This window comes from Phenylobacterium sp., assembly GCF_035475775.1.
Lineage (GTDB): Bacteria > Pseudomonadota > Alphaproteobacteria > Caulobacterales > Caulobacteraceae > Phenylobacterium.
In genome coordinates this window covers 1-55,802 of record NZ_DATIMC010000049.1, presented here as the reverse complement: position 1 = coordinate 55,802, position 55,802 = coordinate 1, and the positions used below count along the sequence as shown (strand labels likewise).

Below are 55,802 nucleotides of genomic sequence, written 5' to 3'. Positions count from 1 at the left end.
GCGCCGATGAAGGCGGTGGCGAGCGCGAACAGGCCCGCCACGAGATCGCCGGTGCGCCACATGGCCACGCAAAACCCGGCCTGCAGCACCGTGGCGATGATGCTGTTGATGACGATCGCGGCGACCGGACGCGTGCCGCCTGGACCGGAGTGGCCGGTGAGCCGCAGGCCCACCACCAGGGTGATCCAGACGCCCATGAGCCAGAGCGCGGTCGGGAGCAGCCCCAGATAGAACAGGCCCGCGGCCGCCACGGCCAGGCTGCTGATGAAGCGCGGCATGAGGTTGCGTGCGGAGGCGGCGAACAGGTGCAGGCCCTCGCCGCCGGCTGGCCGTACCGCGGTTGCGCGTGCGCCGTCGGCGACTTGGCTCAACAGCTGCCTCCCCCAGAGATCGTCGCCGTAGCTTGGACCGGCTGTGGTTAACCGTGCGTCAAGGCGCGGGCTCGCGGGCGCTCGCTCAGAACGACTTCGGAAGCTCGAGCACGTGGGTCGCCACGTGGCTGAGGATCAGGTTCGTGGAGATCGGGGCCACCTGATAGAGGCGCGTCTCGCGGAACTTGCGCTCGATGTCGAACTCCTCGGCGAAGCCGAATCCGCCGTGGGTCTGCAGGCACATGTCGGCGGCGCACCAGGAGGCCTCCGAGGCCAGGAGCTTGGCCATGTTGGCCTCGGTCCCGCAGGGCGCGCCCGCCTCGAACAGGGCGGCCGCCTGGTCGACCATCAGGACCGCGGCGCTCGCCTGCACATAGGCCCGGGCGATGGGGAACTGCACGCCCTGGTTCTGCCCGATCGGCCGGCCGAACACCTCCCGCTCCCTGGCGTAGGCGCTGGCCCGGTCGATGAAGAAGCGCGCGTCGCCGATGCATTCGGCGGCGATCAGGATGCGCTCGGCGTTCATGCCGTCGAGGATGTAGCGAAAGCCCTGGCCCGCCTCGCCGATCAGGTTGGCGGCCGGCACGTGGAGGTCCTCGAAGAACAGCTCGGTCGTGGCGTGGTTCAGCATGGTGCGCACCGGCCGGATGGTCAGGCCGTTTCCGACCGCGTCGCGCAGATCGACCAGCAGCACGCTCATGCCGTCCGAGGGCTTGGCCGCCGCGTCCCGCGGCGTGGTGCGGCAGAGCAGGACCATCAGGTCCGAATGCTCGGCCCTGGAGATCCAGAGCTTGCGCCCGGAGACCACGTAGTCGTCGCCCTCGCGCCGCGCGAAGGTGGCGATGCGGGTGGTGTCGGTGCCGGCGTCGGGCTCGGTGACGCCGAACGCCTGCAGGCGCAGCTCGCCGGCGGCGATCTTCGGCAGGTAGGCGTCCTTCTGGGCGGCCGAGCCGTGCCTGAGGATCACGCCCATGGTGTACATCTGGGCGTGGCAGGCCCCGCCGTTGCAGCCCGAGCGGTGGATCTCTTCGAGCACCGCCACCGCGGCGGCGAGGCCGAGGCCCGAGCCGCCATACTCTTCGGGGATCAGCACCGAGAGGAAGCCAGCCTCGGTCAGCGCCTGCACGAAGTCCGTCGGGTAGGCCCGCTCCCGGTCGAGCGCGCGCCAGTAGGGCCCCGGAAAGCGGGCGCAGAGCTTGCGCACCGCCTCGCGGATCTCGGGATAGCTCGGCTCGGCGTCATGGGCCATGGGACGCTCCTCCGCGCGCCTGATAGGCCGCCGCGCCGCCGCTGGCTACGCCGCCCCAGGCGATCGCCGCACGCTGAGCGCATGCACGCCTGGGACGCGCTGCGCCCAGGGCCTGGCCTGCTCGAGCTGATAGGCCAGCTCGAAGAGCATCCGCTCCTGTCCCGCCCGCGCGGCGATCTGGGTCCCGACCGGCAGGCCCGCTTCGGTCCAGTACAGCGGCACGCTGATCGCCGGCGCGCCGGCGATGTTGTGCAGCGGGGTGTAGCCCACGTAATCGATCAGCCGCGGAACCAGGGTCTCGAACGGCACGCTCGGGCCGATCTCCCCCAGCAAGGGCGGAGGCGTCGACAGCACCGGCGAGATCACCACGTCCAGCAGGTGCGCCGGGAACCAGGTGTCGTAGGCGAGCGCGGCGGCTTGCAGGCCCTGGAGGGCCGGGCCAAGGACGCTGGCCGGGGTCTTCCGGAACATCTCCGCCAGACCGAGCGTGAACGGCTCGAACATGGTCTCATCGGGCCGGTGTCCGGCAGCCTTGGCGATCTCCTCGACGGTGCGCGCCGCGTCCGAGGCCCAGAGCAGCAGGAAGTCCTGGATGAAGCGGCCGCCGTCGACCGGCCAGCGCGTCGGCTCCACATGGTGCCCCAGGCTCTCCAGCAGCTTGCCGGCGCCCTCGGTGGCGGCGACCACCTCCGGCGAGGGGCTGTGGCCGCGGCCGTCCTCGACGACCAGGCCGACGCGCAGCTTGCGGCGCACGGGCGTGCTCACCAGGCCCACGGGCGCGTAGCGCGCGCCCGCCGCGGCGTCCTCGGTGAGCGCGAAGACGGCCGCGCTGTCGCGGACGCTGCGCGAGAGCACGTGCTGGACGGCGTAGTCGGTGACCTTGGTGTCGCCGCGCGTGCCGATCATCCGCCCGCGCGAGGGTTTCAGGCCGAACAGGCCGCAATGCGAGGCCGGGATGCGCAGCGAGCCGCCGCCGTCGGTGCCGTGCGCCACCGGCACGACGCCCGAAGCCACCGCCGCGGCCGAGCCGCCCGAGGAGCCGCCCGGCGAGCGCGTCAGGTCCCACGGATTATGGGTCGCCCCGGTCGCCAGCGGCTCGGTGCTGGGCAGCAGGCCGAACTCGGGAGTGGCCGACTTGCCGAGGGTGACCAGGCCCGCCCGGTCGAAGGCGTCGATGTAGGGCTTCTGCTCTGCGGCGGGCGGGCTGGCCGCAAGCGAGCGCGAGCCCGCCCGGGTCGGCAGCCCGCGGTAGTCCTCCAGGTCCTTCACCAGGAACGGCACGCCCCCGAACGGGCCCGCAGGGGCGCCGGCCGCGACCTTGTCGATCGCGCGATCGAAGTCGGAGTTGACGAGGATGTTCAGGACGGGCTGCAACGCCTCGGCCCGCTCGATCGCTGCCTCCACGGCCTCGGCGGCGGTGATCTCCTTGCGGCGGATGCGGGCGGCGGTCTCGGTCGCGTCAGGCCAGGGCGACGCCGGCGCCGCAGCCTTGGGCGCCGCCGTCGCCTGAACGGCGGCCAGCGCCAGGGGCGCGGCGGCCAGGCCGCGCCGGGTGATCTCGCTCATCGGCTCCCCTCGATCCGGCCCAGGCCGGCGGACTCATCGGGCCAGCTTGGCCCTTCCGAGCGCGGTCGCGCAATGGGCTGGAGCGGAGGCGAGGCCGAGCCCCTGGCTCAGCTGCGGGCGGCGTGCTCGGGCTTACCCTTGCGCTTGGTTGAGGCCATCTTCTCCAGCTCGTTCTCGCTCATGGACTGCGCCATGTGCTTGGAGGGGCCCTTGAGCTTCGACTTGGGCGTCTCGCCGCGCTTGGCCGACAGCGCCGCCCCGGCGGCTTTCTGCTGCGCCTTGGACTTGGCAGGCATGGGGGTCTCCTTCGGTGTCACTGGACAGTCCAACTCGAAAGCGCCCGCAGGGTTCACCGGCCCGCGTTGCCAGCGCCGGCGCGCGGTGGTGGGATGGCCCTCGGGACGGGGAGGGGCGCATGGCGCGGATAAACAAGGGCGTTCACCGACGCGGCGTGCTGGGCGCGACGGTGCTGGGCGGCCTGGCCGTCGCCGCGCCGCGGGCAGGCCTCGCCAAGCCGGGCGGAAGCGGCGGCGCACGCGCGCTCGCCACGCCCCCGGAGGCGGTGATCGAGACCCGCGCGGGCAAGATCCGCGGCGCGCTCCGCGACGGCGTCTATGTCTGGAAGGGCGTTCCCTACGCCGCCCCGACCGGCGGCGCCGCGCGCTTCCTGCCGCCGCAGCCCATGGCGCCGTGGACGGGCGTGCGTCCGGCGCTGGCCTACGGGCCGGTCTGCCCGCAGGTGGAGCGCGGCGGCTGGCGCAACGACGAGGTCGCCTTCATCTACGACTGGGACGACGGCTTCCCCGGCGAGGACTGCCTGAGGCTCAACGTCTGGTCGCCCGGCCTGGGCGGCAAACCCCGGCCGGTGATGTTCTGGATCCATGGCGGCGGCTACGAGGCCGGCTCGTCGCAGGAGCTTCCGGCCTACCATGGCGAGCGGCTGGCGCGACGCGGCGTGGTCTTCGTCTCGGTCAATCATCGGCTGGGGCCGTTCGGCTACCTGGACCTCTCCGGCCTCGGCGATCCCCGCTACGCCGCCTCTGGCAACGCCGGCATGGCCGACCTGGTCGCGGCCCTGCAGTGGGTGCGCGACAACGTCGCCGCGTTCGGGGGCGACCCGGCCAACGTGACCATCTTCGGCCAGTCCGGCGGCGGGGCGAAGGTCTCGACCCTGATGGCCATGCCCTCGGCCAAGGGCCTGTTCCACAAGGCGATCGTCGAAAGCGGCTCGCAGCTCACGGTCAGCGATCCGGCCCGCTCGCGGATGATGGCCGAGGGGCTGCTGAAGGCGCTGGGCCTCGGCCGCGGCGACCTCGCCAGGCTGCAGGCGGTCGCGCCGCAGGCCCTGGTGGCGGCGGGCGAGGCGGCCAAGCGCGGCATGCCCAAGGGCAAGCCTGGCGAGATCGACCTACTCTGGGGCCCGAGCGTCGATGGTGCGCTGATCCCGGCCCAGACCTGGGGCGAGGGCGCGCCGGCGCTCTCCGCCGACGTGCCGCTGCTGGTCGGCACGAACCTCAACGAATACTCGCCGAGCCTGGGCAATCCGACGCTCGAAGACATCGCCGAGGACCGCGCCAAGGCCATGGCGCGCGCGGCGGCGGGCGCCTCGGACGCGGCCTGGGCGGCGTATCGCGCGGCGCATCCGAACGCCAAGCCGGTGGAGGTGCTCTCGATCCTGGTGTCCAGCCAGTTCCGCGCGCCCGCCGTGCGCCAGGCGCAGCAGAAGGCCCGCGCCGGCGGCCGCGCCTGGCTCTACCGCTTCGACTACAATCCGCGAACGCTGCTGGACGGGCGCGTGCGCGCCTTCCACTGCGCGGAGATGGCCTACGCCCTCGACAACGTCGAGCGCTGCCTCAACGCCACTGGCGGGACCGATGAGGCGCGCGCCCTGGCCCAGCGGATGTCCGCCGCCTGGCTCGCCTTCGCCCACACCGGCGATCCGAACCATCCGGGCCTGCCGCACTGGCCGGCGGTGAGCCGCGGGGCGACGCCCAACATGCTGTTCGACGCCATCTGCCGGGTCGTCGAGGATCCCGACCGCGCCGAGCGGGCGACGCTCTCGGCCTGACGGCCGGAGATATGCCGGCTGCCCGTGCCTCGGGCGCGCCGCGTTGCAAGCTTCTTTGGCATGAACGTGCGCACGAGCCTTGACATGATCGGGCCTGCGGATTCGGAGCAGGGCATGGACCTCGACCAGCTGGATGCGGGCAAGTTCATCGACGAGCGGACGGCGGTCGGCGAGGCCCTGGCCGCCCAGCCCCTGAGCGCCGAAGACCGCGCGGCGGTGCGCGGCGAGGCCGAGGCCCTGGTCCGCGCCGCACGGCGCAGCGCGAGGAAGCAGGGCGTGGTGGAGAGCTTCCTGCAGGAGTTCAGCCTCTCCACCCGCGAGGGCCTGGCGCTGATGTGCCTGGCCGAGGCGCTGCTGCGCACGCCGGACGAAGAGACCCGCGACCGGCTGATCGCCGAGAAGATCGCCTCCGCCGACTGGGCGAGCCACGTCGGGCGCTCGGACTCGCTGCTCGTCAACGCCTCCACCTGGAGCCTGATGCTGACCGGCCGCCTGATGGAGCCGGACGAGGAGGCGCGCGCCGATCTGCCGGGCTTCATCCGCAGGCTGGCCGGGCGGCTCGGCGAGCCGGTGATCCGCCGCGCGGTTGGGGCCGCCGTCCGCATCATGGGCGAGCAGTTCGTGCTCGGCCGCACCATCGAGGCGGCGATCAAGCGCGCCCGCGACGAGGGGTTCGTCTGCTCCTTCGATATGCTGGGCGAGGGCGCGCGCACGGCCGCCGACGCGGAGCGCTACGAAGCCTCCTACGCCGACGCGATCGCAACCGTGGGCCGGCAGGGCAAGGGACAGGGGCCGGAAGCGGGGCACGGCGTCTCGGTCAAGCTCTCCGCGCTGTCGCCGCGCTACGAGGCGCGCGAGGCGGCCCGCGTCTGGAGCGAACTCTATCCGCGGCTGAAACGGCTCGCCCTGCTCGGAGCCGAGGCCGACATCAACCTGACGCTCGACGCCGAAGAGGCCGACCGGCTGGTCATCTCGCTGAAGCTGCTCGACCGGCTGGCGCGCGAGCCGGAGCTCGGATCCTGGCGGGGGTTGGGCCTCGCCGTCCAGGCTTACCAGAAGCGCGGGCCGAAGGTGATCGAGGCGGTCGCCGCCATCGCGCGCGACAGTGGGCGGCGGCTCATGGTGCGGCTGGTCAAGGGCGCCTACTGGGATTCGGAGATCAAGCGCGCCCAGGTGGCGGGCCTGCCGGGCTATCCGGTCTACACGACCAAGGCCGCCACGGACCTCTCCTACCTGGTCTGCGCGCGGGCGCTCATTGCCGCGGCGCCGCACCTCTACGGGCAGTTCGCCACCCACAACGCCCATACCCTGGCCGCCGTCCGCGAACTGGCCCGCCAGGCGCACCTCGCCTGCGAGTTCCAGCGGCTGCACGGCATGGGCGAGGCGCTCTACGCCGGCGCGCACGAGCGCTACGGCGACTTCCCCTTGCGGGTCTATGCGCCGGTGGGCAGCCACGAGGATCTGCTGCCCTACCTGGTGCGGCGGCTGCTGGAGAACGGCGCCAACACCTCCTTCGTGCATGCGCTGCTGGACGACAGGACGCCGGTCGACAAGGTGGTCGCCGATCCCATCGAGGCGGTGCAGGCGGCCGGCGCCGGGCCGCACCCGCGCATCCCGCTGCCGGTCGAGCTCTATGGGCCGGGGCGGCGCAATTCGCTGGGCATGGACCTCTCGATCGGGGCCGAGCGCGAACGGCTTGCGGCCGCCATCGCCGCGCTCGACGGCGAGGTTCTGGAGACCGGCCCGATCATCTCCGGGCGGCTGCAACGGACGGGCAAGGCCGATGAGCGGGTCTCGCCCGCCGACCTGACGCGCCAGGTGGGCCGCGCATGGTCTGCAACGCCGGAAGAGATCGACCGGGCTTATGCCGCCGCGGCGCGAGCGCGGAAAGCCTGGGATGCCGCGGGCGGCGAGCATCGCGCCCGCGTGCTGCGCGCCATGGCGGAGGCTCTGGAGGCCGACCGCGAGCGGCTGATCGCGATCTGCGCGCGCGAGGCCGGCAAAACGCTGGCCGACGGCGTCGCCGAGGTGCGCGAGGCCGCCGACTTCTGCCGCTACTACGCCCAGATCGCCGAGACCGATTTCGCCCGGCCCGAGACCCTGAGGGGCCCGGTCGGCGAGACCAACCGCGTCGCGCTGCACGGCCGTGGCGTGTTCGCCTGCATCAGCCCGTGGAACTTCCCGCTGGCCATCTTCACCGGCCAGATCGCCGCCGCGCTCGCCGCCGGCGACGCCGTGCTCGCCAAGCCCGCCGAGCAGACCCCGATCATCGCGGCCGAGGCGGTGAAGCGCTACCACGCGGCCGGACTGGACCCCGACCTGCTGCACCTGCTGCCCGGCGAAGGCGCGACCATCGGCCAGGCGCTCGTCGCGCACCCCGACTGCGCAGGCGTGGCCTTCACGGGCGGCACGGAGACCGCCTGGGCGATCAACCGGACGCTGGCCGCGCGCCAGGGCCCGATCATCCCGTTCATCGCCGAGACCGGCGGGCTGAACGCCATGTTCGTGGACACCACCGCGCTGCGCGAGCAGGTGATCGACGACGTGCTGGTCTCGGCGTTCGGCTCGGCCGGCCAGCGCTGCTCGGCGTTGCGGATCCTGTTCCTGCCGCACGAGACCGCCGATCTGCTGGTCGAGGGGCTTGTGGGGGCGATGGACGCCCTGGTGCTCGGCGATCCGGCGGATCCGGCGTGCGATGTCGGCCCGGTGATCGACGAGGCGGCGCGCGGCGGCCTCGCGCAGCACCTGAAGCGGCTGACGCGCGAGGCCAAGGTGCTGCATCGGCTCAGGCCGCCGAAGGGCGGCCACTTCTTCGGTCCCGTGCTGGCGGAGATCCCCTCGGCCGCCTTTCTGCAGCGCGAGGTGTTCGGGCCGATCCTGCACGTGGTCCGCTACGATCCGGCCAAGCTGGAGGCGGCGGCCGCGCCGCTGGTGGCGGCCGGCTACGGCCTGACGCTCGGCGTCCATTCGCGGCTCGAGGCGTTCGCCGACGCGGTGCAGCGGACGGTCCCGGCCGGCAACTGCTACGTCAACCGCTCGATCATCGGCGCGGTGGTCGGCGTGCAGCCGTTCGGGGGAGAGGGGCTCTCCGGCACCGGGCCGAAGGCCGGCGGCGCGCACGCGCTGCTGCGCTACGCCGTCGAGCGGGCGGTGAGCATCAACATCGCAGCCCAGGGCGGCGATCCGGCGCTGCTCAACCTGGGCGCCTGACGGGCCTGCGCTTCGGCGCTAAGAGCGCCCGATGAGCGAGAACCTGTACGAGCGGCTGGCCAGTGGCTTCCCGGAAGACCGCAGCGCGGCCTGCTTCATCTTCGCGGACGGGAGCGAGGCCTCCTACGCCGCCCTCGAGGCCGGCGTCTCGCGCGCCGCGGGGCTGATGATAGCCAAGGGCGTCGAGCCCGGCGACCGCGTGGCCCTGCAGGCCGAGAAGAGCCCGGAAGCGGTGATGATCTACCTGGCCGCGCTGAAGTGCGGCGCGGTCTTCCTGCCGCTCAACCCGGCGTACACGGCCGCCGAGGTCGCCTACTTCCGGACAGACGCCGAGCCGAAGCTGTTCATCACCGACGCGCAAGGCTTCCTCGCGGAGGCGGAAGGCGCCCAGCCGCTTGCGCGGCCGATCCCGCGCACCGCATCGGACCTCGCCGCGATCATCTACACCTCCGGCACGACCGGCCGTTCCAAGGGGGCGATGCTGAGCCACGGCAATCTGGCGGCCAACGCCGTCGCCCTGCACGAGATCTGGGGGTTCTCGCGCGCCGACGTGCTGCTGCACGCGCTGCCGATCTTCCACGTCCACGGCCTGTTCGTGGCCATGCACTGCGCCTTCCTCTCCGGCTGTCCCATGATCTGGCTGCCGAAGTTCTCCGATGCGGAGGTGCTGGCGGCGCTCCCGAAGGCGACGGTGATGATGGGGGTGCCGACCTTCTACACCCGCCTGCTCGCCAATCCGGCCTTCACGCGCGAGGCGGCCGGCCACATGCGGCTGTTCATCTCCGGCTCGGCGCCGCTGCTCACATCGACCTTTTCGGAGTTCGAGCGGCGCACCGGCCTGCGCATCCTGGAGCGCTACGGCATGAGCGAGGCGGTGATCATCACCTCCAACCCGCTCGACGGCGAGCGGATCGCGGGCTCGGTCGGCTATCCGCTTCCGGGCGTGGAGCTCCGCATTGCAGGCGACGCCCCCTCCACCGCTTCGCGGTCCCCCTCCCCCGTGAGCGGGGGAGGTACGGGCGTCATCCAGATCCGCGGGCCCTCGGTGTTCGCGGGCTACTGGCGCAACCCTGCGAAGACCGCCGAGGAATTCACCGCCGACGGCTGGTTCGTCACCGGCGACGTGGCCCGGCGGGACATCGACGGCCGCGTCTGGATCTCCGGCCGCGCCAAGGACCTGATCATCTCCGGCGGCTACAACGTCTATCCCAAGGAGATCGAACTGGTGATCGACGAGCTGCCGGGCGTCGCCGAGAGCGCCGTGATCGGCGTGCCGCATCCCGACTTCGGCGAAGGCGTCGTCGCCGTGGTGATCGGCGAAGGCGAGGAAGCGGCCCTCATCGCCGCCGCGCGCCGCCAGCTCGCGCCCTACAAGGCCCCGAAGCGGGTCGTCTTCGTCGACGACCTGCCGCGCAACGCGATGGGCAAGGTCCAGAAGAACCAGCTGCGCGAACGGTTCAGGGATCTCTTCGCCGGATGAGCTTCCGATTGACGGCGGCCCGTTCGCTCGGCTGAGGTGCGGGGGAGGGCCGGAAAGTGAGGAAGCGCCATGGTCGCCAAGAGATTCCCCATCGAGGCGGGGCACATCATGATGTTCGCCCGCAGCGTGGGCGACGACAATCCGATCTACTACGACGCGGACTACGCCCAGACGACGGAAGCCGGGAGCGTCATCGCCCCGCCCACCTTCCCGCAGTCCTCGGCGCAGTTCGATCCCGACTACTTCCTGCGGCCGAAGATCGGCCAGCCCTGGTTCGGCTCGGGCAAGACTCCCACGGGCGTGCAGCGCGCGGCCGGCGGCGGGGGCGGTGGAGGCGGCGGCGGCCTGCACGCCGAGCAGCACTTCGAGTACCACCGGCACCTCAAGCCCGGCGACGTGCTGACCGCGACGGTCAAGCCCGGCAAGACCTGGGAGAAGGAGGGTCGCCGCTCCGGCAAGCTGATCTTCTCGGAGAGCATCACCGAGTACCGCGACCAGAACGGCGAGCTGGTCATCACCGCGCGCGGGGTGGGCGTGCGCACCGAGCGGCCGGTCGACCAGCCGGCCCAGAAGTCCGAGACGGCGGAGGCATAGCGATGGCGCTGAAAGCGAGCCAACTGAAGGTGGGCGAGACCCACACCGCCCGGATCGTCGAGGATCTCAAGCGGACCCAGATCGTCCAGTACGCCGGCGCCTCCGGCGACTACAACCCGCTGCACACCGACGAGGTCTTCACCACCAAGGTCGCGGGCTACCCCTCCGTGTTCGCCCACGGCATGCTGACCATGGGCATGACCGGCAAGATGCTCACCGACTATGTCGGCGATGCGCGTCTGACGAAGTACGGCGTGCGCTTCACGAGCCAGGTCTGGCCCGGCGACACGCTCGAGGCGACGGCAACGGTGAAGGCGATCGACGGCGACCGTGTCGAGCTCGACGTCTCGACCCGGAACCAGGCGGGCGTCGAGGTGCTCTCCGGCTACGCCGAGGCCCGCATCGACCCGTAGGCGCGTTTCGGCTAAAGGGCGGCGCCCATGACCCGCGCGCCGCAGCGGCATTTGGGGACCGCCTGGGAAGGGCCTTCACGGCCAAGACAGCTGGTTCTTCGGCAGCTTCCCGGTGGGATCGTAGACCGTCACCTTGTGCGGCAGGTCGGGTCCCCAGCGCCATAGGACGAGGTTCTGGTCGTCGGGGGTGGCGCCGCCCGCGAAGCAGGGGACGAGCGCCCCGGCGCAGCCTTCGGCCAGGAGGCGGCGGACAACGCCCCAGGAGGCGGGCCCGCGGCCGGCGATGAGGGCGTCCCCCCAGGCGCAGGCGAGGTCGTCCAGCGCGACGCCGTTCCCTGCGCGGGCGGCGTCGGTGGTGAGATCGGCGACGTCCTCGCAGTCCACATCGTAGCTGCACAGGACATATGGCGTCAGGCGGTGGGCGAAGCCGGCCGAGACTTCGCGGAAGGCCGTCTTGAAGCTCAGGGAGAGGTAGAGCGTCTCCAGACCCGGCCAGTTGAAGCGGCGCCCCTTCAGCGCCGCGCCGGCGCCCGAGAGCGGCGTCCAGGACCAGTTGGGGTCATGGGCGCGGAACGCCTCGCCTTGGAACCTCACCGGGGCAGCCTCAGGCGTAGCCGCCGGTCGCCAGGTGGTCGATGTAGTCGCGCACGGCGTTCGCGTGGCCCGACTTCACCAGCGCCTCGGCGGTGCGCCCGCCGAAGGCCGGGATCGGCTCGGCGCGGTACCAGGCCATGGCCTGGGCGGCGCCGCCGGCCCAGGCCTGGACCAGGCTGATGATCTCGACCATCTCGCGCACGCGGGTCTGGGCCTTGGGGCTGTCGCGGCGGCTCGCCTTCTGGAACACCTCGCGCGCCAGGCCCGCGGTCTCGGCGAGCTGGGCCTTGGACATGCTGAAGGCCTCCGCCACGTCCTCGACCTTGAGCGCGCCGCGCTCGTCCATCAGGCTGGCGATCGACAGGCGCGCCGGTGGGCCGCGGCGCTCCGGCGCGCGGGGTCGCCGGTGTCTGGCGGACGGCTGCTTCTTGGCCGCTTGGCTCATGTTCGCCGCTCCTTTGACCCTATTTACGGTCAATATATGGGCGGAAAGGATCGATTACAAGCGCATGGCGCAGAGGCCGCGCGCTCAGCGATACCTCGTCCGCGATCCTCGCGCCTTGCTTGGGCCAGACGGCATTTGCATTTGAGTTCGCGGAACAAAATACGTACAACGATGTCGTGCCGCGTGCGCATTGCTTGCGAAGGTAAAACGCGTGAATTTTCAAGCACATGTATTGTGCATCGCCCCCATGATGGACTGGACGGACCGGCATTGCCGGGTCCTGCACCGGATGCTGTCGTCGCGCGCGCGGCTCTACACCGAGATGCTGACCACCGGGGCGGTGCTGCACGGCGATCGCGGCCGCCTGCTCGCCTTCGACGCGGCGGAGCATCCGGTGGCCCTGCAGCTCGGCGGCGCCGATCCGGCCGAGCTCGCGCAGGCGGCCCGCATCGGCGAGGCGGAGGGCTACGACGAGATCAACCTCAACGTCGGCTGCCCGTCCGACCGGGTGCAGTCGGGCCGGTTCGGCGCCTGCCTGATGCGCGAGCCCGAGCTGGTCGCCGAGGGCATGGCTGCGATCGGCGCGGCGGTGAAGGTCGAGGCGACGGTGAAGTGCCGGATCGGCGTCGACGAGCAGGACCCGGAGGAGAGCCTGTTCCGGCTGGTCGACCTCTGCGCTGAGGCGGGCGTCCGGCGCTTCATCGTGCACGCCCGCAAGGCCTGGCTGAAGGGGCTGTCGCCGAAGGCCAACCGCGAGGTTCCGCCGCTCGATTATCCGCTGGTCTACCGGCTGAAACGCGAGCGGCCGCAGCTCGCCATCGTGATCAACGGCGGGATCGGCTCGCTCGACGAGGCGAAGGCGCATCTGGCGCACGTGGACGGGGTGATGCTGGGCCGCGCCGCCTACCATGCGCCCGGCCTGCTGGGCCACGCCGACCGGCGGATCTTCGGCGAGGGCGAGGAGGTGAGCCCCTTCGAGGCGGTCGAGCGCTACCGCGCTTACGTCGCCCGCGAGCTTTCCAAGGGCACGCACCTGGCGGCCATGACGCGGCACATGCTGGGCCTCTTTCACGGCGTTGCCGGCGCGCGCGCCTGGCGGCGGATCCTGACGGTCGAAGGGGTGAAGCCGGGCGCGGGGCTCGAGGTGATCGATCGCGCGCTCGCGGCCGTCTCAGGGCTGCAGCACCAGGCCGCCGCGGCCGGCTTCGAAGCGGGAGAGGCGGCCTAGGTAGGTCATGCCCAGGAGCGAGGTGTCGAGGCCCTGCTCGATCACCAGCGCATCGACGTTGTCGACCCTGGCGCCGGCCACGGTGATGCTGGCCAGCTTGACGGAAGCCGCGCGGATCTGCCCGCCGGCGGTCACCACCCGATAGGCGTAGCGCAGGCCGGCCGGATCGATGCCCAGGCGCTGCGCGTCCTGCGGGGTCAGCGCCACCGCCGTCGCCCCGGTGTCCACGAGGAAGCGCACCGTGCGCCCGTTGACCTCGCCATCAGCCCAGTAGTGCCCGTCGCCGGCCTTCCGGATGGCCTGCGGAACGTGCGCCGAAGCGGCGCCCGGGAGAATCGAGGCCACGGGCGCCTCGGCCCGGGCGGCGCGCAGCGCAATCGGCTTCGGCGCGAGCGCCACCACGGCCGCCGCCCCGACGGCCGAAGCCGCCGCGACGGTCACGGCCAGCACGCCCAGTTTCAGCACCTCGGACACGCGAACATCCCGGCAGCGGCCTTGGCGGCCCGATCCGGCATCGAGGCTAACGGCGGCGCCTTTGCAAGGCGTGAACGCCGAGGGGCTCAGCGGAACAGCCCGAGCTTCTCCGGCTGGATGCGGCTGCGGCGCGACGGCAGCTCCGCCATGATCGCCTCGCGCTCCGCCTCGGTGAATCGCGCCCACCCCGCGACCTCGGCCAGGGTGCGGTGGCAGCCCAGGCAAAGCCCGCTCTCGCCATCCACCACGCAGACCTGGATGCAGGGCGTCTTGATCGGGGCGGGGGGCTTTCGGGGCTGGCTCATCTGGCGGGCGAGACTAGGGGACCGGAGGCTGTCCGGCCAGCCGGTCGGGGCGGAGGGATCGGCCCCGCCCGCGCGCGCCGCGCCGCCTGTCGCCCGCAGGGGTTTGCGTTCAAAGATTACGGGATGTTCAGGATTTCAAGTAAAACGATATCACCGTTGCAGAAGTTTAATCCTGCAACACTGATCATTGCCGGTTGTTCATTTGAACCCTTGCTGCAGCGCCGCCAGATTGCCGCGGGCTGTTCCGAGGGAGAAACCGACATGAAGGTCGCCGCCATCGCGCTCACCGTCGTGAGCTTCGCCATCGCCGGGACCGCGGCCGCATCGAGCCGCGTGACAGATCTGGACTATCTCAAGGCCAACCGCTGCAAGGGCCTGGCGGTCGGCATGGGAAGCGCCGACACCACCGGCCTGGACGCCTTCATCAAGGCGGAGGGCCGCTCCCGCGACCCGATCATCCTGTCGCGCGCCGAGGAGGAGCTGCACCGGGCGCAACGGCAGGCCAAGGACGCCAACCTCAAGGACAAGCTGAGCGCCGAGCTCGCCGGTCCGTGCATGGCCTACATGACGGGGGGCGGCTCGCCCGCGACCTCCCGCTAAGACCCCAAGCCTGGTCAACTGACCCCGCCCGCCGGTGTTTCGCCGGCGGGCGTCTTTTTGCGCGGTGCGCGGCGCGGCTTCGGCTTGCGCGCGCCGCCGGAGGAACCCACCTTGGCCGCCGGCTTTCACTTGCGGACCTGATGCGAGGCGGCGGCGAACCCAGCGAGATGACGGTCTTTCGGCCCGGCGAGACCTGCTGGCGGACGGCGCACGCCGATCGCGCCGCCTTCCTGATCGACACCGAAGCCTTCTTCACGGCCGCCTTCGAGGCGATGATCAAGGCCCGCCGCTCGATCCTTCTGCTGGGCTGGGGGTTCGATCCGCGCACGCGGCTGTTCCCCGACGGGTACGACGGGCCGGACGATCCCGACGAGGTCGGCCGGGTGCTGGTGGACCTCGCCGCGACGCGACCCGAGCTCGACATCCGCCTGCTGATCTGGAAATCGGCGCTGCCGATCAGCGCCAGCCAGGAATTCTTCCCGCACAAGGCGCGCCGCTACTTCCGGAACACCCAGGTGAAGTTCGTGCTGGACGACGCCGTGCCGTTCGGCGCCTGCCATCACCAGAAGGTGCTGCTGATCGACGACCGGCTCGCCTTCTGCGGCGGCGGCGACATTTCCGTGGACCGCTGGGACAGCCCCGCCCACCTCGACGAGGATCGCCGGCGCATCATGCCCAAGCAGGAGGAGCACGCGCCCCGGCACGAGGTGATGATGATGGTCGACGCAGGGGCGGCGCACGCGCTGGGCGACCTGGCCCGCGAGCGGTGGCGGCGCGCCACGGGCGAGGTCTTGTCGGCGCCCGAGGACGCGGGCGGCGATCCCTGGCCCGACCACGTCCCGCCGCACATGCTGGACGTCGAGGTCGCCATCGCCCGCACCGAGCCCGCCTGGAAGGGACGGCCGATGGTCGACGAGATCCGCAGGCTCAACCTCGCCTGCATCGCCGAGGCGAAGCGCACGATCTACCTGGAGAACCAGTACTTCACCTCGCCGCTGATCACCGAGGCCCTGGCGGCGCGGCTGGCCGAGCCGGATGGGCCCGAGGTGGTGCTGGTCTCGACCCAGAAGGCGCCGAGCTGGTTCGACCACCTGACCATGGACCGGGCCCGCGGGACGATGCTCTGGCGGCTGCGCGCCGCCGACGTGTTCGGCCGCTTCCGCGCCTACTGCCCGGTGACCTCGGGCCGCGAGACCATCATCGTCCACTCCAAGCTGAGCGTCTTCGACGACCGCATCGCGCGCGTGGGCTCGGCCAACCTCAACAATCGCTCGGGCGGCTTCGACACCGAGTGCGAGCTCGGCGTGCAGTGCGAGGCCGAGGCCGAGCGGCTGACGATCACGGCGTTCCGCGACCGCCTGGTCGGCCACTTCATGGGCGTCACCGGCGACGCCGTGGCCAAGGCGCGCGCCGAGTTCGGCGGCCTCGGCGCGGCGATCGACGCCCTCAACCGCGATGGGCGCCTGGCCACGATCGAGCCGCCGAGGATGAGCCCGATCGGGGAATTCGTCGCCGCCTACCACATCGGCGATCCCGCCGACGCCAGCGACTCCTGGCGCCTCGGCCGCCGCCGCGAGCGGCTGATGCGGGAGGCCCGCGCGATCGCCGAGGCCGGTCGCGGGCTCAGTCGAGCTGGAAATCCATGACCAACGGCAGGTGGTCCGACGCCACGCGCGTCAACGGATCGAACGGGGCGAAGACGTCGGTGACGCTGACCCCGGGACTCACGAACAGATGGTCGATCCTGAGCACCGGCAGCGGGGAGGGGAAGGTCGAGGTCGGGCTGCGCTTGGGGCTCAGCCGGCGGGCGGGCTGCAGCTTGGCGCTCAGCGTGCGATAGGCGACCGACGCGCCGGTCGCGTTGAAGTCGCCGAGCAGGATCTTGGCGCCCTGGCATTGCGGATGCTCCAGCCAGGCGGGGCTGGCGAGCCACCGCGCCTGGATCTGCTGCTCGCGCGGCACGAGGCCCAGGTGGGTGTTGATCACCTGCAGCGGCTTGCCGTCGATCTCCACCTCCACCCACAGCGCGCCGCGCGGCTCGAGCTGCGGGATGCGCTCGTAACCCGGCAGCGGGCCCACCTGCACCAGCCTCTCCGGAAAGCAGGTCAGGATGGCGTCGCCGTACCGCTCCTCCTCGACGGTGAGCGCCGCATGGAAGTGGCAGGCCATGTCGAGCCGACGGGCGATCTCATGCGCCTGGTCCACGTGGCCGGTGCGCGCCCGGCCCACGTCCAGTTCCTGCAGCGCCACGATATCGGGCTCGAGCTTCGCCAGCACCTCGGCGATCCGCGCCACGTTCAGCCGCCGGTCGTTGCCGACGCAGCGATGTACATTGTAGGTCGCGATCCGAGGCATGGGGACGGGAGCGAGTGCACGGGGCGGCGCGCTGATGCAAGTCGAGAACGATGCTCGAGAGCGCGGGGTTCAACGCGGTGAGTTCTTGTTTTGTCCTAAACGCTAGGGCCGCCCCCGAGACTGACGCCACCGTCATCTTCCCTTGGGCTGGGGCGCAACGTATATCGCAGGGTCTAGGCGCTGCAGCCAGGAGCCGGCCATGAACCTCGACTTCACGCCCGAAGAGGACGCCTTCCGCGAAGAGGTCCGGAGCTTCATCGCCGAAAACTATCCGCCGGAGCTGCGCCGCAAGCAGGACGCGGACGAGCCGCTCGGCAAGGCGGACTACCTCTCCTGGCACAAGGTGCTGGCGAAGAAGGGCTGGATCGCGCCGTCGTGGCCCAAGGAGTACGGCGGGACCGGCTGGACCCCCACCCAGAAGTACATCTGGTCCGAGGAGCTGGCGCACGCCGATGCGCTGCCGACGCTGCCGTTCGGCGTGAATATGCTGGGTCCGGTGCTCTACACCTTCGGGTCCGACGAGCAGAAAAAGCGCTTCCTGCCGGGCATCTACAACGGCGAGGTCTGGTGGTGCCAGGGCTACTCCGAGCCGGGATCGGGCTCCGACCTCGCCTCGCTCAAGACCCGCGCCGAGCGGATCACCGCCGACGACGGCAAGGAGTACTACATCGTCAGCGGCCAAAAGACGTGGACAACGCTCGCCCAGTTCGCCGACTGGGGGTTCTTCCTGGTCCGCACCGACCCGACGTCGAAGCCGCAGGCCGGCATCTCGTTCCTGCTGATCGACATGAAGAGCCCGGGCGTGACGGTCCGGCCGATCATCACCCTGGAGGGCGGCCACGAGGTCAACGACGTCTTCCTCGACAATGTGAAGGTCCCGGTCGAGAACCGCATCTTCCATGAGAACCAGGGCTGGACCTGCGCCAAGGCGCTCCTGGCGCACGAGCGCTCGGGGATCGCGGGCGTCGCCCGCTCCAAGCGCAACCTGGAGAAGGTCCGCGACATCGCCCGAACCGAGCGCAGCGACGCCGGCGGCGCGCTGCTCGCCGACGCCTTCTTCCGCCGCAAGGTGGCCGAGCTGGAGATCGACCTCACCGCCCTGGAGTTCACAGAGCTGCGCACGCTGGCGGGCGAATCCAGCGGCAAGGGCCCGGGGCCCGAAAGCTCGATCCTGAAGATCAAGGGCACCGAGATCCAGCAGCGCATCCAGGAGCTGGCGCTGGAGGCGGTGGGCCACTACGGCGCGCCGTTCCTGCGCGACATCGGTCACAACGTGCAGATCGGCCCAGAGTACGCGCGGGGGATCGCCGGCGACTACTTCAACGGCCGCAAGACCTCGATCTACGGCGGCTCCAACGAGATCCAGCGCAACATCATCGCCAAGATGGTGCTGGGATTGTGAGAGCTTCCACGCGAGTTCCCCTCCCCCTCGCGGGGAGGGGATAGGGGTGGGGGCGCCTCCACGAGCGCCGGGCGCCTTGCACAAATCCGACCGCGCCGACGCCGCGGCGCGCCGGATGCGACGTGCGCTGACTTATGCGGAGCAGAGGCTCTGGAAGGCATTAAGGAACTGCGGCCTGCACTTCCGACGCCAGGCGCCCTTCGGGCGGTATATCGTTGATTTCGTATGTCACGCTCATCGCCTGATCGTCGAGGTGGACGGCGGCGTCCACGCGCTGCCGGGGGTGGCCGTCGCTGATAAACAGCGCGAGGCTTGGCTGACAGGCCGAGGTTATAGGGTTATCCGGGTTTCGAATGGCGACGCTGCCGGAGACCCTTACGCCGTCTCGGACAGAATCCTTGCCGCGGCCGGCTTAGGCACCCCCACCCCCAACCCCTCCCCGCAAGGGGCAGGGGAGCTGTAGAGGCGCTTCCCGAGATGGATTTCAGCTTCACCGACGAACAGTCGATGCTGCGCGACACGGTCGCGAGCTACCTGGCCGACACCTACGGCTTCGACCAGCGCCGCAACGTGGTCTCCAAGGAGCCGGGGTGGAATCCGAAGGTGTGGCAGGCCTTCGCCGAGGAGCTCGGCATCCTGGGCGCGCCGTTCCCGGAAGACCTCGGCGGCCTGGGCGGCGGCCCGGTCGAGAACATGATCGTCATGGAGGAATTCGGCAAAGCCCTGGTCGTCGAGCCCTATCTCGGCACGGTGGTGATCGGCGGCGGCTTCCTGAAGCACTCCGGCCATCCGAACGCCCCCGAGCTGATCGGCAGGATCATCGCCGGCGAGGCGGTGTTCGCCTTCGCCTACGCCGAGCCGCAGGGCCGCTACAACCTGGCCGACCTGACGACCACGGCCAAGAAGGACGGCGGCGGCTATGTGCTGAACGGGCACAAGGCGGTGGTCGTGGGCGCGCCGTGGGCGACGCACCTGATCGTCACCGCCCGGACCGGCGGCGGGCGGCGCGATGCGCAGGGGATCTCGGCGTTCATCGTCGAGAAAAGCGCGGCCGGCGTCACCACCCGCGACTATCCGACGGTCGACGAGAGCCGCGCCTCGGAGGTGTTCCTGGAGAACGTGAAGGTCCCGGCCGAGGCGCTGATCGGCCCCGAGGGCCACGGCCTGCCGCTGATCGAGAAGGTCGTCGACGAGGCGCTCGCCGCCACCTGCGCCGAGGCCTGCGGGGTCCTGCGCAAGCTGCACGAAGGCACGGTGGAATACACCAAGCAGCGCAAGCAGTTCGGCGTGCCGATCTCCTCCTTCCAGGTGCTGCAGCACCGGATGGTCGACATGTTCATCGCCCTCGAGCAGTCGGTCTCGATGACCTACATGGCCACCATCAAGGTCGGCGACGAGGCCGAGCGGGCCAAGGCGGTCGCCGGCGCCAAGGTGCAGATCGGCAAGGCCTGCCGCTTCGTCGGCCAGAACGCCATCCAGCTGCATGGCGGCATGGGCATGACCGACGAGATGGCCATCGGCCACTACTTCAAGCGCGCCACCCTGATCGAGAGCGCGTTCGGCAACACCGACCACCACCTGGCGCGCTATGAGTTCCTGAGCCTGGGGCAGGCGGCGTAGGCCTATCTTCGTCCGTCATCCTGGGCGGCCTGCAAGGCCGATCCGGCCCAGAGGCCGTGCGCACGCTCCTGGGTCCCGGCTCTCCGGCGCGGCGCGCCTACGGCCGGGATGACGGTGGGGTGAGAAGGCGATGGACGAGCGCGAGGTCGAGGACCTGACCAGCCTGCTGCCGCCGCTCCTGGCGGCTCTGGAGGCGCTGGGATTCGTCGCCCGGTACCTGAACCCGCCGCAGTTCGACCAGGTCATGGCCGCGATCGGCGATCCCGAGACGCCGCTGCGCGCCGGCTTCGAGGCGCTGGGCGCGTGGAGCGAAGGCCTGGCCGACGTGCGGGCGAACCTCGCCGCCGCCTGCGAACAGATGCTGGCCGCCTTCGAAGCGCTGCGCGAGGCGCAGATCGGCGGCGCGGACCTGCGGCAGGTCTATCGGGCGCTGGGCCGCATCCCGCGGGCGCAGGAGCCGCTCTATCCGCTGGCGGCGGCCCTGCCGCCGGTCAGCCGCTACTTCCTCGAACCCGGAAGACGCGACGACGCCGAGCTGATCGCGCGCCTCGCAACGGCCCCGATCCGCGACGACACCGGCGTCGGCCACTTCGACAACGAGCCGGGCTCCCGCGGCGGGTTTTCGCTCTACGTGCCGGAGTACTACACGCCCGAGCGTAGCTGGCCGCTGGTCGTCGCCCTGCATGGCGGCGCCGGCAATGGCCGGTCGTTCCTGTGGACCTGGCTGCGCGCCGCGCGAAGCCAGGGCGCGATCCTGGCGGCGCCGACCGCGACGGGCGAGACCTGGGCCCTGATGGGCCCCGACACCGACACCCCGAACCTGAACCGCATCGTCGACGTCGTCCGCGCGGGCTGGAGCATCGATGAGAGCCGTCTGCTGCTCACCGGGATGAGCGACGGCGGGACGTTCAGCTACGTTTCGGGGCTGGAGGCCGGCTCGCCGTTCACCCACCTGGCGCCGATCGCGGCGGCGTTCCATCCCATGCTGGCGGCCATGGCCGACGCGGAGCGGCTGAGCGGCCTGCCGATCCACATCGCCCACGGGGCGCTCGACTGGATGTTCTCCGTCGAGCTGGCGCGCGAGGCGCAGGCCCTGCTGACGCGCGCCGGCGCGCGCGTCAGCTACCGCGAGCTCGAGGACCTCAGCCACACCTATCCGCGCGAGCTCAATCCCGAGATCCTCGCCTGGATGGACGCGACGCCGGCTCAGGCGTCCTCGTAGGCGGCATGCTGGAATTCCGGCGCCTGGCACCAGGCGCGGAACGCCGCCATGGCGGGGGTGAGCGCCCGCGACTTCAGCGAGGTCAGCCAGTAGCTGCCCACCTCGACCGAGACGGGGAACGGCTGCACGAGGACCCGGGCGTGCAGCTCGCGGCCGAACAGGCCGGGCGGTCCCAATGCGACGCCGGCGCTTTGGCCCGCCGCCTGGATCATCAGGCTCAGGCTGTCGAACACCGGCCCCGAGACTTGCGGCGGCTCCAGGCCCGCGGCCGTGAACCAGGTCGGCCATTCCTGGGCGCGGTACGAGCGCAGGAGCGGGACGCTCGCGAGGTCCCTGGGGCTCTCCAGACGCGCGGCGAGGCGAGGCGCGCAGAGCGGAGTGACCGGCGCGCGCAGGATCTCCTCGGCCTGGACGCCATGCCAAGCGCCGTCGCCGAAGCGGATCGCCATGTCCAGGCCCTCGGCCGCCAGGTCGACCTTGTTGTTGTGCGTCGACAGCCGCAGGTCGATGAGCGGATGGGCCTCCCGGAACCGGCCCAGCCGGGGCAGCAGCCAGCGCACGGCGAAGGTGCCCACCACGCCCACGCTCAGCACCTCGCGCACGGCGCCGGCCTGGAAGCGCTGCAGGGTGCGCTCGATCTGGTCGAAGGAGTCCGACACGGCCGGCAGCAGCGCCTGGCCCTCGTCGGTCAGCACCAGGCCGCGGGCCAGCCGGCGGAACAGCTTGGCGCCGAGGCGCTGTTCCAGGGCCTTCACCTGATGGCTGACGGCGGCCTGCGTGACATGCAGCTCGGCGGCCGCGGCGGTGAACGAGAGGCGACGGGCCGAGGCCTCGAAGGCGCGCAGGGCGTGGAGCGGGAGCTGGGCGCGCGGCAAGTCCAAATGCCCTAATATTTCTATTGGCTCTTCCCAGCTATCATCGTTTGCGCCGGCGGGCCAGTTCGGCTGAGCTGGACAGGCGGCGCGACGGAGGGCGGCGGCATGGCGAAACTGGTTGTCAACGGCGGTCGGCCGCTCTCGGGCCGCATCTCCCCCTCGGCGAACAAGAATGCGGTCCTGCCGGTGCTCTGCGCCAGCCTCCTGACCGACGAGCCGGTGATCCTGCGGCGCGTGCCCGACGTCACCGACGTCCGCAAGCTGCTGGCCTTCTTCGAGGCCATGGGCAGCGAGGTCGAGGCCGACTTCAGTTCAGGTCTTGTGCGCCTGCGGCACGGCCCGGGGCTGAAGCCGCAGGCCGCGCGGATGCCGCAGGGCATGCGCTCGGTGGTGATGCTGATCCCGGCGCTCGTCGGCCGCTTCGGGCGTGCGGTGCTGGAGGACGAGGCCAAGGGCTGCACGCTCGGCGTCCGCGAGATCGACCCGCACCTGGAGGTGTTCCGCGCGTTCGGAGCCGAGATCGCCTTCGAGGACGGCGCCATCGTGATCACCGCGCCGAGGGCGTTTCGCCCCGTCCGGCACTGGCTCGACTACGCATCGGTGACGACGACCGAGAACTTCCTGATGTGCGCGGCCATGGCCGGCGGGACCTCGCGCCTGACCAACGCGGCCTGCGAGCCGCACGTGCAGGAGTTCTGCCGCTTCCTGGCGCTGATGGGCCTGACGGTCGACGGCTGCGGGACTTCGACCCTCCAGGTCGAGGGCCGGCCGCAACTCGCGGGCGCCGACTACGCCTTCGAGGACGATTTCCACGAGGTGGCGACCTTCCTGGCGCTGGGCGCCATCACCGGCGGCCAGGTGGAGGTGAAGAACTCCGATCCCGAGCAGTTCGCGCTGATCGATCGCACCTTCGGCAAGTTCGGCGTGGAGATCACGCACCTGGGCGGCGCCTCGCGCAACCTGCCCGCCGCCCGTCTCGCCGTGCGGGCGCCCTTCACCGGGCGCCTGCTGCAGAAGGTCGAGGCCGCGCCCTGGCCGTACATCCCCGCCGACCTGCTGCCGATCTTCGTGGCCCTGGGCGCGCGGGCCGACGGCTCGGTGATGTTCTGGAACAAGGTTTACGAGGGCGCGCTGGGCTGGACCTCAGAGCTCGCCAAGTTCGGGGCGCACGCGGTCACCTGCGACCCGCACCGGATCATCACCTTCGGCGGCCGCCCGCTCAGCCCCGCCGAGGTCGAGAGCCCCTACATCATCCGGGTGGCCATCGCGCTCCTGATGATCGCCGCCTCGATCCCGGGCCGCTCGACGATCCTCAACGCCGACCCGATCCGCCGCGCGCATCCGCGGTTCGTCGAGAACCTGCGGAGCCTCGGCGCCGAGGTCGCCTGGGATGACGAATGACCCGGCGGCGCCGTTGCGCGCGCCTGGCGCGACGCCCTAAGGCCGCTCGATGTCCGTCCGCGATTTCGCGCTGCTGGCCCTCGTCTGCCTGATCTGGGCCTCCAACAACATCGTCTCGAAGTTCGTGGTGAGCTCGCTCGATGCGCCGCCGCTGTTCTATGCGAGCGCGCGCTTCCTGGTCGTGGCCATCGCCGTTTCGCCGTGGCTCTGGCCGCCGCCGCGGCCGCTCTGGCGGCTGATCGTCATCGCGCTCCTGATGGGCGGCGGCAACTTCGCCTTCGTGTTCATGGGCCTGAAGACCGCCACGCCCTCGGCCTCGGCGGTGGTGGGCCAGCTGGGCGTGCCGATCACCACCCTGCTCTCCGTCGCCATGCTGGGGGAGCGGATCCGCTGGCGGCGCGGGCTCGGCATCGCGCTCACCTTCGCCGGGGCCATGCTGGTGATGTGGAACCCACACGGCTTCGCCGTTTCGCTCGGACTGATCTACGTGCTGATCGCCGCGGCGCTGGGCTCGCTGGGCGCGGTGATGATGAAGCAGATGCCCGGCGTCAGGCCGCTGCAGTTCCAGGCGTGGGTGGGCTTCGCCTCGTTCTGGCCGCTGGCGGCGCTCTCGGCTGTCTTCGAGCCGGGGCAACTGGCGGCGGGCCTGCACGCCGGCTGGCCGTTCGTCGCGGCGGCGCTGTTCTCGGGGCTGGTCGTCTCGGTGACCGGCCACACCATCTACTACGCGCTGATCCAGCGCTACGAGGCCAACCTGATCTCGCCGTTGACCCTGATGACGCCGCTCGCCACCATCGCGCTCGGCGTCATGATCACTCGCGACCCCTTCGACCTTCGGATGGCCCTGGGCTCGGGCGTAGCGCTCGCGGGCGTGCTGGTCATCGCGCTGCGCCGCAACCAGGTGGCGCCCCTGTTGCTGGCGCTTCGGACCCGCGGCCAATGATCCTGATCGAGGCCCCCTCGCCGAACTTCGATGCCCGCATCGCGCCCCCCGAGATGATCGTGCTGCACTACACCGGCATGCAGACCGGCGAGGCGGCGCTGGCCCGCCTGCGCGATCCCGAAGCCAAGGTCTCGGCCCACTACATGGTCGAAGAGGACGGCCGGGTGTTCCGCCTGGTCCCGGAGGAACGGCGCGCCTGGCATGCCGGCAGGTCCTATTGGCGCGGGCGGCGCGACGTGAACTCGGCCTCGGTGGGGATCGAGATCGTCAATCCGGGCCACGAGTTCGGCTACCGCCCGTTTCCGGACGCCCAGATCGCCGCGGTGATCGAGCTGGCCGCGGACATCCGCTCGCGCTGGCAGGTGGCGGACGTGGACATCGTCGGCCACGCCGACGTTGCGCCCGAGCGCAAGGAGGATCCGGGCGAGCTGTTCCCCTGGAGGCGCCTGGCCGAGGCCGGCCATGGCCTGTGGGTCGAGGCGGCGCCCGCGCCGGGCGAGGCCCTGCAGCCCGGCGACGACGGGACCGGCGTCTTCGCCCTGCAGGCGGGCTTCACCCGGCTGGGGTACGACAGCCCCCCGTCGGGCCAGTTCGACGCGCCCACGGCGGCCATCGTGCGGGCCTTCCAGCGCCACTGGCGCCAGGCGCGCGTCGACGGGATCGCCGACGGCGAGACCCGCGCCCAGCTCATCGCGCTCCTGCGCAAGATCGGCTGATCGCCCGCCCCGATCCCGCCGCGAAGCTGAACCTTGCACAACGGCCGGCCTCAGCCGGGGTTCAGCGGCGCTGGCCGATCCTGCGGGTGTCGGCTCGCGGCTTCCCGCGGGTCACGCCAGATGGAGTTGATCCGATGAACCTCAAACGCACCGTGCTCGCCGCCACGATCGGGGCCCTGGCCTGCGGCGCCGCCGTCACCAGCGCCTCGGCCGAAACCCGATGGGAGTACAACCATCCGCGCCAGGACCAGGTGCTCGACCGCTCGCAACACCAGCGCGCGGTGATCCGCCACGAGGAGGCGACCGGCCGGATCTCGCACCGCCGGGCGCAGGTCCTGCTCGCCAAGGAGCGGCGCCTGGCCATGACCGAGCACCGGATGGCCCGTCGCAACGGCGGCTACCTCACCGCGGCCCAGCAGCACCGGCTGGTTCGCCAGGAGACCCGCCTCGGCCACAAGATCCGCGGCTGAGCGCGCGCGCCGGACCGCAAGGCGGCGGTCCGGCGGCCTCCCGCATTGACCTCGCGTCCCGGCCGCCCCACCTTGCGCGCGGACCAGACGGCCGGGCGATCGCGCTCGCTCTTCGGGGCGGGTGAGGAAAGTCCGGGCTCCACGACGACATGGCGGCGGGTAACGCCCGCCGGGGGCGACCCCAGGGATAGCGCCACAGAAAGCAAACCGCCCTGCTCCGCTGAAGCTTCGCAGGGCTCGCCCTTCGAGGCGGAAGCCGGAGTCGGGCAAGGGTGAAAGGGTGCGGTAAGAGCGCACCGCGTCCTTGGCAACAAGGGCGGCATGGCAAGCCCCGCCAGGAGCAAGACCGAATAGGGGTCCCGCGCCCTCAGCGATGAGAGCAGGGCTGTCGCCGGCCCGAGGGACCCGGGTAGGTCGCGTGAACCGTCCCGCGAGGGCCGGTCCAGAGGAATGATCGCCGCGCCGGGTCAGACCCGGCGGCACAGAACCCGGCTTACAGGCCGTCTGGTCCGCTCTGTTCAGGGGTTCAATATATGTTCTGTGGATAACTCTTCGGCGTTAACCATACTTTGCGTCAGAGGCTTGTTTTCCGACGGAATAGTCATTCGGAGTCATTGTCTCCCAATTAATCCCATGATACCCCAGTCACCATTCGCTAACCAAACCGGGCGGCGTGGGGCCTGACGGCTCGGCGAGGGGGCGAGGCGGCCGGATATCCCGACCGGTTTGTGGGGCTGGGCGAGATGTTCCTCTCGACCTTCGAGAAGCAGCTGGACGCCAAGCGGCGCATCGTCGTGCCGCAGGAATTCCGCGCGCTCGCCGCCGGCCCGTTCGAGGGCGTCTTCTGCTTTCCCTCCATCGAGGCCGACTGCATCGAGGGCGGCGGCAAGCCGCTGTTCGACCGCTACCTCGGGGTGATCGAGGAGCTGGAGTTCGGCGATCCGCTGCGCACTGCGCTGGAGACCTCCGTGCTCGGCGGCATGGCCAGGCTCGGCTTCGACGTCGCCGGCCGCATCACCCTGCCCGAGACGCTGTGCGAGATGTTCGGCCTGACCGACTGGGTCGTGGTGGTCGGGCTCGGCGATCGCTTCCAGATCTGGGGCCGCGAAGCCTTCCAGGCGCATCGCGCAGCGCAGCGCGAGCTCGCCCGCGAGGGTCTGGCGCAGCTGCGCGCCCAGCAGCGCGCCCATCGCCTCGGAGCCGCCTCGTGACGGCCGCGCCGCACACGCCGGTGATGCTCCCCGAGGTCCTCGACGCGCTGCAGCCTGCGCCCGGCAAGACGGTGATCGACGGCACCTTCGGCGCGGGCGGCTATGCGCGCGCCTTTCTGGACGCCGGCGCCAGGGTCATCGCCTTCGACCGCGACCCGGGCGCGCGCCGCTTCGCCGAGGGGCTCGCGCCGGACCGCTTCCGGCTGATCGAGGCGCGGTTCTCCGAGATGGCGGACGAGGCCGGAGACGGCGCCGTCGACGGCGTGGCGCTCGACCTCGGCGTCTCCTCCATGCAGCTCGACGAGGCGGAGCGCGGCTTCTCCTTCCTGCGCGACGGGCCGCTCGACATGCGCATGGGCCGCGAGGGCCCCACGGCCGCGGACCTGGTGAACACCGCCGCGCAAGAGGAGCTGGCGCGCATCTTCTTCGTCTACGGCGAGGAGCGGCAGAGCCGGCGCATCGCCGCGGCGATCGCCCGCCGGCGCGCGCTCGCGCCGTTCGCCCGGACCCTGGACCTGGCCGAGGTGGTCGAAAGGGCGCTGGGCGGCCGCAGGGGCGCCAAGGTGCATCCGGCGACGCGCGCCTTCCAGGGCCTCAGGATCGCCGTCAACGAGGAGCTCGCGGAGCTGGAGGCGGGCCTCGCCGCCGCCGAACGGGCGCTGAAGTCCGAGGGACGGCTCTGCGTGGTCACGTTCCACTCGCTCGAAGACAGGATCGTCAAGACCTTCCTAGCCGTTCGGGCGGGGCGGACGCCTTCGGGCTCGCGGCATGCGCCGCCCAAGCCCGCGCAGGCTCAGCCGAGCTTCCGCTTGCTGTGGGGCGGCGCCCGGGGACCCTCTCAGGCGGAGCTGTCGGCCAACCCTCGCGCCCGCTCGGCCAAGCTTCGCGCCGCCGTCCGCACGGCCGCGCCGGTCTGGAGGGCGGCGGCATGAGCCTGCTGGCGCGCCGGGTGCGGGGGTTCCGGCTGTTCGACGTGGTGGCGCTGGGCGTCCTCGTGCTGCTGATCGTCGGCGTCTACCTGGCCAAGACCATCGCCGGGCGCGAGCGCGCCGAGATCGCCGCCGCCGATCGCCAGATCGAGGGCGAGAAGCAGCGCATCCGCCTGCTGCAGGCGGAGGTCTCGCACCTGGAGGAGCCGGCGCGCATCGAACGCCTCTCGGAAACCTACCTCGGCCTGGCGCCGGTCCCGATCAAGCACGAGGCCACGGTCGACGCCCTGCCGGCCATTGCGCTCGACCCCGCGCCGGCCGCGCCGAGGCCGTCGCCCGACCGGGCCGCCGTGGAGCGGACGCGATGAGCCTGGGGCAACAGGCGTTCGGCGGCTCCCCTGTCTCGCGCGCCCTGGCCCGCTGGCTGTGGGGACTGGAGCACGCCTTCGAGCGGGCGCGGGCGTCCGGCAAGGCCGAGGACGACGCCCGCATCCGGATCTTCGTCGTGCTGGTGTTCTTCGCGCTCTGCTTCGTTGCGCTCGCCATCGGCGCGACCCGGGCGGCGCTGTTCTCCGAGGCCGGCAGGAGCGACCCTCTGGCCGTGGCGGCCGGCGGCGCCCGGGCCGACCTCGTGGATCGCAACGGCCGGCTGCTGGCCGTCGACCTGCTGCACTACGGCCTCTACGTGGACCCGCGCGAGATCTGGGAGCTCGCCGAGACGCGCCGCGCGCTGTCGGCCGCGCTGCCGGACCTGCCGCCCGAGCGGCTGGAGCGCGCGCTCAGGGCCAACCGCCGCACCTTCCTGACGGGCGGGCTGACGCCCGATGCGCGCGGCCGGATCAACGACCTCGGCCTGCCCGGCGTCTCCTTCGAGCCCGAGGAGAAGCGGGTCTATCCGCTGGGCGAGACGGCGGCCCACCTGATCGGCTTCACCGATTCCGGCGGCGAGGGGCTGGCCGGCGCGGAGCTGGCGTTCAATGAAGATGCCCGCACGGCGGCCGCGAGCGGCGCGGCCGTGCCGCTGTCGATCGACCTGCGCATCCAGGCGGCGCTGGAGGACGAGCTCGGCAAGACCGCCGCCCAGTTCCAGCCCAAGGGCGCGGTCGGGATCGTCACCGACGTCCACACCGGCGAGATCCTGGGCCTGGCGAGCTGGCCGTCGTTCGATCCGAACCGGGCGGGGGAGGCGAGCCCCGACGCGCGCCTCGACCGCGCCGCCTCCTCGGTGTTCGAGATGGGCTCGGTGTTCAAGGCCTTCACCATGGCCATCGGGCTCGACACCGGGGTGGCCACGCCGCAATCGACGTTCGACGCCACCCAGCCGCTCCATCTCGGCTACCGGACCATCACCGACTACCACGCCACCCACAAGATCCTGACCATGGTCGAGGTGTTCCAGCACTCGTCCAACATCGGCACGGCCAAGCTCGCCGTGGCGGTCGGGCCGGAGCGGATGAGCCGCTACTTCGATGCGCTGGGCCTCACCCGGCCGGCCAAGGTGGAGCTGCTGGAATCCGCCCGGCCGCTGACGCCCAAGGTCTGGAACGAGGACGCCATCGCCTCGACCTCCTTCGGCCACGGCATCGACGTCTCCCCGCTGGCGCTGGTCCGCGCCTATGGGGCGCTGCTGAACGGCGGCTACCTCTTGCCGCTGACCATCCGGAAGCTGGAACCCGGGGCCCGCGTCGCCGGTCCCAGGGTGGTCTCCGACAAGACCAGCCTGGAGGTCCTGCAGTTGATGCGCGCCAACGTGACCGGCGGCTCGGGCAAGTCGGCGGAGGTGCCGGGCCTCAACGTCGGCGGCAAAACCGGCACCGGCGACAAATACGACCCGGCGCTCCGCAGATACAGCCACACCAAGCAGGTCTCCTCCTTCGCCGCGGCCTTCCCCACCGACGGGCCGACCAGCGCGCCGCGCTACCTGGTGTTCATCCTGCTGGACGAGCCGCATCCCGATCGGACCGGCGCCGACCCCACCGGCGGCATCGTCGCGGCGCCGGCCGTGGGCCGCGTGATCGAGCGCATCGCGCCGTTCCTGGGCGTCGGCCGCCGCCCCGAGCTGATCCCCTTCGAGCCCGGTCCGCCCGCGGCCGAGGAAGTCGGAGAGGAGCAATGAGCCCGCCGGCCCGCAAACTCTCCGAGATCGTCCGTCGCGAGGTCGCCCAGGACCCCGCGATCGCCGGCGTGACCGCCGACAGCCGCAAGGTGAAGCCCGGCTTCCTGTTCGCCGCCATGCCGGGGACCCAGACCGACGGCCGCGCCTTCGCGGGCAGGGCGGTGGCGGCCGGCGCCGCGGCGATCCTGGCCGGCGGCGAGGTGGAAGGCGTTTCGGTCCCGGTGATCGTCAGCCCCGATCCGCGTCGCGCCTACGCCCAGGCGGCGGCGAACTTCTGGGGCGCGCAACCGGGCGCCTGCGTCGCGGTCACCGGCACCAACGGCAAGACCTCGGTGGCCAATTTCTGCCGCCAGATCTTCGCCCGCGCGGGCTTCACCGCGGCCAGCATGGGCACGCTGGGCCTCACCGTCACGCGCCCGGACGGACCCGATGAGCAGCTCACGCCCGCAGGCCTCACCACGCCGGACGCCGGCGACGTCGCCGAGCTCCTGGCGGCCATCGCTCAGATGGGGGTGACGCACTTCGCCATGGAGGCCTCCTCGCACGGCGTCGACCAGCGCCGGCTGGACGGCGTCAGGCTCAAGGCCGCCGGCTTCCTCAACCTCACCCAGGACCACCTCGACTACCACGGCACGATGGAGGCCTATCGGGCCGCCAAGCTCCGCCTGTTCGAAACCCTGCTGCCGCGCGGCGGGACGGCGGTGCTGAACGCCGATAGCGACGCCTTCCCGGCGTTTGCGGCCTCCGCGGTCTGCGCCGGCCAGAGCGTCGTCTCGGTCGGAGAGAACGGGCAGGCCATCCGGCTGATGGAGCGCAGCCTGCTGCCCGAAGGCCAGCGGCTGAGGCTCGATGTCCACGGCCTGGCCTGCACGGTCAATCTGCCGCTCGCGGGCGCGTTCCAGGCCTCCAACGCCCTGGTGGCCTCGGGCCTCTGCCTGGCGGCGGGCGTGCAGGTCGACGACCTGCTGGCGGGCCTCGAGGCGCTGCGGGGCGCGGCCGGGCGGCTGCAGCGCGTCGGCGCTGGGCCGCGGGGCGGCGAGGCCTATGTCGACTATGCGCACACGCCCGACGGCCTGGAGACCGTGCTCGCGGCGCTGCGGCCGCATGTGCGCGGCAAGCTGATCGTGGTGTTCGGGGCCGGCGGCGACCGCGACCGCGGCAAGCGGCCGATGATGGGCGAGATCGCCTCGCGCCTGGCCGACGTGGCCATCGTCACCGACGACAATCCGCGCAGCGAAGACCCGGCGGCGATCCGCGCCGAGGTGCTCGCCGGCGCCGAGGGGGCGAAGGAGATCGGCGATCGGCGCGAGGCGATCCGCGCCGGCGCGGCGCTGCTGCACGACGGCGACGTCCTGGTGGTGGCCGGCAAGGGCCACGAGCAGGGCCAGAAGGTGGGCGAGATCGTCCATGCGTTCGACGACGTGGTCGAGACCCGCGCAGCCCTGGAGCTGGTGCATGGCTGAGCCGCTCTGGACCGCGCAGGAGATCGTGGCGGCGACCGGCGGCAAGCTGGCCGGCAAGGCCTTCGCCGCGACCGGCGTCTCGATCGACACCCGCACGCTCGCGCCCGGCGACCTGTTCGTGGCGCTGGGCGGCGTGCGCGACGGCCACGAGTTCGTGCAGGCCGCCTTCGAGAAGGGCGCGGCGGGGGTCATCGCCTCGCGTCAGGTGTTCGGCCCGGCGGTGATGGTGGACGACGCCTTGGCCGCCCTGGAGAAGCTGGGCGCGGCCGCCCGCGAACGCGCGCCCCAGGTCCGCCGCGGAGCCGTCACCGGCTCGGTGGGCAAGACTTCGGTGACCCAGGCCGTCGCGGCCGGGCTGAAGCTCGCCGGCCGCTGGCACGCCTCGGTGAAGAGCTACAACAACCACATCGGCGTCCCGCTCACGCTGGCGCGCATGCCGCGCGAAACCGAGCGGGCGGTGTTCGAGATCGGCATGAACCACGCCGAGGAGATCCGGCCGCTCAGCCGCATGGTGCGGCCGCACGCCGTCGCGGTGACCACCGTCGGGCCGGTGCACACCGAGAACTTCGCCGACGGCGAGACCGGTGTCGCCCGCGCCAAGGCCGAGATCTTCGAGGGGATCGAGCCCGGTGGGATCGCCGTGCTCAACGCTGACAACCGCTGGTTCGACCTCCTGAGGGGCGAGGCCGAGCGGTTCGGCGCGGAGGTGCGCACCTTCGGCCACCGCGACGAGTGCGACGCGCGCCTGATCGACTTCCAGCCGGCCGAGGGCCACGCCGTCGTCCAGGCCCGCTTCCACGGCAAAGGCCTCGACTTCCCCATCCTGCAGACCGGCCAGCACTGGGGCCCGAACGCCATGGCCGTGCTGCTGATGCTGGAGGCGCTCGGCGTCGACCTCGACGACAGCCTGGCGGCTCTGGGCTCGTTCGAGCCGCTGGAGGGCCGCGGCGCCGAGACCACCGTCCGCCTGCCCGGCGGCAGCTTCGCGCTGATCGACGAGAGCTACAACGCCAACCCGATCTCCATGGCCTCGGCGATCGCCAGCCTCGGTGCGCGGCCGGCCTCGGGGCGGCGGATCGTCGCGCTTACGGACATGCTGGAGCTGGGCGCCGACGGACCCCGCTTCCACGCCGCTCTCGCCGAGCCCCTCGAGGCCGCCGCGGTGGACCTCGTGTTCTGCGCCGGACCGCTCATGAAGTCGCTCTACGACGCCCTTCCGTCGACTCGGCGAGGCGGGTACGCCGAATCCGCGGCGGAGCTGGCGCCGCTGGTCGCCCGGGCCGCAGAGCCCGGCGATCTGGTGATGGTCAAGGGCTCGAACGGATCCAAGGCGGGGCTGATCGCCCAGGCTCTGGCCGCACGCGGCGCGGGGGAGGGCGGCTGATGTTCTATTGGCTCTATCAGCACGTCGGCGCCTTCGGCCACACGACCGCGTTCCGCCTGCTCCGCTACGAGACCTTCCGCACCTTCCTGGCCCTGCTGACGGCGCTGGTGGTCGTGGTGGCCATGGGGTCGCGTTTCATCCGCTGGATGCAGGCCAAGCAGGGCCGCGGCCAGCCGATCCGCAGCGATGGCATCGAGCGCCACATCGTGGAGAAGGCCGGCACGCCCACCATGGGCGGCCTGATGATTCTGGCGGGCCTGCTGGTCGGGACCCTGCTCTGGAGCGACCTCTCCAACGTCTACGTCTGGGCCGTGATTCTGGTCACCGCCGGTTACGGCGTGCTGGGCTTCCTCGACGACTACGCCAAGGTCACCCGGCAGAGCACGGAAGGGGTCTCCGGGCGTCTGCGCCTGCTTCTGGAAGCCCTGGTCGGCGGCGTGGCGGTGCTGATGATGATCCGCCTCGGCCAGCCCTCGCCGGAGCCCGGATCGGCGCACCTGGCGACCTCGCTCGCCTTTCCGGTGTTCAAGGAGCTGCTCCTGAACCTCGGCTGGTTCTACATCGTCTTCGCCGCCTTCGTGGTGGTCGGCGGGGCTAATGCGGTGAACTTCACCGATGGCCTGGACGGCCTCGCCACGGTGCCGGTGATGATCGCCGCGGCGGCGTTCGGCTTCGTCGCCTACCTGGTCGGCAACTTCGTTTTCGCCAACTACCTGCAGCTCCACTTCGTGCCCGGCGTGGGCGAGCTGTCGGTGTTCTGCGGCGCGATCATCGGCGCCGGCCTCGGCTTCCTCTGGTACAACGCCCCGCCCGCCAGGATATTCATGGGCGACACCGGCTCGCTGTCGCTGGGCGGCGCGCTGGGCGCCGTGGCCGTGGCCACCAAGCACGAGATCGTGCTGGCCATCGTGGGCGGCCTGTTCGTGGCCGAGACCCTGTCGGTCGTGATCCAGGTCGCCTCGTTCAAGATGACCGGCCGGCGGGTGTTCCGCATGGCGCCCGTACACCACCACTTCGAGCGCCTCGGCTGGTCGGAATCCACCATCGTGATCCGCTTCTGGATCGTCTCGGTGATGCTGGCCCTCCTGGGTCTCGCCACCCTGAAGCTGAGATAGGGAGGGATCGCTCGCGCCATGATCCCGGTCCGCGGCTTCGAGGGGGCGACGGTGGCGGTGTTCGGCCTGGCCCGCACCGGCCTGGCGGCGGCGCGCGCGCTCGTCGCCGGCCGCGCGAAGGTGGCGCTGTGGGACGAGAACCCCGCCGCCCGCGCCGCGGCCGAGGCGGAGGGGCTGCCTGTCGTCGACCTGGCGAGCGCCGACTGGGGCGACTTCGCCGCCGTCATGCTCTCCCCGGGCGTGCCGCTGACCCATCCCGAGCCGCACTGGACGGTGGAGAAGGCGCGCGCCGAGGGCGTCGAGATCGTCGGCGACATCGAGCTCTTCGCCCGCACCGTCAACGCCGCGCCGGAGCACAAGCGCCCGAAGGTCGTCGCCATCACCGGCACCAACGGGAAGTCCACCACCACCGCCCTGATCGGCCACATCTGCGCCGAGGCCGGCCGCGACGTTCGCATCGGCGGCAACATCGGCTATGGCGTGCTGGGCCTGGAGGACATGCACGGCGGGGCGGTTTATGTGCTCGAGCTCTCCTCCTATCAGCTGGACCTGACCTCAAGTCTGCATCCCGACGTGGCGGTGCTGCTCAACATCTCGCCCGACCACCTGGAGCGGCACGGCGGCATGGAGGGCTACGTCGCCGCCAAGCGACGGATCCTGCTGAACCAGGGCAAGGGCGACACGGCGGTGATCGGCGTGGACGACCCGTGGGGCCAGCAGATCTGTACCGAGATCACCGCCGCCAACCGGCGCACCATCGTGCCGATCTCGGCCTCCAAGGCGATGAGCCGGGGGGTCTATGCGCTGGACGGCCTGCTCTATGACGCGACCGGCGAGCGCGCCGCCGAGGTCGCCGACCTGAAGCGCGCCCGTTCGCTGCCCGGCCGTCACAACTGGCAGAACGCGGCGGCGGCCTACGCGGCGGCCAAGGGCCTGGGCATCGGGCCCGCGGAAGCCGCCGGCCACCTGCTGAGCTTCCCCGGCCTCGCGCACCGGATGGAGACCGTGGGCATGCTGGGCCGCGTGCGGTTCGTCAACGACAGCAAGGCCACCAACGCCGACGCCGCGCGGCAGGCCCTCGCGAGTTATCCGAAGGTCTACTGGATCGCCGGCGGCCAGCCGAAGGCGGGGGGGATCGACAGCCTCTCCGACCTCTTCGGCCGCGTCGAGAAGGCCTACCTGGTGGGCGAGGCTGCGCCGGCGTTCGCGCAGGTGCTGAAGGGCAAGGCGCCCGCCGTGGTGTCGGGCACCATCGAGCAGGCGACGGCCCAGGCCTACGCCGATGCGGCGGCCTCGGGCCAGGACGCGATCGTGCTGCTGTCGCCGGCCTGCGCCTCGTTCGACCAGTTCGCCGACTTCGAGGAGCGGGGCGAGGCGTTCCGCGCCGCCGTCCAGCGTCTCGCCAACACCCAGCGGGGCGCGGCTTGACGCCCGCCTCCCAGGCCCACGCCTTCCCGCGCTCGGACCGCTCGCCTCGGGGCGTCTGGTGGTGGACGGTCGATCGCTGGATCTTGGGCGTGCTCGCGATCCTGATCGGCGCCGGGGTGGTGCTGGCCTTCGCCGCGAGCCCCGCGGCGGCCGCGCGGATGAACGTCGGCGACCCGTTCCACTTCGCGGTCCGCCAGTGCGTCTTCGCGGCCGGCGCGGCGATGCTCCTGATCTCGACCTCCATGCTGGAGGTGAAGGGCGTCCGGCGCGCCGCCTTCTTCATCTGGCTCGCCGCGATCGCGGTGATGGTCGCCCTGCCGTTCCTCGGCCACAACGCCAAGGGAGCCACCCGTTGGCTGGAGTTCGGAGGCTTCTCGCTGCAGCCGTCGGAATTCATGAAGCCGGCGCTGATCATCCTGGTCGCCTGGATGTTCTCCGAAGGCCAGAAGGGCGCCGGCGTGCCCGGCGTCTCCATCGCCTTCGGTCTCTATTTCGTCTCGATCGGCCTGTTGCTGATCCAGCCCGACGTCGGCCAGACGGTGCTGATCACCGTCGCCTTCGGCGCCGCCTTCTGGATGGCCGGCGTGCCGCTCTCCTGGGTGATGCTGCTGGGCGGCGTCGCCGTCGCGGGCCTGTCGTCGACCTACTTCCTGCTGCCGCACGTGCATTCGCGGGTCGACAAGTTCATCTCGCCCGACACCGCCGACACCCATCAGGTCGACGCCGCGGCCATGGCCCAGGCGGCGGGCGGCCTGTTCGGCCGCGGGCCCGGCGAGGGGATCATGAAGCGCCACGTGCCCGACCTGCACACCGACTTCATCTATTCCGTGGGCGCGGAGGAGTACGGCCTGATCTTCTCGCTGATCCTGATCAGCCTCTTCGCCTTCGTGGTGATCCGCGGCCTCTACCGCTCGCTCAAGCTGTCCGACCCCTTCGAGCAGGTCGCGGCCGCCGGTCTCTTCGTGCTGGTCGGCCAGCAAACCATCATCAACATCGCGGTGAACCTCGACATGATCCCGACCAAGGGCATGACGCTGCCCTTCATCTCCTATGGCGGCTCCTCGATGCTGGCCATGGGCCTGACGCTCGGCATGGCGCTGGCGCTCACCCGAAGGCGGCCCGGCGCCTACGCTCCCTCGGAAGGCCTCGCCAAGGCCGGCGCGTTCGCCTAAAGCGGCTCGGGTCATGCGCAAGCTCGCCGTCGTCGCCGCGGGAGGGACCGGAGGGCACCTGTTCCCCGCCCAGGCTCTCGCCGAGGCCCTGATCGCCCGCGGCTGGAGCGTCGTGCTGGCCTCCGACGAGCGCGTGGCGGGACTGGCCTCCGACTTCCCCGCCGAGCGGCGCATCGGGCTCTCGGCCGCGACCTACCGACCCGGCGATCCGGTGGGCATGTTGCGCGCAGGCTTTTCCGTGTTCCGCGGGGCCATGCAGGCGCGCCGCGCCTACCGCGAGATCGGGCCGAATGTGGTGGTGGGCTTCGGCGGCTATCCCTCGGCGCCAGCCCTGGTCGCCGCGATCCTGGACAGGCGGCCCACCGTCATACACGAGCAGAACGCGGTCATGGGCCGGGCGAACCGCAGGCTGGCGCCGCACGTCACGACGGTGGCCTGCGCCTTCCCGACGCTGCTCAAGGCGCCGCCCAAGGTGGCGGGCCGGGCGGTGGTGGTCGGCAACCCCGTGCGGCCGCCGATCCGGGCGCTGGCGAAGCATCCCTACACGCCCCCCGATCCCGGCGGACCGGTGCGCGTGCTGGTGACCGGCGGCAGCCAGGGGGCGCGGCTGCTCTCCGAACTGGTGCCCGAGGCGGTGGCGGCCCTGCCCGAGGAGCTGAAGCGCCGTCTGGTGATCCAGCAGCAGACCCGTCCGGAATCCATGGACACCGCGCGCCGCATCTACCGCAACGCCATGATCGACGCCGAGGTGGCCCCGTTCTTCCGCGACATCGCCAGCCGGCTGCGCGACGCCCACCTGGTGATCGGCCGCTCGGGCGCGGGCTCGGTGTGCGAGTTCGCGGTGGCGGGCAAGCCCTCGATCCTGGTGCCGCTGGCCATCGCCATCGACGACGACCAGGGCCAGAACGCGCGGCTCCTGGCGGAAGCCGGCGGCGCGGAGGTTGCGCGCGAGCAGCAGCTCTCCGTGGATTCCCTGGCCACGGCGATGGAGAAGCTGCTCAGCAACCCGAAGCGGCTCGCCCGCATGGCCGCGGCGGCCCGTTCGGTCGCAATCGCCGACGCCGCGGAGCGCCTGGCCGACGTCGTCGAGGAGACGGCCCGCGGCCGCGCCGTGGTGGCGGAGCGAGCCTGAGCTCGGCTATGACTCGCCTCTCGGGATGGGGGGCGCGCGATGCTGAAGTGGATGATCGTCCTGATCGGCCTCGCGCTGGCCGCCCCGGCCTGTGCGGCTCCGGTCGCCTGGGTGGAGCTGACGCCCAAGGGCGCCGAGGCGCGCGCGGTCGTCGAGGGCGCCCGCTGCCCAAGGCTGCGCGTCGACGGCAAGGCGATCCTCATGCAGACCCGCGCCGGACCTGACGAGGCGTTCGCGAACCGGGTCTGCGCGGCGCGCCTGCCCAGGCGCGCCCGGCGCATCGCAGTGGCCGGCGCCGCACTCAGGGCGCCGATCGCCCGGCCGATGCGGCTGGTGATCTTCGGCGACAGCGGCTGCCGGATCGTCAAGGGGCTGGTGCAGAACTGCAACGACACCACCGCCGGCTGGCCGTTCGCCAGAGTGGCGCGGCTCGCGGCCGCCCAGCATCCCGACCTGGTGATCCACCTCGGCGACTACTACTACCGCGAATCCCCGTGCCCGCCGGCGATGGAGGCCTGCGCCGGCAGCCCCTACGGCGACCGCTGGCCGACCTGGAAGGCCGAGCTGTTCGACCCGGCCGCGCCGCTGCTCGCCGCCGCGCCCTGGGTGTTCGTGCGAGGAAACCACGAGGATTGCGCCCGCGGCGGCGCCGGCTGGTTCCGGCTGATCGATCCCTTGCCGCCGCTGAAGGGCATCGCCTGCGCCACCTCCGAGCAGACCTGGTTCGCGCCGATCGGCGGGGTGCAGCTGGCGATCTTCGACGACGCCGAGGCCGACGACAACAAGCCCGACGCCGGGGCCGAAGCCGCGGCGAGCAAGAACATCCTGCCGGTGCTCGACAGCCGCGAGCCCACCTGGCTGGTCACCCACCGCCCCCTCTGGGCCCTGTCGCACAAGGGCCTCTCGCTCGGCGGCGACTGGGGCAACGCGAACGTGCGCGAGGCCGTCAAGGCGTGGTTCGCCACCCCGGGCGCCGACGTCTCCTGGCGCCACGTCTCGCTGATGCTGGCCGGCCACGTGCACAACTTCACCAGCCTGGACTTCGGCGAGGCGCGTCCGCCGGAGCTGATCGTCGGCACCGGCGGCGACGTCGAGGATCCGCGCGATCCGCACCGTCCGCTGCAGCTCGAGCTGCCCGTCGACGGCGTCAAGGCCGACGCCATCACCACCGGCGAGTTCGGCTACTTCGTGTTCGACCGGGCCGGCGCCGACTGGGTGGGCGCGTTCCACGACCTCGACGACAAGGTGACGGTCCGCTGCCGGCTGCACGCGGCCAGGCTGGCCTGCGTCCCCGTGGCGCCCAAAAGCTAGCGTGAATTCGCAACGCGGTTGCGCTAGCACCTGGGCATGACGCGCCGCCCCGTGCCCTTCGAGATCGGCCCCGTGCACTTCATCGGCATCGGCGGAATCGGCATGAGCGGCATCGCCGAGATCATGCTGCGCATCGGGTATCAGGTGCAGGGCTCGGACGCCAAGGCCTCGGCCAACACCGAGCGGCTCTCGAAGCTCGGCGCCAAGGTCTTCATCGGCCATCAGGCGGCCCAGGTCGACGGCGCCTCGGCGGTGGTCTACTCGACGGCCGTCAAGCCGGACAATCCGGAGATGGCCGCCGCGCGCGAGCGGCGGCTGCCGCTGGTCAGGCGCGCCGAGATGCTCTCCGAACTGATGCGCCTGCAGTTCTCGATCGCGGTCGGCGGCACCCACGGCAAGACCACCACCACCTCGATGATCGCCGCCCTGCTGGACGCCGGCGGCCTCGATCCGACGGTGGTCAACGGCGGCATCATCAACGCCTACGGCGCCAACGCCAAGGTCGGTCAGGGCGACTGGATCGTGGTCGAGGCCGACGAGAGCGACGGCACCTTCCTCAAGCTGCGCTCGACGGTGGCGGTGGTCACCAACATCGATCCCGAACACCTCGACCACTACGGCGACTTCGAGGCGGTGAAGAGGGCGTTTCGCGACTTCGTGGAGAACATCCCCTTCTACGGCTTCGCCGCCGTCTGCACGGACCACCCCGAAGTGCAGGCGATGGCCGCCCGCGTGGAGAACCGCCGGCTGGTGACCTACGGCGTCAATCCGCAGGCGCAGGTGCGCGCCGAGAAGGTCGCCATGGGCCCGGAAGGCGCCCGGTTCGATGCGGTGATCGCGCCCCACGAGGACGGCGAGGCGACGATCGCGGACCTGCGCCTGCCCATGGCCGTCCACCACAACGTGCTGAACGCCCTGGCCGCGATCGCCGTGGCGCGCGAGCTGGGCGTGACGCCGGATGACATCCGCCGAGGGCTCGCCGGCTTCGAGGGCGTGAAGCGCCGCTTCACCACGACCGGGGTGACCCACGGGGTCCGCATCGTCGACGACTACGGCCACCATCCGGTGGAGATCGCCTCGGTGCTGAAGGCCGCCCGCGCGGTCACCGACGGCCGGGTCATCGCGGTGGTCCAGCCGCACCGCTTCACCCGGCTGCGGGACCTGTTCGACGAGTTCTGCCACGCCTTCAACGACGCCGACGCGGTGATCGTGGCCGAGGTCTATCCGGCGGGCGAGGCGCCGATCCCGGGCATCGACCGCGAGGCCCTGGTGGAGGGCCTGCGCCGCTACGGTCACCGCCGCGCGATCGCGCTGGAGAGCCCCGCAGAGCTGCCGCGGCTGATCGCCGAGGAGGCCCGCGCCGGCGACGTGGTGGTCTGCCTGGGGGCCGGCGACATCACCGGCTGGGCCAATGCGCTGCCGGCCCAGTTGCAGGCGCTGGACAAGGCCGCCGAATGAGCGCGCCCGGATGAGCTGGAAGGATCGGCTGCCGAGCGTCCGCGGCAAGCTCCTATTGGGCGAGCCGCTCGGCGCCTTCACCTGGTTCCGCGTCGGAGGTCCCGCCGAGGTGCTGTTCCTGCCCGACGACGAGGCCGATCTCGCGCAGTTCCTGAAGGGCCTGGACGCGGCGGTTCCGGTGACCGCGCTGGGCGTCGGCTCCAACACCCTGGTGCGCGACGGCGGGGTGGATGGCGTCGTCGTGCGCCTCGGCCGCGGCTTCGGGCGGGTGGAGGCCCGCCAGGGCGCCCAGATCTTCGCCGGCGCCGCCGTGCTCGACGCGACGCTGGCGCGTGAGGCGGCCAGGGCCGGGATCGCCGGGCTGGAGTTCTACCGCGGGGTTCCCGGCTCGATCGGCGGCGCCTGCGTCATGAACGCCGGCTGCTATGGCGCGGAGACCAAGGACGTGCTGGTGGAGGCCTACGCCGTCGGCCGCTCGGGCGAGCGGCTCAGGCTCACCAACGCCGACATGGGCTTCGGCTACCGCAGGTCCGCCCGCGCCGCGGAGGAGCCGCTGATCTTCACCGGCGCGCTTTTCCAGGGTCGTCCGGACGACCCCGCCGCCATCGAGGCCCGGATGACGCAGATCACTGAGCGGCGCGAGGCGACCCAGCCGATCCGCGAGAAGACCGGCGGCTCGACCTTCAAGAACCCGCCCGGTGGTTCCTCCTGGAGGCTGGTGGACGAGGCCGGCTGGCGCGGCAAGCCGTTCGGCGGGGCGATGTTCTCGCCGCTGCACGCCAATTTCCTGATCAACACCGGCGAAGCCACCGCCGCGGACCTCGAGGGCCTGGGCGAGGCCGTCCGCGCCGAGGTGAAGGCGAAGTTCGGCGTCGATCTCGAGTGGGAGATCAAGCGGATCGGCAAACCGGCGTGAGCGGCCCGGCGCTGGTCCTGGTGCGCCACGCCGCGCCGCAGCAACAGGCCGATGTTCCACCTCCGCAGTGGCGCCTGTCCGGCGCTGGTCGCGCGGCCGCCGCAGCGCTGGCCGCCCGGTTGCCCGATCTCGCGCCCGCCGCCGTGCTGGCGAGCACCGAGCCGAAGGCGGTCGAGACCGCCGAGATTCTCGCCCGCCGTTGGGGGCTGCGCGTCGCAGCCGAGGCCGCCTTCGACGAGCATCGGCGCGAGGCGTGGCCCCTACGAGGCGGATCCGACAGCGGTGCGCGCACGTGTGCTGCGGAGCCTGCGCGAGCCGGAGCTCAGCGTGCAGGGCGCCGAGACGGGGACGGCTGCGGCTGGGCGCTTTGCGGCCGGGCTGTCGCGCCATCCCGAGCGGCCGCTGATCGTGGTGAGTCACGGTACGGTCCTCAGCGTGTGGCTTGCCGTCAAGCTGGGAGTCGAGGCCGCCGAGCTCTGGTCGAGCCTGCGGCTGCCCGAAGCGATCCTGCTCGCGCCTCGAGGCGCCCTGATCGGACGCATCGCCTAGAAGCCTGCGTCGCCTGCGGCGCTTGACCGTGCGCCCGCGCTCGGTCACCGCGAGGACTTCACCAATCGGACCCGAGTCGTCCCATGCCAGGCCCGCTTTCCGGACATCATGTCGCCGTCCTCTTGGGCGGGCTCTCCTCGGAGCGGGAGGTGAGCCTAGTCTCCGGCGCCGCCTGCGCCGGGGCGCTCGAGCGGCTGGGGGCGAAGGTCAGCCGCGTGGACGCCGGGCGCGACCTCGCCCAGGTGCTGGCGAAGCTGAGGCCCGACGTCTGCTTCAACGCCCTGCACGGCGCCTGGGGCGAGGACGGCTGCGTGCAGGGCGTGCTGGAGACGCTCGCGATCCCCTACAGCCATTGCGGCGTGCTGGCCTCCGCGCTCGCCATGGACAAGGCGAAGTCGAAGGCGGTGATGGCTGCGGCGGGCGTGGCGGTGCCCGGCGGCGGCCTCTTCAACCGGCTGGCGGCGGCGCGCTCGCACGTCATGGCGCCGCCCTACGTGGTGAAGCCGAACGCCGAGGGCTCCTCGGTCGGGGTGTTCATCGTGCCGAAGGGCGCCAACGCCCCGCCCCAGGAGATCGCCGCGCCCGACTGGGCGTTCGGCGAGGAGGTGATGATCGAGCCCTATGTCGCCGGCAAGGAGCTCGCCGTCGGCGTCATGGAGGGCAGGGCCATGACTGTCACGGAGATCATTCCGAGGGCCGGATTCTATGACTACGAGGCCAAGTACGGAGAGGGCGGATCCGAGCACGTCGTGCCGGCTCCCATCCCGCCACATGCCTTTGAAAAAGCGCTGAGATTGGCCGAGACCGCGCACGCCGCCCTGGGCTGCCGCGGGGTGACCCGCTCGGACCTGCGTTATGACGACGTTAACGACATTCTGGTCCTGCTTGAAGTGAACACGCAGCCCGGCATGACGCCCACTTCGCTCGTTCCCGAGCAGGCGGCGAAGCTGGGCGTGGAGTTCGATCGGCTGGTGCTGTGGATCACGGAGGACGCCTATGCCCGCGGCCGTGCGGGGGGGACCGCGAGCTGAGGCGAAACCTCGGGCCAAGGCGCCCCTGAAACCGGCTCCGCGGTCGCGGGGCAAGGCTCCGGGCGGCCGGCGGGGCGTGCGCGACGGCGTGGGCGATCACGGCCCTTCCCCCAGGCTGATCCTCGCCGGCGCGGCCGGGCTCCTCGCCATCGCCTTCGCGGGCGTGCTGGCGACCGGCCACCGGGCGGAGAGTCTCGCGGCGGGCGTCCGCCAGGCGGCCGACGGCCGGTTGGCCGAGGCGGGCTTCCGCCTGCGTGCGGTGCGCATCCAGGGCGCCTCGCCGGCCGCCGCCGCCGACATCGTCAAGGCGGCCGGCCTCTATCGCAACCAGCCGCTGCTCGGCCTCGATCTCGACGGCCTGAAGCGCAAGGTCGAGACGGTCGGCTGGGTGAAGGACGCCCGGGTGCTCCGCCTGCTGCCCGACACCTTGGTGATCTCGGTCGTGCAGCGCCGTCAGCTCGCAGTCTGGCAGCACGACGGCCGGACGCTGGTCATCGACGACCACGGCCAGCCGATCCCGGAAGCCGATCCCGCCCGCTTCGCCGGCTTGCCGCTGGTGGTCGGCCAAGGCGCCGCAGCGGCCGCGCCGCAGATCCTGCCGATGCTGGCGCAGCGCCCGCGGCTGATGTCCCGCATGGAGGCGCTGGTGCGCGTCGACGACCGCCGCTGGGACCTGCGGATGAAGGACGGCTCGCTGATCCAGCTGTCCGCCACGGGCGAGGAAGACGCCCTGATGCAGCTCGAGCAGCTCGAGGAGCGCGCGCGCGTGCTCGAGCTCGGCTTCGAGCGGATCGACCTGCGCAATCCCGACGTCGTGGCCGTGCGGCCGCGCGAACCCGCCCCGCCCGGCCGCGCCGCGCCGGCCGGCGCCTAGTTCCAGACCCTTGCAGGACGCGTGACGAGAGAAATGGTGAAGCTGGCCAGCCGGTCCGAGCCCAGGAAGGACGCCCGCGAGGGGCTGAAGGCCGCGCTCGTGCGCCCGCCGGTCGTGGCCGCCGTGGACCTCGGCGCCTCCAAGGTGGCCTGCTTCATCATGAAGCCCGACGGCGTGCGCCGTGCCGACCGGACGCTCACCACCGCCGGGGTCGGCTATGTGCAGTCGCGCGGGATCAAGGGCGGGGCGATCGTCAACCTCGACGAGGCGTCGGACGCCATCGCCCAGGCCGTCGAGCGCGCCGAGACGGTGGCCGGCGTCTCGGTCCAGGGCGTCGCCGTGGCGACCGCCGGCGGCCAGCTCACCTCGAACCGCATCGCAGGCCGCGTCTCCATCGGCGCCCGGCCGATCGGCGACAACGACCTGGTCCGCGCCATCCAGCACGCGCTCTCCCAGATCAAGCTGCCCGGCCGCCGGGCGGTGCACATCCTGCCGGTCGCCTGGTCCGTCGACGGCCAGGGCGGCGTGCGCGATCCGCGCGCCATGTTCGGCCGCATCCTGGGCGTCGAGCTCCTCGTCGTCTCGATCTCGGAGGCGGTGTTCAACACCCTGGGCGCCTGCGTGGAGCGGGCCCACCTGCAGCTCGAAGGCGTCGTGGCCGCCCCCTTCGTCTCGGCGCTCGCCGCGCTGGAGGAAGACGAGATGGACTTGGGCGCCGTCTGCATCGACATGGGCGGCGGCTCGACCTCGGCGGCGGTGTTCAACCAGGGCAGCCTGGTGCATGTCGAGACCGTGCCGGTCGGCGGCCACCACGTGACCCACGACATCGCCCGCGGCCTGTCCACCTCCGTCGCCGGCGCCGAACGCATCAAGACCCTGCACGGCTCGGCCATCGCTTCGGCCAACGAGGACCGCGAGATGATCGAGGCGCCGCCCCGCGGCGACGATCCCGGCGCCGGGCCGGTGGTCGCGCCCCGGTCCCTGCTCAAGGGCATCATCGCGCCGCGTGTGGAGGAGACGCTGGAGCTGCTTCGGGACCGGCTCAAGGCCTCGGGCGCGCCGGTCGAGCCAGGCGCGGGCCTGGTGCTGACCGGCGGCGCCAGCCAGCTCGCCGGGGTGCGCGAAGTGGCGGTGCGCGTGTTCGATCGGCCGGTTCGGCTTGGCCGGCCGCGTCGCGTGCCGCACCTCGCCGACGCCGCCTCAGGTCCGGCGTTCACCGCGGCCGCGGGCCTGCTGCACCGCGCCGCATTCGGACCGCGCGAGGCGGTCTCCTCCAAGGCGCTGGCCTCCGCCAAGCTCAAGCGCGAGCCGCTCGACCCGCGCGCCAACCCGGTCGCCAAGGCCGCGGCCTGGCTGCGCGAGAACCTTTGATCCGGGCGCCTAAGGCGTCTCGTTCGTGATCACGAACCGCGGCCCGGGGCCGGCGCGGCCGGCGCGGTCGTCGGGGTTGTAGAGGGCGCAGGTGTCGAGCGAGAGGCAGCCGCAGCCGATGCAGACGTCCAGCTTCTCGCGGGTGCGCTCCAGCATGGCGATCTTCTGATCCAGCACGCCCCGGACGCGCTCGCTGATCCTGTGCCAATCGGCGCGGGTGGGCGCGCGTCCCTCCGGAAGCGTCGCGAGCTCCGCCTCGATCTGCCCGAGCGTCAGCCCGAGCTGCTGGGCGATGAGCGCGAAGGAGAGCCGGCGGATGTCGGAGCGCAGGAAACGGCGCTGATTGCCCGCCGTCCGGATCGCCCGCACCAGTCCGCGGCTCTCGTAGAACCGGATCGCCGAGACGGTGAGGCCCGTGCGGCTGGCGAGCTCGCCGATCGTGAGCGTGCGGTCAGGGATCATCCGTCGGCCGAATTGATATCTTGACCTCAAGTTAGCTTGAGATTGTAGGAGGGGCAATGGCGGCCATGCGGGGCCGCGCGCAGAGAGAGGAGGCGAGGTCATGCCGGCGCTCAGACTCGAACATGTGAATGTCACCGTGTCGGATCCCGACGCGGCCGCGAAGCTGATGGGCGAAGTTTTCGGCTGGAGCGTTCGCTGGCAGGGACAGGCGATGGCCGGCGGCCGCACGGTCCACGTCGGCTCGCAGGACCATTACCTTGCGCTCTACGCCCCGGCCGGCGGGGGTCCCACGTTTCCGAAGGGCCAGCCGCTGAACCACATCGGCGTGGAGGTCGATGACCTCGATGCGGTCGAAGCGCGCGTCGTGGCGGCCGGCCTCACGCCGTTCAGCCACGGCGACTACCCCCCGGGCCGGCGGTTCTATTTCCTGGATCCCGACGGCATCGAGTACGAGGTCGTGAGCTACGCGTGAGCCCCGTGGGATAGTGGCGCGCGCCTCATCTCGAGCGTCAGAGCGCCATCACGAAGCGGTCGACCAGGTAAGGCGACCGGTCCGAGGGGTGCGTCGTCCAGCTGTCGAGGCGGGTGAAGCCGAGCCGCAGGTAGATGCCGCTGATGTGCGGATGGCAATCGAGCTTGAGCGCGCGGCAGCCCCAGTCGCGGGCGGTCTGCGCGCACCAGGCCACGATCGCGGGCGTCACCCGAGCGCCCGCGAAGCGCCGGCGCACGGCGAGCCGATGCAGGTAGGCCGCCTCGCCGGGCGCATCGTCCGGCCAGAACTCGGGGTCCGAGCGGGTGAGGGTGCAGACCCCGGCGACGACGCCATCGAGCCTCGCCGCGGCCATTTCGCAGGCCGCGATCCGCGCGGCCACGAAGGCGGGGGCGATGTCGGCCGCCGTCCAGCCGGGCCAGCCCTTGCGGGCCATCCAGGCGGCGCCCTCGGCGAGCACGCCGGAGACCTCATGGGCGTCGTCCCGCCCGGCCCAACCGACCGCGATCTCGCCTGGCCCCACGCCGCCGCTCCCGCCTGCCCTGCGGCAATCTATCAGGAAGAATCGCTCGCTTCCCGCTTGCGACCCCGATTCGCGCTACCCCTTGTGGAACAACGGCTTTTTTCGGTTTCCGGCGGTCTCGACCCAGCGCCGACTCAGGCTAAGGCCTTAACCCTCGATTAAGGATGTCGGTCGCCTAGTAAACCCATCCTTAAGGAGCTGGCGATTCGGCGCGCGGGCCGGCTCGCCAGGGCGCAATCGGCAGGACGGCGGGGGTCCCCATGACCATTTCACTCTCAGCGCCCAAGGCGACGGAGCTCAAGCCCAGGATCGTGGTGTTCGGCGTCGGCGGCGCCGGCGGCAATGCAGTCAACAACATGATCGACGCCGGCCTCGAGGGCGTGGAGTTCGTGGTCGCCAACACCGACGCCCAGCAGCTGCAGTTCGCGAAGACCGAGCGGCGCATCCAGCTCGGCGTGACGGTGACCCAGGGCCTGGGCGCGGGCGCCCATCCCGAGGTCGGCATGAGCGCGGCCGAGGAGAGCATTCCGGAGATCGGCGAGCACCTCGACGGCGCGCACATGATCTTCATCACCGCCGGCATGGGCGGCGGCACCGGCACCGGCGCGGCCCCGATCATCGCCAAGTGCGCCCGCGAGCGCGGCATCCTGACGGTGGGCGTGGTCACCAAGCCGTTCCACTTCGAAGGCCGCCACCGCATGCGGCTGGCCGACGCCGGCATCAACGAGCTGCAGCGCTACGTCGACACCCTGATCGTCATCCCCAACCAGAACCTGTTCCGGGTGGCCAACGAGCGGACCACCTTCGCCGAGGCGTTCGGCATGGCCGACCAGGTGCTGCATTCGGGCGTCCGCTCCATCACGGACCTGATGGTGCTGCCCGGCCTGATCAACCTCGATTTCGCCGACGTCCGCACGGTGATGACCGAGATGGGCAAGGCGATGATGGGCACCGGCGAGGCGACCGGCGAGGACCGCGCGCTGATGGCCGCCCACAACGCCATCCAGAACCCGCTGCTGGACGAGGTCTCGCTGAAGGGCGCCAAGGCGGTGCTGGTCAACGTCACCGGCGGCCTGGACATGACCCTGCTGGAGGTCGACGAGGCGGCCAACGCCATCGCCGAGCAGGTCGATCCGGAAGCCAACATCATCTTCGGCGCGGCCTTCGATCCGTCGCTCGACGGCATGATCCGCGTCTCGGTCGTCGCCACCGGCATGGATGGGGCCTCGATCGCCGCCATCGAGCCCAAGCCGCTGCGCCGCGCGACGGCCCTGCCGCAGCCGGCGGAGGAGCCGCAAGCCGTGGAGGCGCCCGAGCCGGTGGCCGCCGCGGCGATGGAGATCGCGCCCGAGCCGGCGCCCGAGCCCGTCCTCGCGCTCGATCAGGAGCAGCCCGATCTCTATGGCGCGGGCCTGTCCCTGGAGCCTGTGGTCGCCGGGCCGCGGATCGCCGCGCCGGTCGCGCGCATCGTCGACCCCTCCGTGGCCGACGAGGAGGAGGGCGGGGGCGACGACGAGCCGCTGTTCGCCGAGCCCGCCTACGAGCCGCGCAAGCCGCGCGGCGGCTTCCTGAGCCTGTTCGGCGGCCGGCCGCGCTATGACGCGCCGCAGCCCGGCCCCGTGCCGCGCGCCATCTCGACCCGCGGCGGCGCGCTTGCGGCCGAAGCCCCGGAGGCGCAGGCCGACGCCGGCGAGGACCTGGAGATCCCCTCCTTCCTGCGCCGCCTAGCCAACTAGATTTCGAGTTACGTTGGGGACCTGCGGGCGGGCGTCCTTCGGGGCGTCCGCCCAATGCTTTGGGCCCGACACAATCGGTTGCTATTGGTGATTAACCGAGCAGGTCAAGTTAACCCTTCCCAAAGCGAAACATTGCGAAACAGCAAGTGTTTTGCCGCTCCTGGCCAATCATCTTAGCAGGCAAGCGGGACGTATCTCGGTCTTCGGTGGCCGGCAGACCAGCTTTGGGGAAGGTCGATAGCGTGGCCTCAGAGGCGTTTCAGCATACAGTTCGGGCGCCGGCGCTGTTCGCGGGCGTGGGCGTGCATACCGGCGCCCCTACGCGCGCGGCCGTGCGTTCGGCCGGGCCCGATACCGGAATCGTCTTCGTCCGCACCGATGTGGCCGGCGCCGACAACCGCGTCGCCGTCGCGCCGGAGGCGGTGTGCAAGACTCAACTCGGCACAGTCATCGGCAATGACGCCGGCGTCACGGTCGCCACTATCGAGCACCTGATGTGCGCCCTGGTCATGCTCGGGATCGACAACGCGGTCGTCGAGCTCGACGGGCCGGAGATGCCGATCATGGACGGCTCGGCGCTGCCGTTCGTGCAGATCCTCGACCGCGCCGGCAAACGCCAGCAGGACGCGCCGCGCCGCTACATCGAGATGCTGGAGACGGTCGAGGTCCTGGCTGGCGACAAGCGCGCGGCGCTCTCGCCCGCCTCGGGCTTCGAGGTCGCCTTCGAGATCCGCTTCCCGACCGCGGTGATCGGCCGCCAGTCGCTGGACATGGCGATGGACGAGCGCGCGTTCCGCGCCGAGATCGCCGACTGCCGGACCTTCGGCTTCCTCCAGGAGGTGGAAGCCCTGCGGTCGATGGGCCTCGCCCGCGGGGGCAGCCTGGAGAACGTGGTGGTGATCGAGGGCGATCGGGTGCTGAATCCGGAAGGCCCGCGCCGCCCCGACGAGTTCGTGCGCCACAAGGCGCTGGACGCGATCGGCGATCTGTTCGTGCTGGGCGCGCCGATCATCGGCCGTTTCGAAGCCGAGCTCGCGGGCCATGCGATCAACAACCAGCTGATCCGCGCCGTCGCCGCCAACCCCGGCGCCTGGCGCTGGCGCACCCTGATCGAGGATCTCGCCGAGGCGGTGTGACTCTCCGGACGGGGGCTGCGACCCCTGATCCGTTTGCGGCCATATTCGGATGCTGTAGAAGCGACTCCTCGCGTGGGGGCGCGCGCTCTCTGGCCTTGAGGTGAAGGTGCTCTTCGTTCGGAATTCGTGGGTTCGCCCGACGCTGATCGCCACCTGTTGCGCCCTGGCCCTGGGCGCCTGCTCCAGCCTCAGGCCGAAGCCCAAGCCCAAGCTCGCCTACGAGGAGCGGCCCGTCGAGCTGCTCTATTCCACCGGCGCCAACTACATGGATCGCCACCTGTGGACCCAGGCGGTGGACTATTTCCAGGAAGTGGAGCGCCAGCACCCCTATTCGGAGTGGGCCCGCCGCTCGATCCTGATGCAGGCCTTCGCCCACTACGAAGCGAACAACTACCAGGAGGCGATCTCCGATTCCGACCGCTTCATCCAGCTCTATCCGGGCAATCCCGCCGCCGCCTACGCGCACTACCTGAAGGCCGTCTGCTACTTCGAGCAGATCGTCGACGTCGGCCGGGACCAGGCGGCGACCTTGCAGGCGCTCGACAACCTGCGCGAGGTGGTCCAGCGCTATCCGGACACCGAATACGCCCGCGACGCGCGGGTGAAGATCGACATGGTCAATGACCAGCTGGCCGGCAAGGAGATGACCATCGGCCGCTGGTACCTGCGCCAGGGCGACACCCTGGCCGCAATCGGCCGCTTCAAGACCGTGGTCGACAAATACCAGACCACCACCCACACGCCCGAAGCGCTCTACCGCCTGGTGGAAGCCAACCTGACGCTCGGTCTCATGGAGGAGGCCAAGCGCAACGGCGCGGTGTTGGGCTACAACTACCCCGGCGATCCCTGGTACGCCGACGCCTACAAGCTGCTGACCTCCAGCGGGCTGCGCCCGGCGGTCGCGCCGAACGGCGGGGGCCGGCGCGGGCTCTTCCACATCCCGTTCCGGCGCGACAAGTCGCGGACGGTGCAGCCGCCGGCGTCCGTGCCCGCAACCACCCAGACCACGGCCGCGGCGAAGCCTTAGGCCGCCCTCGTCCCCCGGGCGGCTCGGCGCCGAACCCGGGCTTGCAGCATAAGAACAAATCAGGCACATTTGCGCCGGGGCGGCCCTTCCTGAGAGGGGCGAATCCGGGCGATCCTCCTCCCATGCTGATCGGACTGTGGATCCGCGACGTGGTGCTGATCGAGGCGCTCGACCTCTCGATCGGCCCGGGGCTGACCGTGCTCACCGGCGAGACCGGGGCCGGCAAGTCGATCATCCTGGACGCGCTGGGCCTTGCGACCGGCGCGCGCGCCGACGCCGGGCTGGTGCGCCGCGGCGCCGCCCAGGCCGCGGCCTCGGCGGTGTTCGCGCCGGCCCCCGACCATCCCGTCTGGGAGCTGCTCGAAGACAGGGGCCTCTCCTACGCCCGCGACGAGGACCTGGTGCTGCGCCGCACGCTCGCCGCCGACGGCCGTTCCAGGGCCTTTGTCAACGACCAGGCGACCGGGGTGGCCGTGCTCAGGGAGATCGGCCAGGCGCTGCTGGAAGTGCACGGGCAGCACGAGACGGTCGGCCTGTTGGACGCCCGCACCCATCGTCCGCTGCTCGACGGCTTCGGCGGACTGGGTCCGCAGGCCGCGGCGGCCCGTGAGGCCTGGCGGCGCTGGTCGGCCGCAGGCGCGCGGGTGGAGGAGCTCCGCGGGCTGGCCGTCCAGGCGCTCGCCGAGCGCGAGGAGCTGACGCTCCGGCTCGCCGAGCTCGAACGCCTCGATCCGCGCGAGGGCGAGGAGGCGCAGCTCGCCGAAGAACGCGCGCTGCTGGGCGCGTCCGAGAAGGCGCTCGCCGAGATCGGCGCCGCGCGCGAGGCGTTCGAGGGGCTCTCCAGCCGCCTGGCCGGCGCGGTCCGCTCGCTCGACCGCGCCCGCGAGCGCGCGCTTTCGGCGGGCGCGGGGGAGGGGACGGCGGCGGTGCGGCGACTCGCCGAGGCCTCGGCCGCCCTCGATCGCGTGCTGATCGAGGCCCAGGAAGCCGAGGCCGCGGTCGACGCGGCCGCCGACGGCTTCCACTTCGAGCCGGACCGCCTCGAGAAAGCCGAGGAACGGCTGTTCGACCTGCGCGGATTCGCCCGCAAGCTGGGCGTGGCGGTCGAGGCGCTGCCGAGCCTGCGCGAGCGTTTCGCCGAGCGCCTGCGCGCCGCCGAGACCTCCGAGAGCGCGCTCAGCGCGGCCGAGGGCGACCTCAGGGCGGCGCGCGAGGGCTACCTTGCGGCCGCCGCCGCGCTCGGCGCCGCCCGCCGCGCCGCCGGCGAGCGGCTGGCCGAAGCGGTCACCGCCGAGCTCGGCCCCTTGAAGCTGGAGAAGACGCGCTTCCGCGTCGCCGTCGAGGCGCTCGCGGAGGAACGCGCCGGGCCGGGCGGACTCGATCGCGTGGCCTTCGAGATCGCCACCAATCCCGGCGCCCCGTTCGCCGAACTGGCCGCCATCGCTTCCGGCGGCGAGCTCGCCCGCTTCGCCCTGGCCCTGAAGGCCGCGCTGGCCGGCCGCGGCGCCGGGCCCCAGCCGCTGATGATCTTCGACGAGGTGGACCAGGGCGTGGGCGGCGCCGTCGCCGACGCCGTGGGCCTGCGGCTCAGGCGGCTTGCCAGCGAGGCGCAGGTGCTGGTGGTCACCCACTCGCCGCAGGTCGCCGCCCGCGCGGACGCCCACTGGCTGATCGCCATGGCGGGCGACGGCGAGCGCGTCCGCACCGTCGTGCAGCCGCTCGCCGCCTCCGAGGCCCGGGCCGAGGAGATCGCCCGCATGCTCGCCGGCGCCGAGGTCACCGACGCCGCCCGCGCCGCCGCCCGGGCGCTGATGGGAGCGTAGCGCATTTCCTCCCTCGCCTTTATGGGGAGAGTGGACGCGCGAAGCAGCGGACGGGTGGGGAAGTGAGGATCATCCGCGGACCTTGGGGCCCAGCCCTGACTGCCCCACCCTCGCCGCGCTGGGTGTGCCTCCCGATGAACGCGAGGGAAGCGTGAAACCCGTGGCCGATCTCACGGAAGCCGAAGCGGCGGACGAGCTCACCCGGCTCGCCGACGAGATCGCGCGCAACGACATCGCCTATTTCCGCGACGACGCCCCGGTCGTCTCCGACGCCGAGTACGACGAACTGAAGCGCCGCAACGCCGAGATCGAGGCCCGCTTCCCGCACCTGGTCCGCGAGAACTCGCCCTCGCTGAAGGTGGGCGCGGCGCGTTCGGACCAGTTCGCGCCGGTGGAGCATGGCGTGCCTATGCTGTCGCTCGACAACGCCTTCTCCGACGAGGACGCCGCCGAGTTCGACGCCCGCGTGCGGCGGTTCCTCAGGCTGGGCGACGAGCCGGTCGCCTACACCGCCGAGCCGAAGATCGACGGGCTCTCCTGCTCGATCCGCTACGAGAAGGGCGAACTGGTCCGCGCCGCCACCCGCGGCGACGGCCGGGTCGGCGAGGACGTCACCGCCAACGTCCGCACGATCGGCGAGATCCCGAAGACGCTACGCGGCTCGGGCTGGCCGCAGCTCATCGAGGTGCGCGGCGAAATCTATCTCGGCCATACCGAGTTCGCCGCCCTGAACGAAGCCGCCGCCGCCGCCGGCCAGCGCACCTACGCCAACCCGCGCAACGCCGCCGCCGGATCGCTGCGCCAGATCGATCCGAAGATCACGGCCGGCCGGCCGCTGCGCTTCTTCGCCTATGCGTGGGGCCTGGTCAGCGCGCCGTTTGCGGAGACCCAGTGGGGCGCGCTCGAGAAGCTCGAGGCCTGGGGCTTCCAGACCACGCCGCAGTCGCGCTGCGTCCACGGCCTGGAGGGCCTGCTCGGCGCCTACCGCGACATGGAGGCGCTTCGCCCGCACCTCGGCTTCGACATCGACGGCGTGGTCTACAAGGTCGACCGGCTGGACTGGCAGCAGCGGCTGGGCTTCGTCTCGCGCGCGCCGCGCTGGGGGATCGCGCGCAAGTTCCCCGCGGAGCAGGCCCGCACCGTGCTGGAGGCCATCGACATCCAGGTCGGCCGCACCGGCGCGCTCACGCCCGTGGCGCGCCTGACGCCGGTCACCGTCGGCGGCGTGGTCGTCACCAACGCCACCTTGCACAACGCCGACGAGATCGCCCGCCTCGACGCCCGCCTCGGCGACACCGTCATCGTGCAGCGCGCCGGCGATGTGATCCCGCAGATCGTCAGCGTGGTGGCGGGCGAGCGGCCCAAGGGCGCGCGCGCCTACGCCTTCCCGCACGTCTGTCCCTGCCCCTTGAAGACCGAGGTGGTGCGCGAGACCACCGCCTCCGGCGCCGAGACGGTGGTGCGGCGCTGCTCTGGCGAGTTCGCCTGTCCGTTCCAGAAGCTCGCCCACCTGCGCCACTTCGTCTCCCGCCGCGCCTTCGACATCGAGGGCCTGGGCGAGAAGCAGCTGGTGGCCTTCTCCGAGCGGGGGTGGCTGAACTCCCCGGCCGACATCTTCCGCCTGCATGAGCATCGCGACGAGCTGCTCGCCACCGAGGGCTACGGCGAGGTCTCCGTGCGCAACCTGCTGGAGAACATCGAGGCCCGCCGGCGCATCTCGCTCGACCGCTTCATCTACGGTCTCGGAATCCGCCACATCGGCGAGACCACGGCCACGGTGATGGCCCGCGGCTATGGGTCGGCGGAGGCTTTCCTGGCCGCCATGGACAGGATCGCCGAGCGCGATCCCGAAGCGGTCGGGGAGCTCGACGCCCTCGACCAGATCGGCGAGGCGGTGATCGGGGCCGCCGCCGCCTACTTCGCCGAGGACCACAACCGCGCCATGGTCGAGGACCTCAAGGCCCAGCTCGAGGTGCAGGACGCCGAACGGCCGAAGGCCGACACGGCGGTGGCCGGCAAGACCGTGGTGTTCACCGGCTCGCTGGAGCGGATGACCCGCGACGAGGCCAAGGCCCAGGCCGAGCGGCTGGGCGCCAAGGTCTCGGGCTCGGTCTCGAAGAAGACCGACCTGGTGGTGGCCGGTCCCGGCGCGGGCTCCAAGCTGAAGACCGCCGCCGAACTCGGCGTCCAGGTGCTGACCGAGGACGAATGGCTGGCCCTGGTGGCCGGCTGAGCCGCGGTGGAGGAGCAACCATGGCGATCCGCATCGGCCTTCTCGGCGCCGGGGCCATGGGGGCGGAGCACGCCTGGTGCTACGGCCAGATCGAGGGGGTCGAGCTGGCCGGGGTCTATAGCCGCGACCCGGCCAAGGCGGGCGCGCTCGCCCAACCCTCCGGCGCCAGGGTTTGCGGCGACGCCGGCGACCTGATCGGGGATCCGGCGATCGACGCGATCGACGTCTGCCTCCCGACGCCGGTTCACGCCGATCACGTGGTCGCGGCGCTGCAGGGCGGAAAGCACGTGTTCTGCGAGACGCCGCTGGCCACGGAGATGGCCGAAGCGGCGCGCATGCGCGAGGCCGCGCGCGCCTCGGGCAAGCTGCTGCAGGTCGGCCTGCTGATGCGCTCGGTCGCGGCCTGCCAGTGGGTTCGCGCGGCTGTGGACGAGGCCCGCTACGGCCCGCTCGTCAGCCTCACGGCCCATCGGCTCGGCTCCTACCTCCGCGCGGATTCGCCCGACCACAAGGCGCACTACTCGGATCCCACGACGGAGCTGATGACCTTCGACCTGGACTTCATCGGCTGGGTGATGGGCGCCCCCGCCGAGGTCGTCGCCCGCGCCGCGGCCTGGCGAGGCGGCATCGGCGAGGTGACCGCCGCGCTCCGCTACGACGACGGCCGGATCGCGACCGTTCTGGCGAGCGGCGTCATGCCGCTCGGCGCGCCGTTCGCCACCGGCTTCCGCGCGGTGTTCGAGCAGGCGATGGCCGAGGCCGAGACGCTGATCGACGCGGGCGGGATCGCCAGCCGCTTCCGGCTGCACGACGCGGGCGGCGTCAGCGAGCCCGAGCTTGCGCAGCACAATCCCTACCAGCTCGAGCTCGAGCGGTTTCGCGACGCCATCCTGGCTGACGCGGACCCGGGTCTGCTCGATGTCGACCGCGCGATCGAGGCGCTCTCGCTTTCGCTCGCCGTGCGGGCGTCGCTGAACCCACCCAGCGCCTAGAGCGGCGCCGTCACCTCGTCCAGCCAACTGCGCGCCTCGGGCGGCAGCAGCGGCCCGATCGCCGCGCGGACGCGGGCGTGGTAGGCGTCGAGCTGCGCGCGCTCCTCCTGGCTGAGCATGGCCGTGACCACCAGCCGGCGATCGATGGGCGCCAGCGTCAGGGTTTCGAAGCCCATCATCGGCCGCTCCCCCCCCTCGATCGCCTGCGGCTCGGTGACCACCTGCAGGTTCTCGATGCGGATGCCGTAGCCGCCTTCCTTGTAGTAGCCGGGCTCGTTGGAGACGATCATGCCCGGCCGCAGGGCGACCGAGTTGGGGG

53 protein-coding genes, 1 other RNA gene and 1 pseudogene (1 of these 55 running past the window's edge) are annotated in these 55,802 nt (G+C 71.7%); 42 read left to right on the top strand and 13 right to left on the bottom strand.

The window, feature by feature from the left end:
* From VLI41_RS06005 to VLI41_RS05990, 4 genes are all read right to left on the bottom strand, one after another.
* Positions 1 to 371 carry the start of an ATP-binding protein gene (locus VLI41_RS06005; protein ID WP_325267151.1) on the bottom strand. It extends 1,420 nt beyond the left edge of the window, so only the first 371 of its 1,791 coding nucleotides appear in the window; its start codon is at positions 369 to 371; its stop codon lies off the left edge, out of view.
* Positions 372 to 456: 85 nt separating this feature from the next.
* Positions 457 to 1,620, bottom strand: coding sequence for an acyl-CoA dehydrogenase family protein (locus tag VLI41_RS06000; protein ID WP_325267150.1), 1,164 nt, complete (start codon positions 1,618 to 1,620; stop codon positions 457 to 459).
* Positions 1,621 to 1,665: 45 nt separating this feature from the next.
* A complete protein-coding gene (locus VLI41_RS05995) occupies positions 1,666 to 3,186 on the bottom strand; it encodes an amidase (RefSeq protein ID WP_325267149.1) in 1,521 nt (506 codons plus the stop codon).
* Positions 3,187 to 3,293: 107 nt separating this feature from the next.
* Positions 3,294 to 3,482: a DUF3008 family protein gene (locus VLI41_RS05990; RefSeq protein WP_325267148.1), complete on the bottom strand. Its 189-nt coding sequence runs from the start codon at positions 3,480 to 3,482 to the stop codon at positions 3,294 to 3,296.
* Between the two features lie 119 nt (positions 3,483 to 3,601).
* Between VLI41_RS05990 and VLI41_RS05985 the strand changes: the two genes are divergently transcribed.
* The 5 genes from VLI41_RS05985 to VLI41_RS05965 all read left to right on the top strand — a co-directional run bounded on the left by VLI41_RS05985 (position 3,602) and on the right by VLI41_RS05965 (position 10,951).
* Positions 3,602 to 5,254 (top strand): carboxylesterase/lipase family protein, encoded by a 1,653-nt coding sequence (locus VLI41_RS05985; protein WP_325267147.1) that lies wholly within the window; start codon positions 3,602 to 3,604, stop codon positions 5,252 to 5,254.
* A gap of 84 nt (positions 5,255 to 5,338) precedes the next feature.
* Complete coding sequence (gene putA, locus VLI41_RS05980; RefSeq protein WP_325267146.1) at positions 5,339 to 8,464, top strand: bifunctional proline dehydrogenase/L-glutamate gamma-semialdehyde dehydrogenase PutA; 3,126 nt, start codon at positions 5,339 to 5,341, stop codon at positions 8,462 to 8,464.
* 31 nt (positions 8,465 to 8,495) lie between these two features.
* Positions 8,496 to 9,944: an AMP-binding protein gene (locus VLI41_RS05975; protein WP_325267145.1), complete on the top strand. Its 1,449-nt coding sequence runs from the start codon at positions 8,496 to 8,498 to the stop codon at positions 9,942 to 9,944.
* A gap of 69 nt (positions 9,945 to 10,013) precedes the next feature.
* Entirely contained in the window at positions 10,014 to 10,538 is a 525-nt protein-coding gene (locus VLI41_RS05970) for an FAS1-like dehydratase domain-containing protein (RefSeq protein ID WP_325267144.1), read from the top strand.
* 2 nt (positions 10,539 to 10,540) lie between these two features.
* A complete protein-coding gene (locus VLI41_RS05965) occupies positions 10,541 to 10,951 on the top strand; it encodes a MaoC/PaaZ C-terminal domain-containing protein (protein WP_325267143.1) in 411 nt (136 codons plus the stop codon).
* A gap of 75 nt (positions 10,952 to 11,026) precedes the next feature.
* Here VLI41_RS05965 and VLI41_RS05960 read toward each other — a convergent pair whose 3' ends face one another.
* Together VLI41_RS05960 and VLI41_RS05955 are read right to left on the bottom strand one after the other, a co-directional pair.
* A complete protein-coding gene (locus VLI41_RS05960) occupies positions 11,027 to 11,545 on the bottom strand; it encodes an RES family NAD+ phosphorylase (protein WP_325267142.1) in 519 nt (172 codons plus the stop codon).
* A gap of 10 nt (positions 11,546 to 11,555) precedes the next feature.
* The gene (locus VLI41_RS05955; RefSeq protein WP_325267141.1) at positions 11,556 to 11,990 is read right to left on the bottom strand and encodes an antitoxin Xre/MbcA/ParS toxin-binding domain-containing protein; all 435 of its coding nucleotides are present in this window, start codon (positions 11,988 to 11,990) and stop codon (positions 11,556 to 11,558) included.
* A gap of 190 nt (positions 11,991 to 12,180) precedes the next feature.
* Here VLI41_RS05955 and dusA point away from each other — a divergent pair, with 190 nt between their 5' ends.
* Entirely contained in the window at positions 12,181 to 13,218 is a 1,038-nt protein-coding gene (gene dusA / locus VLI41_RS05950) for a tRNA dihydrouridine(20/20a) synthase DusA (protein ID WP_325267140.1), read from the top strand.
* Here dusA and VLI41_RS05945 read toward each other — a convergent pair.
* Entirely contained in the window at positions 13,162 to 13,692 is a 531-nt protein-coding gene (locus VLI41_RS05945; RefSeq protein ID WP_325267139.1) for a TIGR02281 family clan AA aspartic protease, read from the bottom strand. The two genes, dusA and VLI41_RS05945, sit on opposite strands and share 57 nt — an antisense overlap.
* An 86-nt stretch (positions 13,693 to 13,778) precedes the next feature.
* Entirely contained in the window at positions 13,779 to 13,997 is a 219-nt protein-coding gene (locus VLI41_RS05940; RefSeq protein WP_325267138.1) for a DUF1289 domain-containing protein, read from the bottom strand.
* Positions 13,998 to 14,258: 261 nt separating this feature from the next.
* On the opposite strand from VLI41_RS05940, the gene VLI41_RS05935 reads away from it, so the two are divergent.
* On the top strand, positions 14,259 to 14,597 hold the full coding sequence (locus VLI41_RS05935; protein WP_325267137.1) for a hypothetical protein: 339 nt from the start codon (positions 14,259 to 14,261) through the stop codon (positions 14,595 to 14,597).
* Positions 14,598 to 14,764: 167 nt separating this feature from the next.
* A complete protein-coding gene (locus VLI41_RS05930) occupies positions 14,765 to 16,243 on the top strand; it encodes a phospholipase D-like domain-containing protein (protein ID WP_325267136.1) in 1,479 nt (492 codons plus the stop codon).
* Here VLI41_RS05930 and VLI41_RS05925 read toward each other — a convergent pair.
* A complete protein-coding gene (locus tag VLI41_RS05925) occupies positions 16,221 to 16,952 on the bottom strand; it encodes an endonuclease/exonuclease/phosphatase family protein (RefSeq protein WP_325267135.1) in 732 nt (243 codons plus the stop codon). The genes VLI41_RS05930 and VLI41_RS05925 overlap by 23 nt on opposite strands.
* A gap of 199 nt (positions 16,953 to 17,151) precedes the next feature.
* Here VLI41_RS05925 and VLI41_RS05920 point away from each other — a divergent pair, with 199 nt between their 5' ends.
* From VLI41_RS05920 to VLI41_RS05905, 4 genes are all read left to right on the top strand, one after another.
* On the top strand, positions 17,152 to 18,354 hold the full coding sequence (locus VLI41_RS05920; protein ID WP_325267134.1) for an acyl-CoA dehydrogenase family protein: 1,203 nt from the start codon (positions 17,152 to 17,154) through the stop codon (positions 18,352 to 18,354).
* A gap of 46 nt (positions 18,355 to 18,400) precedes the next feature.
* On the top strand, positions 18,401 to 18,817 hold the full coding sequence (locus VLI41_RS05915; protein WP_325267133.1) for an endonuclease domain-containing protein: 417 nt from the start codon (positions 18,401 to 18,403) through the stop codon (positions 18,815 to 18,817).
* A gap of 14 nt (positions 18,818 to 18,831) precedes the next feature.
* Positions 18,832 to 19,974, top strand: a complete 1,143-nt coding sequence (locus VLI41_RS05910) for an acyl-CoA dehydrogenase family protein (protein WP_325267132.1) — start codon at positions 18,832 to 18,834, stop codon at positions 19,972 to 19,974.
* Positions 19,975 to 20,104: 130 nt separating this feature from the next.
* A complete protein-coding gene (locus VLI41_RS05905) occupies positions 20,105 to 21,196 on the top strand; it encodes a hypothetical protein (protein ID WP_325267131.1) in 1,092 nt (363 codons plus the stop codon).
* On the opposite strand, the gene VLI41_RS05900 is transcribed toward VLI41_RS05905, so the two are convergent.
* On the bottom strand, positions 21,181 to 22,071 hold the full coding sequence (locus VLI41_RS05900; protein ID WP_325267172.1) for a LysR family transcriptional regulator: 891 nt from the start codon (positions 22,069 to 22,071) through the stop codon (positions 21,181 to 21,183). The two genes, VLI41_RS05905 and VLI41_RS05900, sit on opposite strands and share 16 nt — an antisense overlap.
* A 105-nt stretch (positions 22,072 to 22,176) precedes the next feature.
* On the opposite strand from VLI41_RS05900, the gene VLI41_RS05895 reads away from it, so the two are divergent.
* The 23 genes and pseudogenes from VLI41_RS05895 (at position 22,177) to ftsA (ending at position 45,061) form a co-directional block, all read left to right on the top strand.
* On the top strand, positions 22,177 to 23,472 hold the full coding sequence (locus VLI41_RS05895) for a UDP-N-acetylglucosamine 1-carboxyvinyltransferase (RefSeq protein WP_325267130.1): 1,296 nt from the start codon (positions 22,177 to 22,179) through the stop codon (positions 23,470 to 23,472).
* Between the two features lie 49 nt (positions 23,473 to 23,521).
* Entirely contained in the window at positions 23,522 to 24,415 is an 894-nt protein-coding gene (locus VLI41_RS05890; protein WP_325267129.1) for a DMT family transporter, read from the top strand.
* Positions 24,412 to 25,131, top strand: a complete 720-nt coding sequence (locus VLI41_RS05885; protein ID WP_325267128.1) for an N-acetylmuramoyl-L-alanine amidase — start codon at positions 24,412 to 24,414, stop codon at positions 25,129 to 25,131. Before VLI41_RS05890 ends, VLI41_RS05885 begins: the two co-directional genes overlap by 4 nt.
* A 134-nt stretch (positions 25,132 to 25,265) precedes the next feature.
* Positions 25,266 to 25,601 carry a hypothetical protein gene (locus VLI41_RS05880; protein ID WP_325267127.1) on the top strand — a complete coding sequence of 112 codons (336 nt, stop codon included), beginning with the start codon at positions 25,266 to 25,268 and terminating at the stop codon, positions 25,599 to 25,601.
* 83 nt (positions 25,602 to 25,684) lie between these two features.
* Positions 25,685 to 26,113: RNase P RNA component class A (rnpB, locus tag VLI41_RS05875), an RNA gene on the top strand.
* Positions 26,114 to 26,344: 231 nt separating this feature from the next.
* Entirely contained in the window at positions 26,345 to 26,812 is a 468-nt protein-coding gene (locus tag VLI41_RS05870; protein ID WP_325267126.1) for a division/cell wall cluster transcriptional repressor MraZ, read from the top strand.
* Positions 26,809 to 27,744, top strand: coding sequence for a 16S rRNA (cytosine(1402)-N(4))-methyltransferase RsmH (rsmH, locus tag VLI41_RS05865; protein ID WP_325267125.1), 936 nt, complete (start codon positions 26,809 to 26,811; stop codon positions 27,742 to 27,744). Before VLI41_RS05870 ends, rsmH begins: the two co-directional genes overlap by 4 nt.
* On the top strand, positions 27,741 to 28,109 hold the full coding sequence (ftsL, locus tag VLI41_RS05860; protein WP_325267124.1) for a cell division protein FtsL: 369 nt from the start codon (positions 27,741 to 27,743) through the stop codon (positions 28,107 to 28,109). The genes rsmH and ftsL overlap by 4 nt, the downstream gene beginning before the upstream one ends.
* The gene (locus tag VLI41_RS05855; RefSeq protein WP_325267123.1) at positions 28,106 to 29,857 is read left to right on the top strand and encodes a penicillin-binding protein 2; all 1,752 of its coding nucleotides are present in this window, start codon (positions 28,106 to 28,108) and stop codon (positions 29,855 to 29,857) included. Before ftsL ends, VLI41_RS05855 begins: the two co-directional genes overlap by 4 nt.
* A complete protein-coding gene (locus tag VLI41_RS05850; RefSeq protein WP_325267122.1) occupies positions 29,854 to 31,320 on the top strand; it encodes a UDP-N-acetylmuramoyl-L-alanyl-D-glutamate--2,6-diaminopimelate ligase in 1,467 nt (488 codons plus the stop codon). The genes VLI41_RS05855 and VLI41_RS05850 overlap by 4 nt, the downstream gene beginning before the upstream one ends.
* Positions 31,313 to 32,704: a UDP-N-acetylmuramoyl-tripeptide--D-alanyl-D-alanine ligase gene (locus VLI41_RS05845; RefSeq protein ID WP_325267121.1), complete on the top strand. Its 1,392-nt coding sequence runs from the start codon at positions 31,313 to 31,315 to the stop codon at positions 32,702 to 32,704. Before VLI41_RS05850 ends, VLI41_RS05845 begins: the two co-directional genes overlap by 8 nt.
* Positions 32,704 to 33,819, top strand: coding sequence for a phospho-N-acetylmuramoyl-pentapeptide-transferase (gene mraY, locus VLI41_RS05840; RefSeq protein ID WP_325267120.1), 1,116 nt, complete (start codon positions 32,704 to 32,706; stop codon positions 33,817 to 33,819). The genes VLI41_RS05845 and mraY overlap by 1 nt, the downstream gene beginning before the upstream one ends.
* 18 nt (positions 33,820 to 33,837) lie before the next feature.
* Entirely contained in the window at positions 33,838 to 35,247 is a 1,410-nt protein-coding gene (gene murD / locus VLI41_RS05835) for a UDP-N-acetylmuramoyl-L-alanine--D-glutamate ligase (protein WP_325267119.1), read from the top strand.
* The gene (gene ftsW, locus VLI41_RS05830) at positions 35,244 to 36,419 is read left to right on the top strand and encodes a putative lipid II flippase FtsW (protein ID WP_325267118.1); all 1,176 of its coding nucleotides are present in this window, start codon (positions 35,244 to 35,246) and stop codon (positions 36,417 to 36,419) included. The genes murD and ftsW overlap by 4 nt, the downstream gene beginning before the upstream one ends.
* Before the next feature lie 13 nt (positions 36,420 to 36,432).
* The gene (gene murG / locus VLI41_RS05825; RefSeq protein ID WP_325267117.1) at positions 36,433 to 37,551 is read left to right on the top strand and encodes an undecaprenyldiphospho-muramoylpentapeptide beta-N-acetylglucosaminyltransferase; all 1,119 of its coding nucleotides are present in this window, start codon (positions 36,433 to 36,435) and stop codon (positions 37,549 to 37,551) included.
* Positions 37,552 to 37,590: 39 nt separating this feature from the next.
* On the top strand, positions 37,591 to 38,862 hold the full coding sequence (locus tag VLI41_RS05820) for a metallophosphoesterase (protein ID WP_325267116.1): 1,272 nt from the start codon (positions 37,591 to 37,593) through the stop codon (positions 38,860 to 38,862).
* 36 nt (positions 38,863 to 38,898) lie between these two features.
* Positions 38,899 to 40,320 carry a UDP-N-acetylmuramate--L-alanine ligase gene (gene murC / locus VLI41_RS05815; RefSeq protein WP_414692530.1) on the top strand — a complete coding sequence of 474 codons (1,422 nt, stop codon included), beginning with the start codon at positions 38,899 to 38,901 and terminating at the stop codon, positions 40,318 to 40,320.
* A gap of 10 nt (positions 40,321 to 40,330) precedes the next feature.
* Complete coding sequence (murB, locus tag VLI41_RS05810) at positions 40,331 to 41,236, top strand: UDP-N-acetylmuramate dehydrogenase (protein WP_325267115.1); 906 nt, start codon at positions 40,331 to 40,333, stop codon at positions 41,234 to 41,236.
* A pseudogene (locus tag VLI41_RS16820) lies at positions 41,203 to 41,481 on the top strand (histidine phosphatase family protein); the annotation flags it as partial. The gene murB and the pseudogene VLI41_RS16820, both read left to right, overlap by 34 nt.
* 37 nt (positions 41,482 to 41,518) lie before the next feature.
* Positions 41,519 to 41,785: a hypothetical protein gene (locus VLI41_RS05805; protein ID WP_325267114.1), complete on the top strand. Its 267-nt coding sequence runs from the start codon at positions 41,519 to 41,521 to the stop codon at positions 41,783 to 41,785.
* 83 nt (positions 41,786 to 41,868) lie between these two features.
* Complete coding sequence (locus VLI41_RS05800; protein ID WP_325267113.1) at positions 41,869 to 42,816, top strand: D-alanine--D-alanine ligase; 948 nt, start codon at positions 41,869 to 41,871, stop codon at positions 42,814 to 42,816.
* 76 nt (positions 42,817 to 42,892) lie between these two features.
* Positions 42,893 to 43,690 (top strand): cell division protein FtsQ/DivIB, encoded by a 798-nt coding sequence (locus VLI41_RS05795; protein WP_325267112.1) that lies wholly within the window; start codon positions 42,893 to 42,895, stop codon positions 43,688 to 43,690.
* A 33-nt stretch (positions 43,691 to 43,723) separates the two neighbouring features.
* Positions 43,724 to 45,061 (top strand): cell division protein FtsA, encoded by a 1,338-nt coding sequence (gene ftsA / locus VLI41_RS05790; protein ID WP_325267111.1) that lies wholly within the window; start codon positions 43,724 to 43,726, stop codon positions 45,059 to 45,061.
* A gap of 9 nt (positions 45,062 to 45,070) precedes the next feature.
* Here ftsA and soxR read toward each other — a convergent pair whose 3' ends face one another.
* Entirely contained in the window at positions 45,071 to 45,523 is a 453-nt protein-coding gene (soxR, locus tag VLI41_RS05785) for a redox-sensitive transcriptional activator SoxR (protein WP_325267110.1), read from the bottom strand.
* A gap of 100 nt (positions 45,524 to 45,623) precedes the next feature.
* Here soxR and VLI41_RS05780 point away from each other — a divergent pair, with 100 nt between their 5' ends.
* On the top strand, positions 45,624 to 45,995 hold the full coding sequence (locus tag VLI41_RS05780) for a VOC family protein (protein WP_325267109.1): 372 nt from the start codon (positions 45,624 to 45,626) through the stop codon (positions 45,993 to 45,995).
* Positions 45,996 to 46,032: 37 nt separating this feature from the next.
* Here the strand turns inward: VLI41_RS05780 and VLI41_RS05775 are convergent, their stop codons facing one another.
* Positions 46,033 to 46,536, bottom strand: a complete 504-nt coding sequence (locus tag VLI41_RS05775; protein WP_325267108.1) for a GNAT family N-acetyltransferase — start codon at positions 46,534 to 46,536, stop codon at positions 46,033 to 46,035.
* A gap of 260 nt (positions 46,537 to 46,796) precedes the next feature.
* On the opposite strand from VLI41_RS05775, the gene ftsZ reads away from it, so the two are divergent.
* The 6 genes from ftsZ (at position 46,797) to VLI41_RS05745 (ending at position 55,483) form a co-directional block, all read left to right on the top strand.
* Entirely contained in the window at positions 46,797 to 48,272 is a 1,476-nt protein-coding gene (gene ftsZ / locus VLI41_RS05770) for a cell division protein FtsZ (RefSeq protein ID WP_325267107.1), read from the top strand.
* 242 nt (positions 48,273 to 48,514) lie between these two features.
* The gene (lpxC, locus tag VLI41_RS05765; protein WP_325267106.1) at positions 48,515 to 49,408 is read left to right on the top strand and encodes a UDP-3-O-acyl-N-acetylglucosamine deacetylase; all 894 of its coding nucleotides are present in this window, start codon (positions 48,515 to 48,517) and stop codon (positions 49,406 to 49,408) included.
* Between the two features lie 142 nt (positions 49,409 to 49,550).
* On the top strand, positions 49,551 to 50,435 hold the full coding sequence (locus tag VLI41_RS05760) for an outer membrane protein assembly factor BamD (RefSeq protein ID WP_325267170.1): 885 nt from the start codon (positions 49,551 to 49,553) through the stop codon (positions 50,433 to 50,435).
* A 122-nt stretch (positions 50,436 to 50,557) separates the two neighbouring features.
* The gene (gene recN, locus VLI41_RS05755; protein WP_325267105.1) at positions 50,558 to 52,258 is read left to right on the top strand and encodes a DNA repair protein RecN; all 1,701 of its coding nucleotides are present in this window, start codon (positions 50,558 to 50,560) and stop codon (positions 52,256 to 52,258) included.
* Between the two features lie 124 nt (positions 52,259 to 52,382).
* Entirely contained in the window at positions 52,383 to 54,491 is a 2,109-nt protein-coding gene (gene ligA / locus VLI41_RS05750) for an NAD-dependent DNA ligase LigA (protein WP_414692529.1), read from the top strand.
* Positions 54,492 to 54,511: 20 nt separating this feature from the next.
* Complete coding sequence (locus VLI41_RS05745; protein WP_325267103.1) at positions 54,512 to 55,483, top strand: Gfo/Idh/MocA family oxidoreductase; 972 nt, start codon at positions 54,512 to 54,514, stop codon at positions 55,481 to 55,483.
* Here the strand turns inward: VLI41_RS05745 and VLI41_RS05740 are convergent.
* Positions 55,480 to 55,802 (bottom strand): M24 family metallopeptidase C-terminal domain-containing protein (locus VLI41_RS05740; protein ID WP_325267102.1); only part of this gene is annotated, 323 nt, incomplete at its 5' end. The genes VLI41_RS05745 and VLI41_RS05740 overlap by 4 nt on opposite strands.

Coding starts and splice junctions, on each gene's coding strand:
- VLI41_RS05780 (WP_325267109.1), top strand. CDS start 45,624: ATGCCGGCGCTCAGACTCGAACATGTGAATGTCACCGTGTCGGATCCC.
- murD (WP_325267119.1), top strand. CDS start 33,838: ATGATCCCGGTCCGCGGCTTCGAGGGGGCGACGGTGGCGGTGTTCGGC.
- VLI41_RS05845 (WP_325267121.1), top strand. CDS start 31,313: ATGGCTGAGCCGCTCTGGACCGCGCAGGAGATCGTGGCGGCGACCGGC.
- VLI41_RS05910 (WP_325267132.1), top strand. CDS start 18,832: ATGGATTTCAGCTTCACCGACGAACAGTCGATGCTGCGCGACACGGTC.
- soxR (WP_325267110.1), bottom strand. CDS start 45,523: ATGATCCCTGACCGCACGCTCACGATCGGCGAGCTCGCCAGCCGCACG.
- VLI41_RS05940 (WP_325267138.1), bottom strand. CDS start 13,997: ATGAGCCAGCCCCGAAAGCCCCCCGCCCCGATCAAGACGCCCTGCATC.
- recN (WP_325267105.1), top strand. CDS start 50,558: ATGCTGATCGGACTGTGGATCCGCGACGTGGTGCTGATCGAGGCGCTC.
- VLI41_RS05890 (WP_325267129.1), top strand. CDS start 23,522: ATGTCCGTCCGCGATTTCGCGCTGCTGGCCCTCGTCTGCCTGATCTGG.
- VLI41_RS05905 (WP_325267131.1), top strand. CDS start 20,105: ATGGACGAGCGCGAGGTCGAGGACCTGACCAGCCTGCTGCCGCCGCTC.
- VLI41_RS05930 (WP_325267136.1), top strand. CDS start 14,765: ATGACGGTCTTTCGGCCCGGCGAGACCTGCTGGCGGACGGCGCACGCC.
- ftsZ (WP_325267107.1), top strand. CDS start 46,797: ATGACCATTTCACTCTCAGCGCCCAAGGCGACGGAGCTCAAGCCCAGG.
- putA (WP_325267146.1), top strand. CDS start 5,339: ATGATCGGGCCTGCGGATTCGGAGCAGGGCATGGACCTCGACCAGCTG.
- ftsA (WP_325267111.1), top strand. CDS start 43,724: ATGGTGAAGCTGGCCAGCCGGTCCGAGCCCAGGAAGGACGCCCGCGAG.
- VLI41_RS05885 (WP_325267128.1), top strand. CDS start 24,412: ATGATCCTGATCGAGGCCCCCTCGCCGAACTTCGATGCCCGCATCGCG.
- murG (WP_325267117.1), top strand. CDS start 36,433: ATGCGCAAGCTCGCCGTCGTCGCCGCGGGAGGGACCGGAGGGCACCTG.
- VLI41_RS05850 (WP_325267122.1), top strand. CDS start 29,854: ATGAGCCCGCCGGCCCGCAAACTCTCCGAGATCGTCCGTCGCGAGGTC.
- ftsL (WP_325267124.1), top strand. CDS start 27,741: ATGAGCCTGCTGGCGCGCCGGGTGCGGGGGTTCCGGCTGTTCGACGTG.
- VLI41_RS05995 (WP_325267149.1), bottom strand. CDS start 3,186: ATGAGCGAGATCACCCGGCGCGGCCTGGCCGCCGCGCCCCTGGCGCTG.
- VLI41_RS05895 (WP_325267130.1), top strand. CDS start 22,177: ATGGCGAAACTGGTTGTCAACGGCGGTCGGCCGCTCTCGGGCCGCATC.
- VLI41_RS05990 (WP_325267148.1), bottom strand. CDS start 3,482: ATGCCTGCCAAGTCCAAGGCGCAGCAGAAAGCCGCCGGGGCGGCGCTG.
- murC (WP_414692530.1), top strand. CDS start 38,899: ATGACGCGCCGCCCCGTGCCCTTCGAGATCGGCCCCGTGCACTTCATC.
- VLI41_RS05985 (WP_325267147.1), top strand. CDS start 3,602: ATGGCGCGGATAAACAAGGGCGTTCACCGACGCGGCGTGCTGGGCGCG.
- VLI41_RS05965 (WP_325267143.1), top strand. CDS start 10,541: ATGGCGCTGAAAGCGAGCCAACTGAAGGTGGGCGAGACCCACACCGCC.
- VLI41_RS05745 (WP_325267103.1), top strand. CDS start 54,512: ATGGCGATCCGCATCGGCCTTCTCGGCGCCGGGGCCATGGGGGCGGAG.
- mraY (WP_325267120.1), top strand. CDS start 32,704: ATGTTCTATTGGCTCTATCAGCACGTCGGCGCCTTCGGCCACACGACC.
- VLI41_RS05855 (WP_325267123.1), top strand. CDS start 28,106: ATGAGCCTGGGGCAACAGGCGTTCGGCGGCTCCCCTGTCTCGCGCGCC.
- VLI41_RS05920 (WP_325267134.1), top strand. CDS start 17,152: ATGAACCTCGACTTCACGCCCGAAGAGGACGCCTTCCGCGAAGAGGTC.
- VLI41_RS05935 (WP_325267137.1), top strand. CDS start 14,259: ATGAAGGTCGCCGCCATCGCGCTCACCGTCGTGAGCTTCGCCATCGCC.
- VLI41_RS05870 (WP_325267126.1), top strand. CDS start 26,345: ATGTTCCTCTCGACCTTCGAGAAGCAGCTGGACGCCAAGCGGCGCATC.
- murB (WP_325267115.1), top strand. CDS start 40,331: ATGAGCTGGAAGGATCGGCTGCCGAGCGTCCGCGGCAAGCTCCTATTG.
- VLI41_RS05800 (WP_325267113.1), top strand. CDS start 41,869: ATGCCAGGCCCGCTTTCCGGACATCATGTCGCCGTCCTCTTGGGCGGG.
- VLI41_RS05820 (WP_325267116.1), top strand. CDS start 37,591: ATGCTGAAGTGGATGATCGTCCTGATCGGCCTCGCGCTGGCCGCCCCG.
- VLI41_RS05880 (WP_325267127.1), top strand. CDS start 25,266: ATGAACCTCAAACGCACCGTGCTCGCCGCCACGATCGGGGCCCTGGCC.
- VLI41_RS05925 (WP_325267135.1), bottom strand. CDS start 16,952: ATGCCTCGGATCGCGACCTACAATGTACATCGCTGCGTCGGCAACGAC.
- VLI41_RS05955 (WP_325267141.1), bottom strand. CDS start 11,990: ATGAGCCAAGCGGCCAAGAAGCAGCCGTCCGCCAGACACCGGCGACCC.
- VLI41_RS05970 (WP_325267144.1), top strand. CDS start 10,014: ATGGTCGCCAAGAGATTCCCCATCGAGGCGGGGCACATCATGATGTTC.
- VLI41_RS06000 (WP_325267150.1), bottom strand. CDS start 1,620: ATGGCCCATGACGCCGAGCCGAGCTATCCCGAGATCCGCGAGGCGGTG.
- VLI41_RS05975 (WP_325267145.1), top strand. CDS start 8,496: ATGAGCGAGAACCTGTACGAGCGGCTGGCCAGTGGCTTCCCGGAAGAC.